General features: G+C 63.3%; 51 protein-coding genes and 3 pseudogenes (2 of these 54 running past the window's edge). 23 read left to right on the top strand and 31 right to left on the bottom strand.

The genetic code is table 11. The annotated features are described in order from the left end of the window. The 5 genes from CQ12_RS00920 to CQ12_RS00900 all read right to left on the bottom strand — a co-directional run. Nucleotides 1-1,169, bottom strand: partial view of a hydantoinase B/oxoprolinase family protein gene (locus CQ12_RS00920; protein WP_057833478.1) — the 5' portion only. Its footprint begins 496 nt before the window's first position; the window shows 1,169 of its 1,665 coding nt (coding positions 1-1,169); its start codon is at nt 1,167-1,169; its stop codon lies beyond the left edge, outside the window. Between the two features lie 151 nt (nt 1,170-1,320). Further along, nucleotides 1,321-2,637 (bottom strand): aspartate aminotransferase family protein, encoded by a 1,317-nt coding sequence (locus CQ12_RS00915; protein WP_057833477.1) that lies wholly within the window; start codon nt 2,635-2,637, stop codon nt 1,321-1,323. A 71-nt stretch (nt 2,638-2,708) separates the two neighbouring features. Then, nucleotides 2,709-3,143: a hypothetical protein gene (locus CQ12_RS47355; RefSeq protein WP_347337402.1), complete on the bottom strand. Its 435-nt coding sequence runs from the start codon at nt 3,141-3,143 to the stop codon at nt 2,709-2,711. A gap of 288 nt (nt 3,144-3,431) precedes the next feature. Next, on the bottom strand, nt 3,432-4,664 hold the full coding sequence (locus CQ12_RS00905) for an MFS transporter (RefSeq protein ID WP_057833476.1): 1,233 nt from the start codon (nt 4,662-4,664) through the stop codon (nt 3,432-3,434). Nucleotides 4,665-4,744: 80 nt separating this feature from the next. Next, entirely contained in the window at nt 4,745-5,590 is an 846-nt protein-coding gene (locus CQ12_RS00900) for a CmcJ/NvfI family oxidoreductase (RefSeq protein ID WP_057833475.1), read from the bottom strand. A gap of 270 nt (nt 5,591-5,860) precedes the next feature. Between CQ12_RS00900 and CQ12_RS00895 the strand changes: the two genes are divergently transcribed. Beyond that, nucleotides 5,861-6,628: an SDR family oxidoreductase gene (locus tag CQ12_RS00895; protein WP_245309663.1), complete on the top strand. Its 768-nt coding sequence runs from the start codon at nt 5,861-5,863 to the stop codon at nt 6,626-6,628. Between the two features lie 226 nt (nt 6,629-6,854). Here CQ12_RS00895 and CQ12_RS00890 read toward each other — a convergent pair whose 3' ends face one another. Together CQ12_RS00890 and CQ12_RS00885 are read right to left on the bottom strand one after the other, a co-directional pair. Beyond that, nucleotides 6,855-7,154 carry an HU family DNA-binding protein gene (locus CQ12_RS00890; protein WP_028347431.1) on the bottom strand — a complete coding sequence of 100 codons (300 nt, stop codon included), beginning with the start codon at nt 7,152-7,154 and terminating at the stop codon, nt 6,855-6,857. Nucleotides 7,155-7,241: 87 nt separating this feature from the next. Then, nucleotides 7,242-7,556 (bottom strand): hypothetical protein, encoded by a 315-nt coding sequence (locus tag CQ12_RS00885; RefSeq protein WP_057833473.1) that lies wholly within the window; start codon nt 7,554-7,556, stop codon nt 7,242-7,244. A 24-nt stretch (nt 7,557-7,580) separates the two neighbouring features. Here CQ12_RS00885 and CQ12_RS00880 point away from each other — a divergent pair, with 24 nt between their 5' ends. The 4 genes from CQ12_RS00880 to CQ12_RS00865 are packed head-to-tail and all read left to right on the top strand — an operon-like array spanning nt 7,581 to nt 12,653. Beyond that, complete coding sequence (locus CQ12_RS00880) at nt 7,581-9,197, top strand: ABC transporter substrate-binding protein (protein WP_057833472.1); 1,617 nt, start codon at nt 7,581-7,583, stop codon at nt 9,195-9,197. 24 nt (nt 9,198-9,221) lie between these two features. Then, nucleotides 9,222-10,199, top strand: coding sequence for an ABC transporter permease (locus tag CQ12_RS00875; RefSeq protein WP_057833471.1), 978 nt, complete (start codon nt 9,222-9,224; stop codon nt 10,197-10,199). A gap of 4 nt (nt 10,200-10,203) precedes the next feature. Continuing rightward, nucleotides 10,204-11,034, top strand: coding sequence for an ABC transporter permease (locus CQ12_RS00870; RefSeq protein WP_057833491.1), 831 nt, complete (start codon nt 10,204-10,206; stop codon nt 11,032-11,034). Continuing rightward, entirely contained in the window at nt 11,031-12,653 is a 1,623-nt protein-coding gene (locus CQ12_RS00865) for an ABC transporter ATP-binding protein (RefSeq protein WP_057833470.1), read from the top strand. The genes CQ12_RS00870 and CQ12_RS00865 overlap by 4 nt, the downstream gene beginning before the upstream one ends. A 70-nt stretch (nt 12,654-12,723) precedes the next feature. On the opposite strand, the gene CQ12_RS00860 is transcribed toward CQ12_RS00865, so the two are convergent. Together CQ12_RS00860 and CQ12_RS00855 are read right to left on the bottom strand one after the other, a co-directional pair. Next, nucleotides 12,724-14,397 carry an alpha/beta hydrolase gene (locus tag CQ12_RS00860; RefSeq protein ID WP_057833469.1) on the bottom strand — a complete coding sequence of 558 codons (1,674 nt, stop codon included), beginning with the start codon at nt 14,395-14,397 and terminating at the stop codon, nt 12,724-12,726. A 331-nt stretch (nt 14,398-14,728) separates the two neighbouring features. Next, nucleotides 14,729-16,033 (bottom strand): NAD(P)/FAD-dependent oxidoreductase, encoded by a 1,305-nt coding sequence (locus CQ12_RS00855; RefSeq protein WP_057833468.1) that lies wholly within the window; start codon nt 16,031-16,033, stop codon nt 14,729-14,731. Between the two features lie 74 nt (nt 16,034-16,107). Between CQ12_RS00855 and CQ12_RS00850 the strand changes: the two genes are divergently transcribed. Further along, the gene (locus tag CQ12_RS00850; RefSeq protein WP_057833490.1) at nt 16,108-16,962 is read left to right on the top strand and encodes a VOC family protein; all 855 of its coding nucleotides are present in this window, start codon (nt 16,108-16,110) and stop codon (nt 16,960-16,962) included. A gap of 202 nt (nt 16,963-17,164) precedes the next feature. Here the strand turns inward: CQ12_RS00850 and CQ12_RS00845 are convergent, their stop codons facing one another. The 3 genes from CQ12_RS00845 to CQ12_RS00835 form a co-directional block, all read right to left on the bottom strand. Further along, nucleotides 17,165-18,817, bottom strand: a complete 1,653-nt coding sequence (locus tag CQ12_RS00845) for a hypothetical protein (protein ID WP_057833467.1) — start codon at nt 18,815-18,817, stop codon at nt 17,165-17,167. Then, nucleotides 18,814-19,524, bottom strand: coding sequence for a cysteine hydrolase family protein (locus CQ12_RS00840; protein WP_057833466.1), 711 nt, complete (start codon nt 19,522-19,524; stop codon nt 18,814-18,816). The genes CQ12_RS00845 and CQ12_RS00840 overlap by 4 nt, the downstream gene beginning before the upstream one ends. A gap of 177 nt (nt 19,525-19,701) precedes the next feature. Continuing rightward, nucleotides 19,702-20,697, bottom strand: a complete 996-nt coding sequence (locus CQ12_RS00835; protein WP_057833465.1) for a LysR family transcriptional regulator — start codon at nt 20,695-20,697, stop codon at nt 19,702-19,704. A gap of 98 nt (nt 20,698-20,795) precedes the next feature. Here CQ12_RS00835 and CQ12_RS00830 point away from each other — a divergent pair, with 98 nt between their 5' ends. Beyond that, on the top strand, nt 20,796-21,344 hold the full coding sequence (locus CQ12_RS00830) for a YybH family protein (RefSeq protein WP_057833464.1): 549 nt from the start codon (nt 20,796-20,798) through the stop codon (nt 21,342-21,344). Here the strand turns inward: CQ12_RS00830 and CQ12_RS00825 are convergent, their stop codons facing one another. From CQ12_RS00825 to CQ12_RS00810, 4 genes are all read right to left on the bottom strand, one after another. Continuing rightward, entirely contained in the window at nt 21,345-22,712 is a 1,368-nt protein-coding gene (locus CQ12_RS00825) for a hypothetical protein (RefSeq protein WP_057833463.1), read from the bottom strand. Between the two features lie 236 nt (nt 22,713-22,948). Further along, nucleotides 22,949-24,175, bottom strand: coding sequence for an allantoate amidohydrolase (locus CQ12_RS00820; protein ID WP_057833462.1), 1,227 nt, complete (start codon nt 24,173-24,175; stop codon nt 22,949-22,951). A 4-nt stretch (nt 24,176-24,179) separates the two neighbouring features. Next, nucleotides 24,180-25,118: an allantoinase PuuE gene (gene puuE, locus CQ12_RS00815; protein WP_057833461.1), complete on the bottom strand. Its 939-nt coding sequence runs from the start codon at nt 25,116-25,118 to the stop codon at nt 24,180-24,182. Between the two features lie 2 nt (nt 25,119-25,120). After that, nucleotides 25,121-25,534 carry a DUF3830 family protein gene (locus CQ12_RS00810; RefSeq protein ID WP_057833489.1) on the bottom strand — a complete coding sequence of 138 codons (414 nt, stop codon included), beginning with the start codon at nt 25,532-25,534 and terminating at the stop codon, nt 25,121-25,123. A 180-nt stretch (nt 25,535-25,714) separates the two neighbouring features. Between CQ12_RS00810 and CQ12_RS00805 the strand changes: the two genes are divergently transcribed. Next, nucleotides 25,715-26,146, top strand: coding sequence for a DUF6841 family protein (locus CQ12_RS00805; RefSeq protein ID WP_057833460.1), 432 nt, complete (start codon nt 25,715-25,717; stop codon nt 26,144-26,146). A gap of 11 nt (nt 26,147-26,157) precedes the next feature. Here CQ12_RS00805 and CQ12_RS00800 read toward each other — a convergent pair whose 3' ends face one another. Then, complete coding sequence (locus CQ12_RS00800) at nt 26,158-27,300, bottom strand: mechanosensitive ion channel family protein (protein ID WP_083519057.1); 1,143 nt, start codon at nt 27,298-27,300, stop codon at nt 26,158-26,160. A gap of 179 nt (nt 27,301-27,479) precedes the next feature. Between CQ12_RS00800 and CQ12_RS00795 the strand changes: the two genes are divergently transcribed. The 3 genes from CQ12_RS00795 to CQ12_RS00785 all read left to right on the top strand — a co-directional run bounded on the left by CQ12_RS00795 (nt 27,480) and on the right by CQ12_RS00785 (nt 30,214). Further along, nucleotides 27,480-28,553, top strand: coding sequence for an LLM class flavin-dependent oxidoreductase (locus CQ12_RS00795; protein WP_063799651.1), 1,074 nt, complete (start codon nt 27,480-27,482; stop codon nt 28,551-28,553). A gap of 77 nt (nt 28,554-28,630) precedes the next feature. Next, on the top strand, nt 28,631-29,608 hold the full coding sequence (locus CQ12_RS00790) for an NADPH:quinone oxidoreductase family protein (RefSeq protein WP_057833458.1): 978 nt from the start codon (nt 28,631-28,633) through the stop codon (nt 29,606-29,608). Between the two features lie 24 nt (nt 29,609-29,632). Continuing rightward, nucleotides 29,633-30,214 carry a DUF2889 domain-containing protein gene (locus CQ12_RS00785; protein ID WP_057833457.1) on the top strand — a complete coding sequence of 194 codons (582 nt, stop codon included), beginning with the start codon at nt 29,633-29,635 and terminating at the stop codon, nt 30,212-30,214. A gap of 98 nt (nt 30,215-30,312) precedes the next feature. Here CQ12_RS00785 and CQ12_RS00780 read toward each other — a convergent pair whose 3' ends face one another. Next, on the bottom strand, nt 30,313-30,939 hold the full coding sequence (locus tag CQ12_RS00780; protein WP_063799650.1) for a pyridoxamine 5'-phosphate oxidase family protein: 627 nt from the start codon (nt 30,937-30,939) through the stop codon (nt 30,313-30,315). Nucleotides 30,940-31,028: 89 nt separating this feature from the next. Further along, a pseudogene (locus tag CQ12_RS00775) lies at nt 31,029-32,276 on the bottom strand (SulP family inorganic anion transporter); the annotation flags it as partial. A 491-nt stretch (nt 32,277-32,767) separates the two neighbouring features. On the opposite strand from CQ12_RS00775, the gene CQ12_RS00770 reads away from it, so the two are divergent. From CQ12_RS00770 to CQ12_RS00745, 6 genes are read left to right on the top strand one after another with little or no spacing between them, the layout of a single operon-like run. Beyond that, nucleotides 32,768-33,706 (top strand): ABC transporter permease, encoded by a 939-nt coding sequence (locus tag CQ12_RS00770; RefSeq protein WP_057833454.1) that lies wholly within the window; start codon nt 32,768-32,770, stop codon nt 33,704-33,706. Continuing rightward, nucleotides 33,703-34,590 (top strand): ABC transporter permease, encoded by an 888-nt coding sequence (locus CQ12_RS00765; protein WP_057833453.1) that lies wholly within the window; start codon nt 33,703-33,705, stop codon nt 34,588-34,590. Before CQ12_RS00770 ends, CQ12_RS00765 begins: the two co-directional genes overlap by 4 nt. Further along, on the top strand, nt 34,587-36,155 hold the full coding sequence (locus CQ12_RS00760) for an ABC transporter substrate-binding protein (RefSeq protein WP_057833452.1): 1,569 nt from the start codon (nt 34,587-34,589) through the stop codon (nt 36,153-36,155). Before CQ12_RS00765 ends, CQ12_RS00760 begins: the two co-directional genes overlap by 4 nt. A 19-nt stretch (nt 36,156-36,174) precedes the next feature. Further along, a complete protein-coding gene (locus CQ12_RS00755) occupies nt 36,175-37,746 on the top strand; it encodes an ABC transporter substrate-binding protein (RefSeq protein WP_057833451.1) in 1,572 nt (523 codons plus the stop codon). After that, complete coding sequence (locus CQ12_RS00750; RefSeq protein WP_198164031.1) at nt 37,746-38,726, top strand: ABC transporter ATP-binding protein; 981 nt, start codon at nt 37,746-37,748, stop codon at nt 38,724-38,726. The genes CQ12_RS00755 and CQ12_RS00750 overlap by 1 nt, the downstream gene beginning before the upstream one ends. Next, nucleotides 38,723-39,814, top strand: coding sequence for an ABC transporter ATP-binding protein (locus tag CQ12_RS00745; RefSeq protein WP_057833449.1), 1,092 nt, complete (start codon nt 38,723-38,725; stop codon nt 39,812-39,814). The genes CQ12_RS00750 and CQ12_RS00745 overlap by 4 nt, the downstream gene beginning before the upstream one ends. 343 nt (nt 39,815-40,157) lie before the next feature. Here CQ12_RS00745 and uxuA read toward each other — a convergent pair whose 3' ends face one another. The 6 genes from uxuA to CQ12_RS00715 all read right to left on the bottom strand — a co-directional run bounded on the left by uxuA (nt 40,158) and on the right by CQ12_RS00715 (nt 46,359). Then, a complete protein-coding gene (uxuA, locus tag CQ12_RS00740) occupies nt 40,158-41,348 on the bottom strand; it encodes a mannonate dehydratase (protein ID WP_057833488.1) in 1,191 nt (396 codons plus the stop codon). 32 nt (nt 41,349-41,380) lie between these two features. Then, the gene (locus CQ12_RS00735) at nt 41,381-42,427 is read right to left on the bottom strand and encodes an L-idonate 5-dehydrogenase (protein WP_057833448.1); all 1,047 of its coding nucleotides are present in this window, start codon (nt 42,425-42,427) and stop codon (nt 41,381-41,383) included. Next, a complete protein-coding gene (locus tag CQ12_RS00730; RefSeq protein ID WP_057833447.1) occupies nt 42,424-43,830 on the bottom strand; it encodes a TRAP transporter large permease in 1,407 nt (468 codons plus the stop codon). Before CQ12_RS00730 ends, CQ12_RS00735 begins: the two co-directional genes overlap by 4 nt. 4 nt (nt 43,831-43,834) lie before the next feature. After that, nucleotides 43,835-44,413, bottom strand: a complete 579-nt coding sequence (locus CQ12_RS00725) for a TRAP transporter small permease (protein WP_057833446.1) — start codon at nt 44,411-44,413, stop codon at nt 43,835-43,837. Nucleotides 44,414-44,562: 149 nt separating this feature from the next. Then, nucleotides 44,563-45,537 carry a sialic acid TRAP transporter substrate-binding protein SiaP gene (locus CQ12_RS00720; RefSeq protein WP_430642173.1) on the bottom strand — a complete coding sequence of 325 codons (975 nt, stop codon included), beginning with the start codon at nt 45,535-45,537 and terminating at the stop codon, nt 44,563-44,565. An 84-nt stretch (nt 45,538-45,621) separates the two neighbouring features. After that, entirely contained in the window at nt 45,622-46,359 is a 738-nt protein-coding gene (locus CQ12_RS00715) for a FadR/GntR family transcriptional regulator (protein ID WP_057833444.1), read from the bottom strand. Between the two features lie 121 nt (nt 46,360-46,480). Between CQ12_RS00715 and CQ12_RS00710 the strand changes: the two genes are divergently transcribed. Further along, complete coding sequence (locus CQ12_RS00710) at nt 46,481-48,001, top strand: mannitol dehydrogenase family protein (protein ID WP_057833443.1); 1,521 nt, start codon at nt 46,481-46,483, stop codon at nt 47,999-48,001. A gap of 62 nt (nt 48,002-48,063) precedes the next feature. Here the strand turns inward: CQ12_RS00710 and CQ12_RS00705 are convergent, their stop codons facing one another. Continuing rightward, nucleotides 48,064-48,894 carry an alpha/beta hydrolase gene (locus tag CQ12_RS00705; RefSeq protein ID WP_057833487.1) on the bottom strand — a complete coding sequence of 277 codons (831 nt, stop codon included), beginning with the start codon at nt 48,892-48,894 and terminating at the stop codon, nt 48,064-48,066. Nucleotides 48,895-49,045: 151 nt separating this feature from the next. On the opposite strand from CQ12_RS00705, the gene kynU reads away from it, so the two are divergent. After that, nucleotides 49,046-50,239: a kynureninase gene (gene kynU, locus CQ12_RS00700; RefSeq protein ID WP_057833442.1), complete on the top strand. Its 1,194-nt coding sequence runs from the start codon at nt 49,046-49,048 to the stop codon at nt 50,237-50,239. After that, nucleotides 50,236-51,075: a tryptophan 2,3-dioxygenase gene (gene kynA / locus CQ12_RS00695; RefSeq protein ID WP_057833441.1), complete on the top strand. Its 840-nt coding sequence runs from the start codon at nt 50,236-50,238 to the stop codon at nt 51,073-51,075. The genes kynU and kynA overlap by 4 nt, the downstream gene beginning before the upstream one ends. Nucleotides 51,076-51,089: 14 nt before the next feature. Here kynA and CQ12_RS00690 read toward each other — a convergent pair whose 3' ends face one another. From CQ12_RS00690 to CQ12_RS45830, 4 genes and pseudogenes are all read right to left on the bottom strand, one after another. Continuing rightward, on the bottom strand, nt 51,090-51,548 hold the full coding sequence (locus tag CQ12_RS00690) for a RidA family protein (RefSeq protein WP_057833440.1): 459 nt from the start codon (nt 51,546-51,548) through the stop codon (nt 51,090-51,092). A gap of 26 nt (nt 51,549-51,574) precedes the next feature. After that, nucleotides 51,575-53,272 (bottom strand): benzoate-CoA ligase family protein, encoded by a 1,698-nt coding sequence (locus CQ12_RS00685; RefSeq protein WP_057833486.1) that lies wholly within the window; start codon nt 53,270-53,272, stop codon nt 51,575-51,577. Nucleotides 53,273-53,444: 172 nt separating this feature from the next. After that, a pseudogene (locus CQ12_RS45835) lies at nt 53,445-53,765 on the bottom strand (monooxygenase); the annotation flags it as partial. Between the two features lie 22 nt (nt 53,766-53,787). Further along, a pseudogene (locus CQ12_RS45830) lies at nt 53,788-54,285 on the bottom strand (cupin domain-containing protein); the annotation flags it as partial. Between the two features lie 259 nt (nt 54,286-54,544). On the opposite strand from CQ12_RS45830, the gene CQ12_RS00675 reads away from it, so the two are divergent. Genes CQ12_RS00675 through CQ12_RS45825 form a run of 3 tightly spaced genes read left to right on the top strand, consistent with a single transcriptional unit; the run spans nt 54,545 to nt 56,706 of the window. Then, nucleotides 54,545-54,994 carry a cupin domain-containing protein gene (locus CQ12_RS00675; protein WP_057833438.1) on the top strand — a complete coding sequence of 150 codons (450 nt, stop codon included), beginning with the start codon at nt 54,545-54,547 and terminating at the stop codon, nt 54,992-54,994. Between the two features lie 42 nt (nt 54,995-55,036). Further along, nucleotides 55,037-56,473, top strand: a complete 1,437-nt coding sequence (locus CQ12_RS00670) for a flavin-containing monooxygenase (RefSeq protein WP_083519054.1) — start codon at nt 55,037-55,039, stop codon at nt 56,471-56,473. Beyond that, nucleotides 56,380-56,706 carry a helix-turn-helix domain-containing protein gene (locus CQ12_RS45825; RefSeq protein WP_245309665.1) on the top strand — a complete coding sequence of 109 codons (327 nt, stop codon included), beginning with the start codon at nt 56,380-56,382 and terminating at the stop codon, nt 56,704-56,706. The genes CQ12_RS00670 and CQ12_RS45825 overlap by 94 nt, the downstream gene beginning before the upstream one ends. Nucleotides 56,707-56,752: 46 nt before the next feature. Here CQ12_RS45825 and CQ12_RS00665 read toward each other — a convergent pair whose 3' ends face one another. Continuing rightward, nucleotides 56,753-57,117: the 3' portion of a MarR family winged helix-turn-helix transcriptional regulator gene (locus tag CQ12_RS00665; RefSeq protein ID WP_057833485.1), read on the bottom strand. Its footprint extends 130 nt past the window's final position; only the last 365 of its 495 coding nucleotides appear in the window; the start codon falls outside the window, past its right edge; it ends in the stop codon at nt 56,753-56,755.

The following is a 57,117-nucleotide window of genomic DNA, read 5'->3' as shown; positions in this document are numbered from 1 at the left end:
GGCCGCGCCTGGAACAGGTGCCAGATGAAATTCTTCTCCGTGCGCGGGTCCTCGCCCTGGATCGCGATGCGAAAGCGTCGGCTCCAGCCCGCCATCGCGCGCTCCGGACAGGATGCTGACAGCGCCTTCACAATCGCCTCGACGATTTCGTTGGAGGGATGGCTGGTGCACAGCGTCACCGGCCGGCCGGGATCAGCCCATACCACCGTGCCCTGCTTTGCGATCACCTTCAGCGGGCGCAGCGCGCCGGTGTTCTTCGGTATCTCGGCGTCGATCAGATAAGCGAACGCCATCGCAACGGCGGCCTGCATGTTGGCGTGGGAAGAGTTCACAAAGCTGGTCGACTGCGGATCGGAATCGGAGAGATCGACCTCGACATCGCTACCCTTCTTGGTCACCTTCGCGGCAATGCGGATGTCGGTACGGCCATGGCCGTCGTCATCGAGAAACGCCTCGCCGTAGAACACGCCGTCCTTCCAGGTCGAGACCACCGCCCTCGTCTGCTGCTCCGTCGCATCCAAAATCGCTTCCACCGCGGCTTCAACCACCGGCGCCCCGAATTCGGCGAACAACCGCGACAGCCGCCGCTCGCCGAGATGCGCAGCTCCCAGCATCGCGGCAAGGTCGCCGCGGAATTCTCTGGGGTTGCGGATGTTCAGCGCCAGGAGATCAAGCAGATCGTCGCGCAGCTTGCCGGCCTCATACAATTTGATCGGCGGAACGCGCAGCCCCTCCTGAAAGATCTCGGTGGCCCCTGGATTATAGGCGCCGTGGGTGGCGCCGCCGATATCGCTCTGGTGCGCGCGCACGATGGTCCAGAGCAGGCGCTTGCCGTCGGCGAACACGGGGACGAAGGCGGTGAGATCGGGCAGATGGCTGCCGCCATAATAGGGATCGTTGAGCAGGATGACGTCGCCCTGCGCTACGTCCTTGAAGCGTTCCTCGACCGCGAGCGTCGCCCAGGGCAGCGCGCCGACATGAACGGGTAAGTGATCGGCCTGCGCGATCAGCCGTGCGCGCGTGTCGCAGATCGCCAGCGAGAAGTCGCGGCTGGAATTGAGGATCTGCGAATAGGAGGTGCGAAGCATGGCCTCGCCCATCTCCTTCACGATCGAACTGAGGCGATGCTGGACGACGGAGCGTGTGATGGGGTCGATCTTGGCGGACATTCGGTGCCGTTGCTATTCGTTTCGTAGGATGGGTCGAGCCCTTGCGAAACCCATCACTATCACGCGCCGCAATCGATGGGTATCCGCCTTCGCTCTCCGAGCTACGGCGGACAAGTCGCTTCGCTCCACCCATCCTACGGAGCTGTGTTGGTCAGAGCGTCCGTGCAACTTCCTCGAGCGCGCCCGATGCCGCATCGATGATCGCATTTATATCGGCATCCGTCATCGGGGTTGACAACGCCATCAGCCCGTTGCCCGCGGCCAGCACACCGCGATTGAGCAGTGCGCGCGAAAACACCATCTGACGGCGCCCCTCTTCCTCGCTCAGATAGGCTGAGCGATAATCGCGGACCGGGCGATCGACGAAGTGAATCTTCAGGAGTGAGCCGAGGCCGACGGTGCCGCCGGGCACGCCGTGGCGATGAAACGCTTCGTTGATGCCGGAGCGAACCGCTTCGCCCATCGCATCGAGCCGCGCAAAGGCGGCCTCGTCGAGCAGCTCCATCGCGGCGATGCCGGCGCGCATCGTCACCGGATTGGCGGAGAACGTGCCGCCATGCGGCAGCGCCGGCTTGCCCGGGCGCGGGTCGAACACGGCCATGACATCCCTGCGGCCGCCGATCGCGCCGACCGGAAAACCGCCGCCGATGATTTTTCCCAGCGTGGTCAGATCAGGATCGATATTCCAGATACCCTGCGCGCCGCGATAGCCGAGGCGAAACGTGATGACTTCGTCGAAGATCAAGAGCGCGCCGACCTCACGCGTCACCTTGCGCAGCGCCTCCAGATAGGCCTGATTGGCGGGCGCGAGACCGGCGCGATTGGGCATGGGATCGACCAGCACGCAGGCGAGTTCGCGCCCATGCTCGCGGATCAGGCTGACGGCAGCTTCGGTATCGTTGAAGGGAATGGTGACGACGTCAGCCAGCACATTGTCGGGCGTGCCTTTCGCATAAGCCACCGAGACCGGCGCGTTGCGGCCCCAGGCTTCCGGCGTCGGATCGAGGCTCACCTCGGCATAATCATAGGAGCCGTGATAGGCGCCTTCGCATTTGGCGATCTTGGGCCGACCGGTATGCGCGCGCGCCGCCTTCAGCGCCATCATCACGGCCTCGGTGCCGGAATTGGCAAACCGCACCTGATCGACAGACGGCAGGCGCGATGCGAGCAGTTCGGCGAGGTCGACCTCTGAAGCCGTCGGCAGGCCGAACGCAGAGCCCAGCGCCAGTTGCGCGGTTGCCGCCTTGATCAACGCGGGATGGGCGTGACCGTGGATCTGCGAAGTGAAATTGTTGATGCAGTCGATATAGACGTTGCCGTCGAGATCCCAGACCCGGCAGCCCTCCCCGCGCGCGGCGTAGATCGGATAGGGCTTCATGAACACGGTGGTGCGGGTGTTGCCGCCGGGCAGGCTCGCCAGCGCCCGATCGTACATTTTTTGCGACGACGAATTCGGATCCGGGTACATGCGTACTTCCATCCAGCTTCTTGTTATTGGAGCCTGATCGCTCCGCCTTGGCTAGTCTTTTTCCAATGATATCACACGGCCAGCCATCCAAAGGCGCGACGCAGGAATGCCTGGGCATCCTCTTCCACAGGCGCTCCATGAGCCATCAGCACCTTTTCGGCAGGCCAGGCAAAAATGCGTTTCAGAGCATCGCGTGCGCCGCTGCGATTGGTAAAGGCGAGACGAAACTTGCGGGGCACCGACGGCTCCGGGCCGACCATGAGGTCCAGCCTTGCCACGACTGCCCGCCATCCGGAGAGAAGATTGGCTGGAATCTGCTGGATCAGATCGGTGAAGAGAACGGTCCCGCTCCTGATATGAAAGAACACCACCTCGGTGGTGATGACGTTGCCATGCACCAGGACCTGATCAATGTCGTTCGCCCAATCCGGACTTGCCGCGTTTCCGAGGTCCGCATCGAAGGCGACGTCCTTGCGCTTCTCTCGCAGTCCTGGCGGAGCATACACCTTGGCTCCGGGAAAGGCCTGCTACCACTCTGGAAGAAACAGATGATGCAGTGAATTGGGAGCAACGATGTGTCGTACCTGCCCGAGGGCATCCACCGCCGCTCGCAATCCATCCGTGAGTTGTATCGGCGACCAGATGAAGAGGTCCCCGGCGGGCAGCCTGATTGCAGCCATCCGTGTTGGATAATGAAACCCGATTACCGACACGTTGGATCCATCCGCGATCCAGATTTCGCGACCGAACTGCTTCAACATGGAGATACTGGCACTGATCGATGAGTCCTGAGTTCAGGTGTACATCAAAAACACAATCACCCCGACGATCAAGGTCGCAGCCATGAATAGCAGCACTGCAGGAAGGCCGAAGATCGTCGCCACCACGCCGGTCGTCGATTGCATCAGCGCGGCGCCGAGGAAGAGCGCAAGGTTGATTGCGGAGAGCGCCTTGCCGGCGTTCTGCGCGCCCGCGATTTGCCGGGTCATGCCGAACAGCAGCGGCTGCGTCGATATCGCAATGCCCATCAGGACAAACAGCACGCCATCGATCTGCGCCGGCACAACCTTTACGCCGAGCAGTTCGGACAGCGGATAGTTGGGCGCGCCGGCGGCCATCAAGGCGAGCAGCAATGCCGCAAAAGAATGCGTCGCAGCCAGTACCTCGCGGCGATGGCCAATGGCGCGGTCGACAATACCCACCATCGCCGGGCTGACGATCAGCGCCAGCGTGAACAGGCCGAGTACGTTGCCAGCCTCGATGCGGCTGAGCCCCTTGATCTCCATCAGCCACGGACCGCCCCACAATCCGCGCAACACCAGCGATGCGGCAAGCGAAACCAACCCCAGCGCGATCAGGCCACGCAGCGGCCGCGACAGCCCGATACGCAGCACCTCGGCCATCTGCGAGAGCGGCGAGGAATCATCGGCATGCTCGGCCGGTTGCCTCGGAACCAGCAGGAACACCGCGATCGCCACCGCTGCGCCGAAGCCGGCGGAGATCCAGAACCCCGACCGCCAGCCAAAATGCTCGACGACGAAAGCCAGCGGGCTCGCCGACAGCAGCATGCCAATATTGCCGATCGAGAGGATGATGCCGGACCACAGGCCGAACCGCGCCGCTGACATCTGCTTGGCCGCTAGTGTCATCGGGCACATCAGCATGCCTGAGGTGGCGACGCCGAGCAGGAACTGGCCGAACAGAAAGCCCTCCGGCCCCGTCGCCAGTCCCGAGGCCAGCGCGCCGATGATGGTTCCCGCGAGCAGGCTCAAGGACACCGGGCGGACGCCGAAACGGTCCATCGCGGCGCCGACCGGGATCTGCGAGGCGGCGAAGGCGAAATGATAGATCGAGGTGAGGCTCGCCAGCGTCTGCGGCGCGGTTTTGAAATCGGCCGCCATCACGTCGAGGCTGATGGCTGGAATGGTCCGCAGCAGCGTCGACAGCATGTGGCCGCAGGCCAGCGCCAGCAGCGCAAAAATCAGGGCGCGGAAGCCGCCATCCGCGCTGTCGGCCTTGCCGTCCATGAGCCGTCTCGCCCCCAAAAACTGTCTGGGGGCGAGGTATCACCAATAGGGTGGGAACGCGAATCCGGCAGATTCGGCGATCAGTTCCTGTGGAACACCAGCGTCCGCAGCTCGATGCTCTCGCGCGGCGGCGCATCGGCCGGCGTGGTCGGATCGATGAAGGCGGTGTGCGGCCCGAACCGCGTGCGGCCGTCGGTTGCGGAATCGTAACACTTCAGGAGCAGCGCCTCGTCGGCCCGCATTTCCGGGATGTAGTACCAGCGATGGTTCGGATTGTATTTCACCGAATAGGTTTCACCGCTGCGGTTCGGATAGATCAGATCGGAAGCGATAAGATCGCCCGGCTCGACGGTCTGGCCGTCGCACATCGCGAGCGGCGCATCGCGTAGCGGCCCGCGGATCGGCCGCCAGACATTGATGACCTGCACGCGTCCCTTCAGAAGCTCCTCGGCCTCGTCGGGCAGATGTTCGCGAACGCGGTTGGCGCCTGATTTATCGGTCTGATCGACATGGACCCGCGTGGCCGGCTGCCGTGGACCGGCGCCCCTGATGTCGGCCACGCCCTCGACGCGCTTGCGCACGGTGTGATCGAAAATGACGACGCGGTCCGCCTTCAGCGTTGCCTTCAGGAAGGCTTCGACGGCGGGATAGTAGACGTCGCGCACTTCTTTGTCGTTGTAGAAATCCTTGACGATGGTGGGATGGCGAACCAGCGAAAATCCTTCGCGGTCGAGCGAAAGATTGGCGGCGATCAGGCGCGCATCGAAGATCGGGACGTTGTGGGGTTCGGGCAGCGCGGTCGATTTGGGTTCGCCCGGCGGCGGGTCGAAAGCGTAGGTGCGCGGCTTTCCCGCGACAGGAGCGAGATAGTTCAGTTCGGCAGTGACGAAGGGAAGCGATTCGAGTTTGGCTTGCTGCAGGCCCATGGTGTTCTCCTGGACTCCATTGTTTGTTCTGTTTGATCTTGGGCCGGTCGCCGGGCTCGACAAGACGATCCCGAAAATAGCAACGTTGCCATTGCCGGCGGTGGCAAACGGGGAAAATCCTTGTCCGAAGCGGCCGCCCGACCGGACAGTATTTTCGTCCCTCACGCGTTCGTCATCTCAGCGCGTTGACGCTGCGCCAAGGTGCGGCAACAATCGTTTTGCTCAACCACTTCCGGCTCAATTAACAGGCAGAACGACATGCAAGTCACGATGAAGGACAGAGTCGCCGTCGTCACCGGCGGCAGCAAGGGAATTGGCCTCGCCGTTTCCGGGCAATTCGCCGCCTCCGGCGCCAGGGTTGCGATCCTCGCGCGCGGCGCCGCCGACCTGAAGGCGGCGCGGGAACTGCTCGCCAAGGAAGGCCTCGCGGTCCGCGACTATGTCTGCGACGTCGCGAAGGCATCAGACATTGCGAAGGCGCATGAGAAGATCGTCGCCGATCTCGGCCCGGTCGACATACTCGTCAACAATGCGGGCACGGCGCGGACGATGGCGTTCGAGAACATCTCGGACGAGGCGTGGCAGGAAGACCTCGACCTCAAACTGTTCGCCGCGATCCGCTTCAGCCGGCTGGTATGGCCCGGCATGAAGGCGCGCAAATGGGGCCGCATCATCAACGTGCTCAATACCTTTGCCAAGGCACCGGCGGCGTCCTCGGCCCCGACCTCGGTATCGCGGGCGGCCGGCATGGCGCTGACCAAGGTGATGGCGAGCGAAGGCGGCGAGCACAACATTCTGGTGAACGCCATGCTGGTCGGCCTGATCATGAGCGATCAATGGGTGAAGCGGCACGCAGCGCAAGCGCCGGACACGGATTTCGAGGTGTTTGCCAAGAACCTCGCCAAGGGCACGCCTTTGGGGCGCATCGGCACGGCGGAGGAATTTGCGAACCTCGCCTGCTTCCTTGCCTCCGAGCAGGGATCGTTCATCACCGGCACCGCCATCAATGTCGATGGCGGCCGGTCGCCGGTGGTGTGACTGAGATCAAGTGGCAGCGTCAACTTCTCTCTCGCACCGCACTTGCGGGGCCGAGACGAGCGAAGTTCGCACATAGAGCGTTGGGGGTGAGGGGCTATCTCCACAGAACTGGACTCGCGGATGCCCCCTCACCCGCCGCGAAGACGCGGCGGCCTCTCCCCGCAAGAGCGAAGCGAGGTGGGAGAAAACAAAAAGGCCCCCGTCGCCGAGGGCCTTTTCGCTTTTCTTAGACCGCGTCCTTGGCGGCCTTGACCGGGCGGGCCCGGACGATCTTGCGGGCCGGCTTGGCCTTGAACATCATTTCCTCGCCCGTGAAGGGGTTGGTGCCCTTACGAGCCTTGGTCGCGGGCTTCTTGACCACGACGAACTTCGCGAAGCCAGGAACGAGGAACAGCCCGTTCTTCTTGAGCTCCTTGTGACCGACGTCAACGAGCGTGTCCATCACGTTCTTGACCTCTTTCTTCGAAAGTTCGGTGGTGGTCGCGATCTTCTCGATCAGCTGCGACTTAGACATTTGGGTAGCCATGGTTGCTCCATTGATTCTGGCACAGGCGACGATATGGCGAAAAACGCCTAGAAAATAGGGCTTTCGACAATCTGCACAACTATCTCGCTAGTCGAGTTGCAGTGATTCGTCCAATTTTTCCGGGGTTTTTAACATCAGAAGCCCTCCGAAGCCTATTTTTAGGGGGATTCCGCGCACCCCAATGCCCCATTTCCGGACAATCCCGGGCTGCGCGCCAGTCGCCGCCTCTATCGGAGCGAGCCGTGATTTGCCGTCTGGAAGGGTAAAATGTGCAGATTGATCGACCGCCAAGTACATTGTTTTCAGGAAGGATTTTCCGCCCCGCGCGTTGATTTGAAAATGACTCGCGTTGGCGTTCCATCGTAAAATCGCCCCTAAGGCGAACGCGTGAAGGTTCGCCATCAATTATGTGTTCGGAGACTTCGCATGGATTTGACGCGCCTTGAGATCAATCGTCGCACCGCACTGCTGACGTCGGCGGCCATCGCGGCCAACGTCATCAATCCGATGCGGGCCTTCGCGCAGGAAACCCCGCGCAAGGGCGGCGTGTTCAACGTCCACTACGCCGCCGAGCAGCGCCAGCTCAACCCGAGCATCCAGGCTTCCACCGGCGTCTACATCATCGGTGGCAAGATCCAGGAAAACCTGGTCGATCTCGACGCCAATGGCCAGCCGGTCGGCGTGCTCGCCGAGAGCTGGGAGGGGACCCCGGACGGCAAGACTGTGACCTTCAAGCTGCGCCAGGGCGTCACCTGGCACGACGGCAAGCCGTTCACCTCGGCCGACGTCGAATTCACCGCCATGAACATGTGGAAGAAGATCCTCAATTACGGATCGACGCTGCAGCTCTTCCTCACCGCGGTCGAGACGCCGGATGCGCACACCGCGATCTTCAAATACGAGCGGCCGATGCCGCTGAACCTGTTGCTCCGGGCGCTACCCGACCTCGGCTACGTCTCGGCCAAGCATCTCTATGAGAGCGGCGATATCAGGCAGAACCCGACCAACCTCGCGCCGGTCGGCACCGGCCCGTTCAAATTCGTCAAATATGAGCGCGGGCAATACATCATCGCCGACCGCAACGAGAATTACTGGCGGCCCAACGCGCCCTACCTCGATCGCATCGTCTGGAAGGTGATCACCGATCGCGCCGCGGCGTCGGCGCAAATGGAAGCCGGCGAACTTCATTACGCGCCATTCTCGAGCCTGACGCTCTCGGATCTCGCCCGCCTCGGCAAGGACAAGCGCTTCATCGTCTCGACCAAGGGTAATGAAGGCAACGCTCGCACCAACACGCTGGAATTCAACTTCCGCCGCAAGGAACTGTCCGACATCCGGGTTCGCCGCGCCATCGCGCATGCGATCAATGTGCCGTTCTTCATCGAGAACTTCCTCGGCGATTTCGCCAAGCTCGGCACCGGCCCGATCCCCTCGACCTCGACCGACTTCTACCCGGGCGCCAACACGCCGCAATATGCCTACGACAAGGCCAAAGCTATCGCGCTGCTCAACGAGGCCGGCTTCAAGCCGGGCACCGGCGGCACGCGGTTTTCGCTCAGGCTGCTGCCCGCCCCCTGGGGCGAGGACATCTCGTTGTGGTCGACCTTCATCCAGCAATCGCTCGGCGAGATCGGCATCCCCGTCGATATCGTGCGCAACGACGGCGGCGGCTTCCTCAAGCAGGTCTATGACGAGCACGCCTTCGACATCGCCACCGGCTGGCACCAGTATCGCAACGATCCCGCGGTCTCGACCACGGTCTGGTACCGTTCCGGCCAGCCCAAGGGCGCGCCCTGGACCAACCAGTGGGGCTGGCAGGACACGAATGTCGATAAGACCATCGACGATGCCGCCACCGAAGTCGATCCGGCCAAGCGCAAGGCGCTCTATGCCCAGTTCGTCAAGGAGGTGAATACGGAGCTGCCGGTCTGGATGCCGATCGAGCAGATCTTCCTGACCACGATCACGGCAAAGGCGCGCAACCACTCCAATACCCCGCGCTGGGGTTCGGCGAGCTGGCACGATCTTTGGCTTTCGGCCTGACACTATATCCGCCAGAATAGGCGCATGCGTATCCTGAGCCTTGCGGGGCGGCGGCTTGCCGCCTCGATCCCGACCCTTGTGCTGATCCTGATCGGCGTGTTCCTGCTGCTGCAGTTCGCGCCGGGCGACACCGTCGACGCCATGATGGCGCAGATGGGCGGCGGCGATGCCGCGACTGCCAAGGAGCTGCGCAAATTCTATGGGCTAGACCTTTCGATCCCGGCGCAACTCGGCAATTACCTGTGGCGGCTGGTGCGGCTCGATCTCGGCTTTTCCTCGATCTATGGCAAGCCGGTGGCGTCCGTGATCATCGAGCGGCTGCCGCCGACGATTCTCCTGATGACCGCATCGCTGTCGTTCGCGTTTTTCTTCGGACTGCTGTTCGGCGTGATCGCCGCCCGCGGCGTCAACCGCTGGCCGGACACGCTGATCTCCACGCTCGGCCTGATCTTCTATGCGACGCCCTCGTTCTGGTTCGGGCTGATGGCGATCGTGGTGTTCTCGGTCTACCTGCAATGGCTGCCGCCCGGCGGTTTCGAGGATATCGGGACGGTGCGGACCGGTATCTGGCGCATGCTGGATATCGCAAGCCATCTGGTGCTGCCGACGCTGACGCTCGGGCTGATCTTCCTGGCGATCTATTTGCGCATCATGCGCGCCTCGATGCTGGAGGTGCTCAATCTCGACTACGTTCGCACCGCGCGGGCCAAGGGCCTCGACGAGACGCGGGTGGTGACGCGGCACGTGCTGCGCAATGCGCTGTTGCCGATGGTGACGCTGATCGGGCTGCAGGCCGGCACCATGCTGGGCGGCTCGGTGGTGGTGGAAAGCGTGTTCTCGCTGCCCGGCCTCGGCCGCCTCGCCTATGAATCGGTGGTGCAGCGCGACCTCAATACGCTGCTCGGCATCGTATTCGTCTCGGCGCTGCTCGTCATATCCGTGAACTTCGTCGTCGATCTCATCTATGCGCGGCTCGATCCGCGCATCACGGCCGAGGGCTGACGCGATGGATGCGGTCAAGCGCTACTTCCGAAGTCCCGCCGCCGTCGCCGGCCTGATCCTGCTCGTGATCGTGATCGCGATGGCGATCTCGGCCGGCTGGTTCTATCCCCGCGATCCGCTCGCGCTCGCGGGCCGTCCGCTGGTCTGGCCGTTCTCCAACCCGCGCTTCCTGCTCGGCACCGACAATTCCGGCCGCGATATTGCCGCGCAGATTTTCTACGGCGCGCGGATATCGCTTTTGATCGGCGGCGTCGCCACGGCGATTGCGATCCTGATCGGCATCCTGGTCGGCGCCTTCGCCGGATACTACGGCGGCTGGGTCGACAACGTGCTGATGCGGATCACCGAAGCGTTCCAGACGCTGCCCAACTTCGTGCTGCTGCTGGTGCTGGTCGCGGTCTTCGGCTCGACGCTGACGACGGTGACCATCGCGGTCGGCGTGGTGTCGTGGCCGGCGCCGGCGCGGCTGACCCGCGCCGAATTCCTGTCGTTGCGCAACCGTGAATTCGTCCAGGCCGGCCGGACGCTCGGCATGAAGAACATCCAGCTCATTTTCCGGGAGATCCTGCCCAATGCGCTGCCGCCGGTCATCGTCTATGCCAGCGTGGTGATGGCGGTCGCGATCCTGCTGGAGAGCGCGCTGGCCTTCCTGCGGCTGTCAGATCCCAACGTCGCGTCGTGGGGCAACCTCATCGGCCTCGGGCGCGATGTGCTGCGCGTGCAGTGGTATGTCTCGGCGATCCCCGGCATCGCCATTCTCGTTACCGTGCTCGCGGTATCGCTGGTCGGCCAGGGCCTCAACGACGCGCTCAATCCGAGGCTGAAGGGACGATGAGCGAGCACGAGACCATCCTCTCGCTCGATCGCCTGAGCGTTCGCCTGCCCGGCGGCGCCGACCGGACGCATGCGCTCCGGGATGTGTCGCTGGAGATCGCCTCTAACGAAATCGTCTGCGTGGTCGGCGAGTCCGGCTCCGGCAAGTCAATGATGGCGAATGCCGTCATGCGGCTGTTGCCCAACGAAGTGACGATCGACGACGGCCGCATCATGTTCGAGGGTCGCGATCTCTGCGCCGCATCGATGGCGGAGATGCGCGAGGTACGCGGCGACGGCATTGCCATGATCTTTCAGGAACCGATGACGGCGCTCAATCCGCTGCGCACCATCGGCGACCAGATCGCCGAGATGTTTTCGATCCATACCGATCTGTCGAAATCGGAAATCAACACGCGGGTGCTCGCACTGCTGGCGGACGTGCGCATTCCCGATTCCAAGGTCGCAGCAAAAGCCTATCCGCATGAGCTCTCCGGCGGCCAACGCCAGCGCGCCATGATCGCGATGGCACTGGCGCTCGATCCGAAACTGCTGATCGCGGATGAACCGACCACCGCGCTCGATGTCACCACACAGGCGCAGATACTAAAACTGATCCGCGACCTGCAGCAGCGCCGCAAGACCGCGGTCATGTTCATCACCCATGATTTCGGCGTAGTGGCCGAGATCGCCGATCGCGTCGTGGTGATGCAGCATGGCGTCATCGTCGAACAGGGCACGGCGACCGAGGTGCTGCACCATCCACAGCATGCCTATACCAGGCAGCTCATCGCCGCGGTGCCGCCGCTGAAGGCCCCACCGCCGCGCGCGCTCGCGGCCGACAATATCCTGACGATCTCGGACGTCTCGAAGACCTACCGGACCGGCGGCTTCCTGGGCCGTGGCGCGCGGGTGACGCCGGCCGTGAAGAACGTGTCACTCACCCTGCCCCGCGGCGCGACGCTTGGCATCGTCGGTGAGTCAGGCTCGGGCAAATCGACGCTGGCGCGCTGCATCGTGCGGCTGATTGATCCGGATACCGGATCGATCGTGCTCGATGGCAACGATTGGGCGAAGATGTCGCGCGAAGAAGTTCGCCGTGAAACCCAGCATATCCAGATGGTGTTTCAGGACCCGTTCGCCTCCCTCAACCCGCGCCGCAAGGCGGCGGAGTTGGTGGCGCAAGGCCCGATCGTGCACGGCGCGCCGCGGGCCAAGGCGATTGCGGATGCAAAGGCGTTGTTCGCGCTGGTCGGGCTCGACCCTTCCGCCGGCGACCGCTATCCGCACGAATTCTCCGGCGGCCAGCGCCAGCGCATTGGGCTGGCCCGCGCACTCGCGCTGAAGCCGGATGTGCTGGTGGCGGACGAGCCGGTGTCGGCGCTCGACGTCTCCGTACAGGCGCAGGTGCTGAAACTGCTCGCCGAACTACGGCAGCAACTCGGGCTTTCCATCGTGTTCATCACCCACGATCTGCGTGTCGCCGCGCAAATCTGCGACCTCGTCGCCGTGATGAAGGATGGGGCGGTCGTGGAACATGGGCTCGCAGGCGAGGTGTTCGGCAATCCACAGCACCCTTACACGCGCGCCCTGCTCGACTCTATCCCCGGCGGCGCGTTCGCGCGCGAGCATAAGGTGTGAGTACCGATATTGCGGCCATACCGCCTCAGAAGCGGATATCAACGGTGCACAGGTGAATGACTGCTGACATTTAACCCTCCCTCCGCTGCACCACGCGATGACGCGGCTTGGAGAGATGCTGCTTCAGCCGCGTGATCTCCTCCGCCGACCAGTCGCGAACGTCTGTCACCTCCTGCCACGCCTCGATATAGTGCGCCGGCGCGTAGACATGGCCGAATCCGATAGGTGCGTCGGTCGCCATGAACATGTCCAGCATCAGTTGAAAGAGAGTTATAACCGGATACCAGCGCACTTGCGGCGACACATCCGGCCCCCGTGGCGGCAGCATCCACTCCGGCTCGCGATAGAGGCTGCGATAGTCGAAGAAGGTCGCCGGGTCGCTTGCGTATTGGAGGTAGACGATCCGAACCGGCCCCCACGCCGCGTTCGGGCCTGAGGGCTCGGCAGCCTCTCCGTGCTGGTTCGTGAACCGCACAAACGATCCATCGCGAAAGCGGGGAAGCCACACGGGTGATCCAGGATTGCGGCGGTCGGTGAGCCAGCGCCAGAGCCTGCTCGAATAGGGCGGCCCGCTCCAGAGCGCGCCGTCAAATGGCTCGCCCAATACCTCGATCAGGTCCGTCGACTGTTCGGAATTTCTCGCGCCAAGACTGATACCGTGCAGATAAAGTCTCGGCCGGCGGTCCTTGGGAAGCGTGATCCAGTATCCGTAGATCTCCTCGAACAGGGCGCGCGCAACATCGGCGCCATAACCTGGATCCATCAGCAAGTACAGCCAACTGGCGAGATAGGAATATTGAAGGGCAACGCTCGCGACGTTACCACCGTGCAGATACTCGATACTGTCGATCGCCGCCGGGTCAACCCAGCCGGTGCCGGTCGGCGTCACCGCGATGAGCACGGATCGCTCGAACCCGCCGACGCGCTTCAATTCTTCCAGTGCGAGCTTGGCGCGCGCTCCGGGCGTATCCGCCGATCGCAACCCGACATAGACGCGAACAGGCGAAAGCGCTGCCCTGCTCGAAAGAACGCTGATGTCTTCGCGGGTCGGCCCCGAGGTGATGAACTCCCGTCCCGCCCGTCCCAGCTTGTCCCAGGCGAGCAGAGACGCGCGGCTGCCGGTCTTCAGAGGGTCCAACGGCGGCTCCGTCTCCACTTCGATCCCCGCGTCGTATTCCCGGAAGGATGCCTCTGCGACCCGCAGAAAGGCGCGGAAGAGAAGCCCATTGATGACCAACCAGAATAGAGCAACCGTCGCGATGACGCCGACAACGTTGGACACCCGCGCGGGCAGAAAGCGCTTGGCCAGTGTCGTTACAAAGCGGAGCGTCAATCGAAAGAACCGCGCAAGCGCGATCAACATGGCGAACACTGTCAGGGCAATGAGGCTGACCGCGAGTGGATGCGCGGTGTCGACCGGCTCGAGTTCCATCAACTCACGGATCGAATTCTGCCATCTTGCCGCCTGCGAGAGGGATACAACCGCAACGATCGCGCAACCGGTCGCGGTGGCGAAGTAGGCGGCGCGCAGGAAGCGGCCGTTGAGCCGCGCGAGTTCCATGTAATCCCAAAGCCAGACGCCGAATACGCCGATGCCATATCCAGCCGCCAGAGAACATCCCGAAAGCAAGCCCTGCGTCAAAAACGTCCGCGGCAAGAGCGTCGGCGAGAGCGAGGCAGCGAAGAAGAGCGTTCCGAGGACAAGGCCGCCGGCAGATAACGAATGCCATAGCTCTCTCTTCATGGCCGGGAATCGATTGGTAACCATCGTGTTCCGAGCGAAGTGTAGCCAGAAGGCGCCGTTGAACGGATTCCAACAGGCGCGGACGCATGAACGTCGGATTGGTGCCGATCCCGGAGGATAGCCGCACGGATCGTATCCAAGGGAGAATAGCCGGGAACATACAACCAGGTTCAACGGCCGCCAACGAAAAGCGGAGGTTTAGGCGTGCAACCGGTGCATCAGCTTTGGGATCACAAGGCGACATTCCGGCATCGCTGCCGCGTGTCCGCTCCACTCTCGAAGCTGGTAGTCCCGGATTTATGAGTACGCCCTAGAGAGAGGCCATCGTTCTTCACGCCATCTCGCGCGCATCTCTTCGGCGATAGACCAGCAGCATCAGCGGCGCGAGCTTGCGCAGGACGCCGTGGGCGACGATCGGCACCGGCTCGGTAAACGGCAATGCCAGCTCTTTCTCCGGCTCGCCGCGGACGGCCTTGGCCAGTTCATTGCCGAGCGGCATGGTCAGCGCCACGGCGCGGCCGTTGCAGCCGGTCCAGCCATAGGCGTTCGGTCCGAGCTTGTGAATGCGCGGCAGAAAATCCGTGGTCATGCCGACATAGCCATTCCAGACATAATCGAACGAGACCTCGCCGATCTGCGGCCACAGCCGCTGCAGCCGCTCCGTGACCCGCGCCTTGATCCGCTCGACCTTGTTGCCGGGGCCGATCACCGCGCCGCCGGTGACGAGGCGATTGCGCGCGTCATAGCGCGCAAAATAGAGTTCACCGTGGGTGTCCGACATCGCCTGCCGTCCCGGGATGATGGTCTTGCGGACATTATCGGACAAAGGCTGCGTCGCCATCTGCCAGGACAATACCGGCATCACTTCCTGCGCAATCTGAGGCACCAGCGACTTTGAAAACTCGCCGCTATAGGCATTGGTTGCCACGACCAGCGCGCGGCCGGAAATCTCTCCCCTCGCCGTCCTGACCACCCAGCGGTCGCCACGCCGCTCAAAGCTTTCCGCCGGCGAACGTGCATAGATGCGCGCGCCGAGCCCGAGCACGGTGCGCGCGAGACCCCGGGCCAGCGCCAGCGGATTGATGTGGCCGCCGGTCCTGTTCCAGAAGCCGCCGAACCACGCGTCGGAGCCCAGCATGTCGCGCGTCTGCTCGCGCGAGAGCAACTCAACCGGTGCGCCGAATTTCGACCACTGCCGCACCCGCCGCTCGGCGATCTTGATGCGGCCGGGCGAATGCACCGGCTGCACCCAGCCGGCCTGCTCTCCTTCGGCGTCGATATTGTAACGCCTTGTCAGGTCGAAGAGATAGGACGCGCTGTCGCGCAGCATGCCGACAAAACGCTCTCCGGCCTCGCCGTGCTTTGTAACGATATCCTCTGGATCGGGCCGCGACAGCGTCGGGATCACCTGGCCGTTGTTGCGTCCCGAAGCGCCCCAGCCCGGCTCCGCGGCCTCGACGATGGCGACATCGACGCCGGCTTCGCGCAGATGCAGCGCGGTGGAAAGGCCGGTGAAACCGCCGCCGATCACGATGACATCCGCCTGCTGCGTGCCGGTAAGTTCGGGCAATTCGGGCCCGGATGGCGTCACGGCCGCCCATAGTGAATCGGGCCAGCGGACGTTGCGCGTACTCATCGGTATCCTTTCTTGCGGCGGCCTTTTCGTTCTGCTTAGTTTAGCCCCCTAACCGCATGCAGGGAAACAAAAGAGTGGCACTCAAAAACGTCATCGGAATCGATCACGCCGTGGTCATGGTGAAGGATCTCGACAAAGCCGCCGAAAACTACAAGCGGCTCGGCTTCACCGTGTCGCCGCGCGGCACCCACAGCGCGCATATGGGATCGGGCAACTACACCATCATGTTCGACCCCGACTATATGGAATTGCTCGGCGTGCTCCAGCCGACGGAACATAATGCTCCGGCGCGGGCCTATCTCGAAAAGAACGGCGAAGGCATCGAGCGCATCGCGTTCACGGCGGTGGATTCTGCCGAAGGCGCGGAAGAGATTCGCGCACGCGGCTATCCGCCTGTTGGCCCCACCGATTTCGAGCGGCCGGTGACGATGCCTGACGGAACGGTGTCCGCAGCCAAATTCCGCACCTTCCAGTGGCCGACGGCGGAAGCGCCGGGCGGCGTGCGCATCTTCGCCTGCCAGCACAAGACCCGCGAGACGGTCTGGATTCCCGAACTGATGAAGCACGCCAATGGCGCGAAACGGCTGAAGCAGGTGCTGATGGTCGCGCCCGCACCGGCCACGGAAGCCGCGCATCTGGCCAAGATGATCGATCGCGAGACGCGCAACGAGGCGGATGGCGCGGTCGTGGTGCCCTCCGGCGGCGATCGGGCGGATTTCGTGTTCCTGACCAAGGATCAACTCGGCAAGCGCTATCCCGGCGTGTCGCTGGCCGGCCTGCCCGAGCGCGGCGGCGCGGGGCTGGTGATTGTGGCTGATGTCGTGGCGGCGGAGAAGGCGCTCGGTGCTGCCGGTGTGAAAAGCGCCGGCGGTGTTGTCGTGCCGCCGGCTGATGGGAACGGCACGATGCTCGCGTTTGTGAAGGGGTAGAAATAGTGCGCGTCCTGGACGCGATGCAGGTGAAACGCTGCACAGATTCGTAGGGTGGGCAAAGCGAAGCGTGCCCACCAATCAGGTCACTGGATCGGACAGATGGTGGGCACGCTTCGCTTTGCCCACCCTACGCAGGGCTTTGTCAGACCTCATCCTTCGAGACGCGCTTCACACTCCTCACCATGAAGGGTGAGATGACTCACTCCGCCGGCGCTGCGGCCGGCACTTCCGGATGCGCGCTGTAGTCGACGGCAGGACTATTCTTCGCCAGCGCGAACAAACCCGCCGCCACCACCGCATAGGCCAGCGCCACGCCCGGTGTCACACCAAGTCCGCCGCCGATACCGACGGCTTCGCCATGCATGAAACCGAAATAGGTCATGACCGCACCGGCGAGCGCGAAGGCTGAGGCCTTCATGAAGTCGCGCTCGATGACGAACACGCCGATTGCGCCGAGCACGAGGCCGGCGAGGATCGCGCCACCGCCCATCACTTCCAAGCCGTGATAGATCACGCCCTGCTGCGGCAGCGAGGCGATGGCCGCGGCCTTCACGGCGTCGACCTTGTCGGCGGCGAGACCGCCGACGGTCTGGGCGGCGGCCATGCTCGCGCCGAGCATGGTGTCGATCTGGAGCTTGGCCCACGCGGCAAGATGCGGCGTCAACGCCAGCACGATCGCCGGCGCATGCTTGACCGGCGTAGTCTGGAACGCCTGCGCGCCGATCAGCATGCCGATATAGAGCAGGATCGGCGAGATCGCGACCACCGGCACCAGCGCCAGCAGCACCGAGATGATGCCGAACCATGACAGCAGCACCACCATGACGCCGGTCGCGGCGGAATAGCCGATCCGCCCGCCCATCGTCTTCCAGCCGGGATGGCCGATATAGACCGCGTTGATGAAGGGGTTGCCCATCAGGCAGCCGATCAGGCTGACGACGCCGTCGGCGGTGAGCACGCGCGTGGTCGGGTACTCGTCGCCGGCCGCTTCCGCGCTTTCGACATTGTCCATGGCTTCGACGAGATCGTAGATGCCGAACGGTATAGCCGTCACCAGAATGATGCCGAGGAATTCGAAACCCGAAAAGACGTGGCCGAAGGCCGGCAGCGGCACCGAGAAGCCGAAATTGGCAAAGGCATCGCCGAGGCCTTTCAGGCTCAGGCCACCGAGCCCGAGGCCGAACAGGTTCGAACCCCAGGCGATCAGCATGCCCGCGGCAATGGCGACGAGGCCAGCCGGAATTCCCTTCGGGTATTTCACGCCGCCGAACCACGCCACCAGGATGATGGCAAAGCAGATCAGGCCGATCTGCGGCGTCATGTACATTTCCAGCGCCGGCCGCATCGAGATGAAGGTGATCGAAACACCGGCGAGCGTACCGAGCAGCGCCGCGCGCGGAGTGATCTTGCGGATGTACGGCGCGATGAAGCCGCCGATCATCAGGATAAAGCTCTGGAAGAACACCCAGACGAGACCGGCCGACCAGCCCTTGACGGGATCGCCGGTCTTGAGCGTGATCGGCAGCATGATCACGAAGGTGACGATGAACATGTGCGGCACGCTGACGCCTGACGGCAGCGCGCAGACGTCGTTGCGACCGGTCTTCTGTGCGAGCTTGTAGGCGAGATATGCGTAGTAGAAGGTCGAGAGGCACATCATCAGGCCGAGCGCCGGCAGGATGCGGCCGAACACGATCGAGTCAGGCATCTTCAGCACGAAGCGCAGCAGCTCGGTCAGCACCAGCATGTTGACGAGGATGTTGGTGCCAAAGCCGAACAGCGCGTTCCAGTCGCCCGGCGTCCACAATGCCGGCTTGAAGGTGGATGGTGCTGATGTCCCCGTCGTGCTCATCGTGATGCCCCCGCTACTGCCGTTGTTGGAATCTCCGGTGAAAGTGCTTCCAGCACCGCGGCCGAGTCCGAGACCCAGCCGAAGATGCCGCCCTGGGCCTTGATCATCTTCAGGCCCATCTCGTGAAACTCTGGAAAATAGGATGCGCAGCCATCCGCGAGCACCACGCAGCGATAGCCGCGGTCGTTGGCCTCACGCACGGTGGTGTTGACGCAGACCTCAGTGGTGACACCACACACCAGAATGTTCTCGATGCCGTAACGCTGCAGCACCTCACCAAGCTCCGTGGCGTAGAACGCACCCTTGCCCGGCTTGTCGATCACGATCTCGGTGTCGAGCGGATACAATTCGGGAATGATGTCATGGCCGGGCTCGCCGCGAATGAGAATGCGACCCATCGGGCCGGGATCGCCAATGCGCAAGGACGGCGCGCCGCGCTCGACCTTGGCCGACGGCGCATCGGAAAGATCGGGCAGATGACCTTCGCGGGTATGGATGACCAGCATGCCGGCCCCGCGCGCCGCATCCAGCACGGCTGCGATCGGCTTCACCGCCCGCGCAAGCTGGCTGACGTCATTGCCGAGCGTCTCGCCGAAGCCGCCGGGCTCCATGAAATCGCGCTGCATGTCGATGATGAGAAGCGCGGTGACCGACCAGTCGATCTCGATCGGCTCCGGCTCGGCTACGAGCTTTGCTGAGTTCGCCATGACGTACGCGCCCCGAACGAGACAACTCCCGGGTAAGGCAAGCAAGGCGCATGCCATTGTGTACAATGGCGTCAGGCGGCGGGTCTGAAGAAAATCGGTCGTATTGTCAGTCCGTTACTCGTCGATACCGATCGTGGCTCGCCCTCATCGAAAGCACCACAAGCGAGCAATTGCTTATTAGCTGTGCATGCTGCGACTGCGTTTGCCCGATCGAGCTGATGACCAACCGTTTGTTGTGCAAACCTGTCCCAGTAACTCGACCAGCCAGGCAAGCCCGGTATCCATCATCGCCACTTTCGGCAGGACCATATTGATCGAGAAGCGTGGCAGCGGCAGCGGCGCCTTGACGGCGATGACATTGAAGCGAGCGCCATGGATCTCCACGAACCGCCTCGGCAGCGCAGAAACCATCTCGGTTTCGGTCAGCACCGAAATTGCGAAATTGAAATTCGGCACGGTCAGGGCAACGCGCCGCGTCAAGCCTTTCTTGGCAAGTTCAACATCCACAAATCCGGAAACATCGCCAGTATGCGAAACGACGAGATGTTCCGCCTCGCAGTAGCGTTGAAGGGTCGGGTTGCGCACAAAGGATTGCCCCTTGCGCGCAGCAATGACGAACTCTTCCTCGTAGAGCGCCTGCTTATGGAAACGGACCGGAATATCGTCAAAGGGAATGATCGCGATATCCATCGTTCGGTCTTCGAGCTCCTTCAACGCATCCTTCCATGCAAGATGAGGCGCAGTGAAGCCTTGCACCGGTAGGAGCTGCCGAATGCCCAGATCGATGCCTGGCGCCGCCTGATGCAACCTCTCCAGCAGCGAAGGCATGATGACCGACGACGCGCCATCGGGCGCGCCAATGACGAAGCGGCGCGTCGAGTGTCGTGGATCAAACGGCGCAGCCGACGAAACGACTCCGCGGACACGCGTGAGAATTTCAGCCACTGACGGCGCGAGCTGAAGGGCGCGCTCCGTCGGAACGACGCCTTTCGGGGTCTTGAGAAACAAGGGGTCGCCAAGCAGCGTGCGCAAGCGGCCAAGTCCATGGCTGATGGCGGACGGCGAAAGATGCAGCCGCTCCGCCGACCGGCCGACGTGCCGCTCCTGAAAGACGATCTCGAACAACGCGAGCAGGTTGAGATCGGTCCGGGATAGATCAATTTGCTTCAGCATAGTGCTGAAATCATATCACTGGATTCAGCATGATTGAAGTGCGATCTGGGCATCACCGCCGGAAGTCGCCGGCTCAACCTGAATGGAAGGACACCGAGATGTTCAAATCGAACCGCTGGAGCCGCCTGGCTCTGAAGGCCGCACTCGCCATGCCACTGTCGGCCAGCGCCGCGCAGGAGCCGACCTCGACAGTTTCAGAGCAGGAACTTGTCGACCTGGTCAGAACGACCGAAGCGCGGGCTTCGGCTTTCATGCGCGGCGACATGGACAAATGGGCTGGCCTGACGCGCATCGCCGATGACTTTACCCTGATGCAGCCGTTTGGCGGTGAAGCCAGCCGGGGTTTTGACATGAGTCCCGAGCGGCTGGCGCGGCTTGCCAGCTATTTCAGAAACGGCGATGCCAAAATCGAATTGGTCCAATCCTACGCATCGGGCGATCTGGCCGTCCTTGCCGTGATCGAGCGTGAGCACGGCGAGGTCGGCGGCTTGCCGGATCAGGACTGGTCGCTGCGGGTTACGCTGGTCTATCGCAGGCAAGGCGCAGAGTGGTGGCTGGTTCACCGCCATGCCGACCCGCTGGTCCGAAACGTCGGACTTGAGACCGCAGCCGCACTGGCCCGCGGCGCAAAGCTCGAAGGTCGCTGACTAGTTCCTGTTGAGCAGCGGCGTCCCGAATGCCCGCCGCCAGACCGATAGGAAACGTGGAAACCAGGAGTGCGCAACCGCGCTCTGATAGGCCCACGTGCGATACTTGAGGCCCCGCTCCGACAGCAGCTCCTGATATCCGCCGTGCGTTTCGGTCGCGGTGCGGATGTCCCTCAAAATATCGCGGGCGCAGGACCTATACGTGTCGGTGCCGGAAAACTCATCGTACTCCAGCATGCGGTCGGCGAATTCGACGTTGAACGTCGGCCAGCAGGAACGCCCCTGGTATGCCGGAGCCGCAATCTTGTGGATCATCTTGGTCTGCGGATTATCGGCGGATACCAGGAAGAGAGACATATCGCGGATTCGAAATCGCGGCTCGCCAAGTATCAAATCGGTTGTGGCCGCGAACAGCGCGCGCTCGCTCTCGTTACCGAGATCCCAAAATCCTTCCTGCACATTGACGAAATCGAGCGCAACGGAAGACGCCCCCGGCTCGCTCCCGGAATCCAGGGAATGCCTGATATAGCCGTGCTTGCCAAACAGCCCGAGCAGCTCCGTTTTATACTGTGGGAGCGCGCGTCCGAGCACCCCTTCCAGCTCGATCCGGTCGATCACGCCCATCCGGATGCCGTGCACAAAAGTCGCGTAGACGCATGCGTTGGTGACGAAACGCCTTCGCTCGGCGCGGGTATCCGTCGCCGCGGAACGAGGTGCGTTTACGTCGCACAACAAAGCGGTGAGGCCGTTGTCGTCGAACGGCTGCAGCGCGCCGGCTAATTGAAGTATCGCCTTCTTCAGGTCCTCGCGATATTCGGCAAGCAACAGGCGGCCGGCATGCGCGCCTTGCGCCATCGCCAAGAATGAAGACGCCCTCTGGTCCGCCCGCATGATCTGTTCCAGACCGGCGAGGATGCCCAGCAGCGTATCCGACGGCAGCGAGAAGTAATTGACGCCGATGTATCGATCGCCGCCTGCGGGAACGATGGTCGTGGTAACGACATCGGCGCGGACGGCCTCCAGCATCAGCCGGACGCTCTTTTCGAGCAGGCGAACCCTGCGGACGGCGTCCTCGGAATCCATAATGGTCTCGGGATCGAGAACATCGGGATAAAACCAGGCAAAGTCCCGCGGATAATAGGCGGAAGCGTGCGGGGCGCCCGTGACCAGAAAGGCTTCCTGCGGAGAAAAGGCACTGTTGACCGAGTGCGTGTACAGATCCTCGATGCCAGCCGATGGGCGATACTTTCTCAGGAATCGATCACCGAGAAAATTGACGGCCTGAATACCGTTGGCGACACAGGAGGAAAACGGACCCTGATAAAATCGGTATTCGCGATGGGATGAAATTGAAATGTGACGGTGCATCTGCCTGAACGAACGAGGTTTCCGTGGTTTCGACTACCACGCATTGGTGCCCCAGACATCGTCGATTCGTATTTCTGCCAGATGACTCATGATGTCATCACATTGTCATAAAGCGGACGCGGCGGCCTGTCGGATGGGTAGAGCGAAGCGAAACCCATCATGCTCGTCAAATGTATCCCGTCAGCAAGGTGATGGGTTTCGCTGCGCTCTACCCATCCTACGATCAGGCCCCGCCGTCATGCCTTTGGCCTAAAGTTCTCGACGAACCGCAGCAGCACGCGTGCACCGGCATCGGCGTCGGCGGGTTCAACATGCTCGGCCGGGTTATGGCTGATGCCGCCGCGGCAGCGCACGAAGAGCATGGCGACATCTGATATATCGATCATCGCCATGCCGTCATGCCCGGCGCCGCTCGGCAGTTCGAACGCACTGAGGCCTTCGGTCGCAACGGCTTCCGCCATTTGCGCTTTCAGCCAGGGCGCGCAGGGCGCCGTGCGGTTTTCGTGGGTGACGTCGATCTGGAGCGACAGTTCACGGCGCTTTGCGATCGCCTCGATCTGCCGCACGATCTCGGCGACGGCCTGCTTGCGGTGTTGATCCGCCGGAGCGCGGATGTCGAGGGCGAAGGAGACGCGACCGGGGATCACGTTGGTGGCGCCCGGCATCGCGTTGATGACGCCGACGGTACCGACGAGACCTGCGCTATCCGCCTTGCAGAACTGCTCGACCGAGACGATGCATTCGGCCGCGCCGGCCAGCGCGTCGCGCCGCAGCGCCATCGGCACGGTGCCGGCATGACCGGCCATGCCGGTGAGGTGCGCCGCCAGCCGGGTGGCGCCGGAGATCGCCGTCACCACGCCTACCGGAAGGTTCTGTTGCTCGAGCACCGGTCCCTGCTCGATGTGCAGCTCGACATAGGCATGCAGTTCGCCCCGCTTCCGTGCCGCGTCGCCGATGCGGCCGGGGTCAAGGCCGAATTGCACCATCGCCTCGCGCATGGTGAGGCCGGTTGCATCGCGCGCGTCGAGAACGCTCGCCTCAAACGTTCCGGCGATAGCCCGGCTGCCGAGCAGCGTGGAGGCAAACCGCACGCCCTCCTCGTCGGCAAAACCGACGATCTCGACCGCGAACGGCAGCCGCACGCCGCGCCGGTTCAGGTCGGCGACGCAGGCAATCGCCGTGATGACCCCGAGCGGACCGTCCCATTTGCCGGCGTCGCGCACGGTGTCGTAATGCGAGCCCAGCATCAGGCACGGCAGCCCGGGGCGGTCACCTTCGTAGCGGCCGCAGACATTGCTTATGGCGTCGAGACGGGCGGCCATGCCCGCATCCTTCATCCACGACAGGATGAGATCGGCCGCGGTACGATGCTCGGGCGACAGGAAGATCCGCGTCAGATTATCGCCGGTCTCCGAAATCGCCCCGAGCTGGTTGATGCGGCTTACGATTTCATCGCCGAGCATGGCTTCATCCAATATCGAAAGCGTCGTCGGCGAGATGAGCCAGATTGGCGCGCCAGTGCTCGGCGATCTGCAGCCGCGTCGGCACCCAGACGCGCTCGTGCTTTCCGATATAGTCGAGAAACCGCATCAGTGCCGCGGCGCGGCCGGGGCGACCGACGACCCGGCAGTGCAGGCCGACCGACATCATCTTCGGCGCGATCTCGCCTTCCGCATAAAGAACGTCAAAGCTGTCCTTGAGGTAGGTGAAGAATTCATCGCCGCCGCCAAAGCCCTGCGCGTTGATGAACCGCATGTCGTTGGCATCAAGCGTGTAGGGGATCACCAGGTGCGGTTTCGAGCCGCGCGACTTGATCCAGTATGGCAGGTCGTCGGCATAGGAGTCGCAGAGATAAAGCAGGCCGCCGGCCTCCATCAGAAGCCGCAATGTGTTGATCGAGGAGCGGCCGGTGTACCAGCCGAGCGGGCGTGCGCCGGTCGCCTCGGTGTGAACGCGGATTGCGGCCGCGATCTCGGTCCGCTCCTCGTTCTCCGACATGTCCTTGTGCTCGATCCATCGCAGGCTATGGCTGGCGATGTCCCAGCCCGCCTCCTTCATGGCGGCGACGATGTCCGGATTTCGCTTCAGCGCCTTGGCGACGCCGAACACGGTGGCCGGCAGATTGCGTTCGGTGAACATCCGCCACAGTCGCCAGAAGCCGGCGCGCGAGCCATATTCGAACATCGACTCGATATTGGCGTGGCGCTGCCCCGGCCAGGGTTGCGCACCCAGCACGTCGGACAAAAAGGCCTCCGAGGCGCGATCGCCGTCGAGAACATTGTTCTCGCCGCCCTCCTCGAAATTCACGACGAACTGGACGGCCACGCGCGCGTTGCCGGGCCACTTCGGATCCGGCGGGTTGCGGCCGTAGCCGCGGAAGTCGCGCGGGTAGACCGGCGCGGCCATGATCAGACTTCCTCGAAGCGGATTTTCTGCGCGCCCTTCCACAGCACGGTCTTGCCGAACGCCGTCAGGTTCTCCAGTCCCGAGGTCAGGGTAATGAAGTGATTGCCGGCAAGCTGGCCCATCTTGCTGGCGAAATGTACGCCGCCATAGGCCAGCAGGATTTCGGTCTCGCTGATGCCGCCGGGATAGAGGATGATCTGGCCGGGCGCGGGATAGCTGGTGTGGTTCTCGTAGGAGACGCCGAAATCGAGATCGCCGAGCGGCATCCAGACCCCCTCGCCGCTCCAGCGGACATGAATCGCCTGGCTCTCGAACGGCATCGCCTTGCGGAAGGCAGCGACCGTCTTGGGCGCCAGTTGCTCCTCGAAACGGGCCTCGAAGGTGAATTCACCGGCGCGGACAATCAGTTGGCTCATCGATCTCTTCTTCTGGATACAGGTAAAGGACGAAAGTTCAGCCGTATCCATTACAGCCGGAACCAGCGGAAGCAAGGCCAATTCCGGCCCCCGTCGGGGCCTGAGCCGGAGCAGCATGGATCGAATTGCCCGAGAACGGCGTTGCTGGAGACGCCAGATTTCAACCCGGGAAAACGATTTATGGAGAACGCCGTAAGGAAGCTGTTCGAGCGATATGAGAGCTTCTTCAAACACTCCCTCGAGGGGAACTCGGATATGGATGAGGTCGCTTCGCTCTATGCCTCGGATTTTATCGCGGCCTCGCCTGCCGGGGTCATGACCGGGAAGAACGACGAGCAGCTAAAGCAGGTCATGGCACAAGGGTACGCGCACTATCGCGCGATCGGGACCAAAGGGATGCGTATCAGTCATATTCGTCTCTCACCGATCGATGAGCATCACTGCGTGGCTCATGTCTCCTGGAGCGCGACTTATGCCCGCACGGATCAAAACGATACAATTATCGATTTCGATGTTCACTACCTGGTCCAGAAGCTGGATGGCGACGCAAAGGTGTTTGGCTGGGTGTCCGGCGATGAGCAGGCGCTTCTGAAGCAGCACGGCATCATCTAGAGCCGTGGTGCTCAACTGTGAGCCCGCACTGGCATCGGCCGCGACCGCGCATCGCCATGCTCGAACGCACCGCCGAGATCGGCGATCGGAGGCGATACCATGGCGCGCTCGCGCGGGAATGCTTCGGGCATCTCCTCGCGAATGAAGGCCAGCAGTTTTTCCCTGATCTCGCAGCGGAGGTCCCAGGATTGCGGCGCGGACCTCGCGCTGACCAGCGCCCGAAGCTCGATCGCCCGCGGGCTGGCCTCGATCACCTGGAGATTGACCACCGCACCGTCCCACAATTTGGATTCACGCACGGCCTGCTCGAGCCGCTGCCTGATCCGCGAGACATCGGTGCAGTAGTCGACATGAAAGGCGATGGCGCCGATCAGCGATTGGGTGTCGCGGGTCCAGTTCTGGAACGGACGCTCGATGAAGTAGGACAGCGGCACCACCATCCTCCGCCAGTCCCAGAGACGGACCACGACATAGGTCGAGGCGATGTCCTCGACCCATCCCCATTCGTTCTCGATGATGACGGCATCCTCGATCCGGATCGGCTGCGTGATCGCGATCTGGACCCCCGCGATCAGGTTTGAGAGCAGCGGCCTTGCGGCAAGGCCGACGATCAGGCCGGCGGCGCCGGCGGACGCGAACAGGCTGACGCCGTATTGCTTGACGGATTCGAAGGTCATCAGGGCGGTCGAGATCGCGATCAGGATGATCAGCGTATCGATCACGCGCTTGAAGACGCGCACCTGGGTGACGTGCTTGCGGGCGAGAAAGTTCTCATCGGTATCGAGCCGGAACCGCTGCAGATAACGGGCGGCGCCCATGTCGACGGCGCGAACCGTGATCCATCCGATCAGGGCGATGACGGCCACGACGAAAAAGTGCCGGAGCTGTTCGCGCAGCACGTCGTTCAGCGGCGCCAGCGGCAGCACCAGCGCCACGGCCACGAGGCACAGCGCCAGCCGGGCTGGACCCGCAATCCGCTGCAGAAGCAACGTCACCGCCGGCCAGCGCGCTGAAACCACGCGCCTGATGATTCTCGCGGCTATACCGTAGATGAACAGCGCAATGACGATGGCACCGACGACGAGGCCGAATCCGATCGCCCATTCCGGCACCCAGCCAAACATCTGTTCGAATTTTGACAGAAGATCTTCCATGCAGGATTCCCCGCTGCAGCGACGTTCGGCCGCTAACGCATTGACCCGTGCATTGGTCCCGCATCTGACGCAGCGCAGCAATTCACTGAGCGCATTTCGCTATTCGTTGGGTTTGCTTGCTTTCCCTTCGCCTTACGCGTTTCATTCGGAACAAGCACGAGGGAACCAGGGACGCGCCAATGCCAGCAAGAATCATCGGAATGATCGGCACCCAGCAGGAGGGCGTCGCGGTTCACCTCATCAAGGGACAGATATCGCGCCAATGGGTGATCGACTTCACCCGTCTGCACGAGCAGTGGAACTATGATTCCGTGCTGGTCGGATATTATGCTTCCGCCGCTGAAGGTTTTGCGATTGCGCTTTATGCGGCCGATCACACCGAACGGATCAAGTTCCTGATCGCGCACCGGCCGGGCTCGGTGGCGCCGGCGCTGGCGGCACGGCAGGTCGCGACCTTCGACCAGCTTACGCAGGGGCGGATGGCGCTGCACATCATCGCCGGCACCAGCGATGCGGATCAGGCCAGCGAGGGCGACTTCCTGGGGAAGAACGACCGCTATCGCCGCGCCGGCGAATATCTCGAGGTGATGCAAAAGCTCTGGACCAGCGATAGCCCGATCGACCACAAGGGCGAGTTCTACCGCGTCGAGGGCGGGTTCTCCGACATCAAGCCCCATCAGCAGCCCTATCCGCCGCTGTTCTTCGGCGGCTCTTCGGAGGGCGCGCTGGAGATGGGCGCCAAACATTGCGACGTGTTCGCGATCTTCGGTGAGCCGCTGAAGGAAACGCGCGAGCGGGTGCAGGCTTTCCGCCGGCGCGCCGCCGTCTTCGGGCGGCAGGTCGGCTTCAACATGTCGCTGCGGCCGATCATGGCGGATACCGAAGGCGCGGCATGGGACAAGGCGAACGCGCTCCTGGCGGATGTCGAGCGCAAGACCGGCGCGGCGCCGCAGCCGACCAACCATTCCGCCGAACGCCTGCTTGGCTACGCCGCACGCGGCGACGTGCATGACGAGCGGCTGTGGATGGGGATCGCGCGCGCCACCGGCGCGCCGGGCAACACGTCCTGCCTGGTCGGAACGCCCGAGCAGATCGCGGCGGCGGTGCTGGAGTATTACCGGCTCGGTATTCACTCCTTCCTGCTGCGGGGTTTCGAGAATCCCCACGACACGATGGCGATCGGCCGTGACTTGATTCCGCTCATCAAGCAAGGTGCGCTGGCGATCGACCGGCAGGCGGAAGCGGCCGAATAGAATTCACGTCAGCACGTACCTCAAGATGCCCTCGCAAGGCCTTGAGGTCGACCAGGAAAACGCATGAGAGATTTTGCATGAAGGCCGTCGTCGTCGACAACTACAACTCCATCGACGGTATCTCGATCAGGGAGATCGATACGCCCGGCCTCGGCGCCGGCGAAGTTCGTGTCAGGATCGGCGCCGCGGCGGTCGGCTTCGTCGATGGCTTGAAGGTACAGGGTCTCTACCAGACCAAGGATCCGCTGCCGTTCGTGCCAGGAACGGAGTTTGCCGGCACGGTCGAGGCTGTCGCGGACGATGTCAGCGCCTTCAAGCCGGGCATGCCCGTGATCGGCATGACCCGTTCCGGCGCGCTCGCCGAATATATCTCGGTGCCGTCAGCCGCGCTCAAGCCCCTGCCGCCGCAAGTGCCGTTCGAAGCCGGCGCATCGTTTCAGGCCAATTATCTGACCGGGCTCTACGCACTGGAGGCCCGTGCGGCGCTTCAGGCCGACGAGATATTGCTGGTGCTGGGCGCGGCCGGCGGCGTCGGCATTGCCGCCGTCCAGATCGGCAAGCTGATGGGCGCGCGGGTGATCGCCGCCGCCTCGACGGCGGAGAAGCGCGACTTCGCCGTTCGCTTCGGCGCCGATCAGACCATCGACTACACCAAGCCAGACTGGCGCGACACGCTGAAGGAATTGACCGGCGGCCATGGGCCCGATGTCATCTACGATCCCGTCGGCGGCGAGGTATCGCTGCAGGCGTTTCGATCGATCGCCTGGCGCGGACGGCATCTCGTGGTCGGGTTTGCGTCCGGCACCATTCCGGCGCTGGCCTTCAACCTGCCGCTGCTCAAGGGCGGCGCCCTGCTCGGCGTCGACCTCGCCCAGATCCAGAAGCGCGAACCGGAGACTCACACCCGGCTGATGGGGCAATTGTTCGACTGGCTGGCATCGGGCCAATTGCAGCCCGTGGTCGGCAAGATCGTGCCGTTCGAGAATTTCCGCGAGGCGTTCAAGACCATGCAGTCGCGATCGGCGCTTGGGAAGATGATCATCAAACTAGGCTGAGCGACGCGTCGAGGATATGGGCCGATGTCTCTGGAAAATGCCAACAAACCGCGCCGCCTGATGCACACGCGATCGGTCGAGTGTGACGGCTTTCTGCGCGACGACGGGCTCTGGGAAGTCGAGGCGTGGCTGCGGGACACCAAACCCTTCACCCAGCGCGCCGATCGTTTTCGCGAGGAGTTGAAGCCGGGCGATCCCGTGCATGACATCGGCCTGCGGCTCGCCATCGATGAAGGCATGATTATCCACGAGGCTGAGACGATGATGCGCGCGACGCCCTACCCGACCTGCATCGAGGTCGAGCCGATCTTGCAGCGGCTGGTCGGCGAGCGCATCGGCCCGGGCTGGCGCGAAACAGTCCGGCGCAAGATCGGCCGTCTCGAGACCTGCACGCATCTGATGGAATTGCTCGGCCCCGCCGTGACCACGCTGTACCAGACCATGTCCTACGGCAGGAAGCCGGAAGGCCGCGACACGCTGGAGAACCAGCAGACCTCCGGCGAGCGGCCGTTCTTCATCGGCGGTTGCCATTCATGGCGCACCGACGGACCCGTCGTCGCCGCGATGTTCCCGCAGTTCGCGACCAAGCCGGCAGCGAAGGACTAGAGCGTTTTCGAGCGAAGTGGACGCCGGTTCGCGTCAAGAAAACGCGTCAGAATAAGAATCCAGAGCCCGGTTCTGATTCAATCAGAACCGAAAAGGCTCTAGGCCGGCCCCTCATCCGACTTGACAGCCGCCGCATGCGGATCGCCCGCGGGCAGAATGTCCCTGATGTAATCGCGCTGCTTCCATTCCGGCGACGGCGGCGTGCCCTGCCCTTCGCGGGGAACGTAAGGCGACGATGTGGCTCCGGCCAGATCGGGCACATAGCGCGGACAGTTCGGATAGATTTCGCACTCGATCTGCACCACCGCTTTCGCACCGAAATGCCGACCCATCGCCTCCGCATCTTCCAGGATCGCCGCGCGGCCGTTGATCCGCATTCTTCGGCTCTTGCCGTCGAAACGCACGAACAGCAGGCCGACATTCGGATTTCGCGAGAGATTTCCAAGCGTCCGGTACATCGAATTGCCGTCATACTCGGGGTATTCGATGACGTTCGGACCCACGACCTTCACGAAGCCGGGGTCGCCGGACTTGACGCTGCAATCGACATAGTCGTTCCACGACGTGCCGATGAAGAAGAAGGGAGAGGTTTCGATCAACGCCTTCTCATCATCCCAGAATTCGTAATGCTTGCGGTGACGCTCGATCGCTTCCGCGACGCGCCGTCCATCGAACCGGTCCTGCAGTTCGCTCATGCCCTCGTGATAAAATGGCCGCTGCCACATCGAGCCAGCTCCCTTTGTTGCGAAGGGATTGTAACGCTGAAGCCCTGAAGCTGCTAGCTATCGGCGCGCTGTCCCATGGCCCGATCGTAGATCGCAAATGCCGCGGCCAGTGCGCATCCGGCGATGATGCCGACGGTCAGGTCCTCGACCAGCGTCAGGCCGAAGGTCGCGATCAGCACCGCGGCGCTGCGCCAGTCGCGAAGCAGGCGAAGGAATTCCTCCTTCTCCGCCATGTTCCAGCAGACCACGACGAGGACGCCCGCCAGCGCCGACAGCGGAACGAAGCTTGCGAGCCGGGCTCCAAGGACCATGAACACCAGCACGAACAGCGCATGCGCCATGCCGGAAACCGGACTGCACGCGCCCGCGCGGATATTGGTTGCGGTGCGGGCGATCGTCCCGGTGACGCTGATGCCGCCGAAAATAGCGGAGGCGACGTTGGCGATGCCTTGCGCCACCACCTCCATGTTGTAGCGATGCTTGCGCCCGGTCATGCCGTCGGCAACCTTTGCGGACAACAGGCTCTCGACCGCCCCCAGCAGCGTGAAGGAGAGCGCGGCGGGCAACACTTCGAGCACGGTGGCATACGAGATCGTCGGTAGGTGCGGCCCCGGCAATCCGTCCGGAAGCTGGCCGAAACGGCTGCCAATCGTTTCGACCGGCAGGTGGAACAGCCACGCGACGACCGCGGCCAGCACGACCGCGATCAGCATTCCCGGCAGGTTCGGTGAAAGCCGCCGCAGCAGGAAGATCAGGGCCGCCGAGCCGATGCCGATCGCGAGTGCGGCCGGTGAGATCGTCGGCAACGACTGGCCGAGCATTGCAAGTTTCGGCAGCAGCGGCCCGGGTTCGGCGGCAGGCAGCTTCAGGCCGCCGAGATCCCGCAGCTGGCTGGCAAAGATCGTAACCGCGATGCCGCAGGTGAAGCCGACGGTCACCGCGTGCGGAATGTAGCGGATCAGCGCGCCGATCCTCAAAAGGCCGATCAGCGTCAGCATGAAGCCGGAGATGAAAACCGTCAGCAACAGCCCTTCGAGGCCGAACCGCGTCACGGTGGCCGCTACCAGAACGATGAACGCGCCGGCGGGACCGCCGATCTGATAGCGGCTGCCGCCAAGCGCCGAAACCAAAAAGCCGCCGATGACGGCGGCGTATAGCCCCCGCTCAGGGGATACGCCCGAGGCGACGGCGATCGCCATCGAGAGCGGGAGCGCGACAATCGCAACCGTCAGCGCCGCCAGCATGTCCTTTCGGAAGCTGCCGAGGCCGTATCCGTCCGACAGAACGGTGACGAGCTTGGGACGATAATGATGCGCGGTGGCGGAGCCGTCAGGCATTGCGGATTAACCAATGAAGGATTCGCGGATTATAGCGAAGGGAGAGGTGCGGAACCAGAAGCCTGCCTGCACAGTGATCGTGCAGAGACGCACCCGTAAAAGCACGGCATCGGGCGACGCCGGCATGCCGGAGGTTGCGATGAACGATCGCGCCACCCGGCAACGCTTGCGGCGTCGACAGGCCGGACGAGGCTTGTCAGTTGTGCGCATCTTCTGCACACGCCATCGACAACGCCGCGTGGCATGCATGCGTTGTTCCCGCGAGGCGAAATTCTCGCATTGCGGAATTTCATCGCAGATGTGAGGCGCAAAAGGACGCAGCCGAAAACGAATTGTCAGATTGCGCGTGACGCCACCGCAGACAGGTGTCACTATCGAGCGATAAAGAAGTGTCGCGCACGTCGGACGAAGCGCGGCTGCCAAGGGGGAAACAAAAGCGTCGACGTGGACGCATGCGCTCCTTTTTGGCCTAACCGGTCCGTTGGCGTCGCATGGGACAACAGATTGTCCATCGTCTGCTGATTTCGTTCCCCGCGTTGCTCGGGGTTCTCTTCCTCTGCTTTTGCCTGTTGCAGGTGGTGCCCGCCGATCCCGCGATGATCATCGCCGGGCCTGACGCGAAGGCCGAGACCATCGCGGCGATCCGCCAGGAGCTTGGCCTCGACCGATCGATCCCGGTTCAGTTCTTCGAATACATATTGCGTGTGCTGCGCGGCGATCTCGGCCGCTCCATCATCTCCAACCGGATGGTGAGCGAGGAACTGGCGATGACGATCGGCCCGACGATCGAGCTGATGCTCGGCGGCATGCTGCTCGCCGTGCCGATCGGGCTCGCGCTCGGAACGCTGGCCGCGGTCAATCGCGGACGCCTCACCGATCGCATCATCATGGCGTGCTCGGTGGCCGGCGTGTCGATGCCGGTGTTCTTCATCGGCCTGATCCTGATCCAGTTCGTCGGGTTCAAATGGGCACTGTTGCCGTTCACCGGCCGCACCGGGCCGGTGTGGGACGGCGGATTGCCGAGCCTGATTCTCCCAGCGCTGACACTCGGCGCGGTGCTGATCGGCCCGATCGCACGGCTGACGCGCACCGCCGTGCTGGAAGTGCTCGGCGCCGATTTCGTCCGCACGGCGCGCGCCAAGGGATTGCGCGAGCGGGTGGTTATCATCCATCACGCGCTGCGCAACGCCATGATCCCCGTCGTCACGTTGATCGGCCTGCAGGCGGCGTTCCTGCTCGGCGGTGCGGTGGTGACCGAGACCATGTTCTCATGGCCCGGCGTCGGCCGGCTCGCCGTCGGCGCCATCGTCTCCAGCGATTTTCCGACCGCGCAAGGCGCGATCATGATCCTCGCCATCGCCTTCCTGTCGATCAATCTTCTGGTCGACGTGCTCTACGTCTATCTCGATCCGAGGGTACAGCGAAGATGAGCGCCGAGGCCCTCGATACCGGCTTTGCCCGGGAGAGCGAAAGTGGCGTATTCGCCCGCGCCGGAGTGCTGCGCCGGCTGGCGCGCGACCGCGTCGCTGCGCTCGCCGGGCTGGTGCTTTCGGCCATCGTGTTCGCCGCACTGTTTGCGCCGTGGATCGCGCCCTACGATCCCTATTTCACCGACCTCACCAAGGTGATGCAGTCGCCCGACGCCAGGCACTGGTTCGGTACCGACAATACCGGCCGCGACATTTTCAGCCGCGTTCTCTATGGCACGCGCAACACGCTGATGCTCGGGCTGGTCGGCGTGATCGTCGGCGGCTTTATCGGCGGCCTTCTCGGCATCCTCGCCGCCTATTACCGACGGCTGGACGGCTGGATCATGCGGCTGGTCGACGTGATGCTCGCCTTTCCCGCGATCCTGATCGGGCTCGCCGTAGCGGCGATCTTTGGCGCAGGATTGACGGCGGTGGTGATCGCGCTCGTCGTCGCCACCGTGCCCGATGTCGCGCGGGTGGCGCGCGGTGCGGCGATCGGCGTGATGGGCCAGGAATTCATGGAAGCCGGCAGGGCCGTCGGCGTATCCGACACGGAGCTGATCTGGCGTTACCTGACGCTCAACTGCATTTCGACGATCTTCGTGTTCCTCACCCTGCGCTTCGGTCAGATCATCCTGATCGGCGCCGCGCTTGGCTTCCTCGGCATGGGCGCGCAACCGCCGACCGCCGAACTCGGCATGATGGCCGCGCAGGGCCGCGACTTCCTGTTCATGGCGCCGCATATCGCGACGATCCCGAGCTGTGCCATTTTCGTGATCGTGCTGGCCGCCAACCTTCTGGGCGACGCATTCCGCGACGTCCTCGATCCGAGGCTGCAGACATGATCAGGTTCGCACTGGGAATGTCCTTGGCACTGTGCATCACGAGCCCGGCGTCGGCCCAGACGCTCAACCTGATGAAGGGAATAGACGCGCCGCATTACGATGCGCAGCGCACGACCTGGGGCCCGACCTCCGACATCGTCAACATGTTCCAGGACACGCTGGTGGCGCTCGACTGGGATGGCCGCACGCCAGTTCCCTATCTCGCCAAATCATGGACGATCAGCGAAGACGGCAGGACCTATACGTTCAAGCTGCGCGACGACGTCTCATTCTGCAGCGGCAAGAAGTTCACCGCCGACGACGTCATCTACAGTTTCAAGCGGCTGAAGGATCCCGCGATCAAGGCGCCCTATGCCTGGCGCGCCGGCGACATCAAGGAATTGCGCGCGCCCGACCCCTACACCGTCGAATACGAATTGAAGGAGCCCTACTCCGAACTGCTGCTGCAGCTCACCATGTTCACGACCGTAATCCACAACAAGGAGAGCGTGGAGGCTCTGGGCAAGGATTACGGCATCAAGGGCGCAGACGGCACCGGCCCCTGGTGTTTCGATAGCTGGCAGCCGCGCACCGAGATCGTGCTGAAGCGCCACGACGCATACCGGTGGGGCCCCTCGCTGTACAAGAACAAGGGTCCGGTGAAGTTCGAAAAGCTGAGCATGAAGATCATGCCCGAGGAGTCCAGCCGCGTCGCAGCGATGATGGCCGGCCAGTTCGACATGACCCACCAGTTCCCTCCGGCATTCATCGCCCAGGCCCGGGCCGCTCCGATGCTGACCGTGACCGCGGCGAAGCCGAACTTCCAGTTACTCTATTTCGGCTTCAAGACGACGCGGCCGATGGTGGAGGACAGGCGGGTGCGCGAGGCGATGAGCATCGCCATCAACCGCGGCGAAATCGCCAAAGGTATCCTGCTCGGTAACGCCGATCCTGCCTTCACCATCGTCGATCCGGACGCCCTCGATCACGACACCGGCACCAAGAGCATCGTGAAGGAGGACATTGAGCGCGCAAAAGCCCTGCTCGAAGAAGCCGGCTGGAAGATGGGCAGCGACGGCGTTCGCGAAAAGGACGGTGTCAAGCTGCAGCCCAAGGTCTACTTCACCCAGTCGGGCAATACGCCACGGGTCGCCGAAGCGATCCAGGGCTACCTGCGTCGGATCGGCGTGCAGTGGCAGCTTCAGCCCTGGGACTCGACGATTGCGCCCGCCAAGATGGCCGAGCAGGACTACGAAATCTGGTCGGTGACGGTGCCTTATCTGTCGGCCGGCGATCTCATGAACATCTACTTCGATTCCAAGAACATCCCGACGCCGAACCGGATGAACTGGAAGGACGCCGAGACCGACGACTGGCTGAAACAGGGACGCTCGGCGCTGACCGAAACCGACCGCGCCAAATATTACGCGCTGGTGCAGCAGAAGGTGATGCGCGAGCATCTCTGGATGCCGGTGCTCAACATCAACATGGACCAGGTGGCCAACAAGAAGATCACCGATGCCAGACCGCACATGATCTACCAGAACACCTTTTATAAAGGGCTGGACGTGTCGCGCCAAAAATAACAATGAGGGAGAGAACACGATGCGCAGCATTTTGACGGGCGTTGCGGCGCTGCTCGGCGCGGCCGGGATTGCTTCGGCCGCCGAGGCGCAGACCTTGCGGGTGATGAAGTCGCTGGACGCGCCGCATTATGACGGCCAGCGCACCACGTGGTCGCCGACGTCTGACATCGTCAACATGTTCCAGGATACGCTGGTGGCGCTCGACTGGGACGGCAAGACGGCGATCCCCTATCTCGCCAAATCGTGGGAGATCAGCGAGGACGGCAGAACCTATACCTTCAAGCTGCGCGACGACGTGACATTCTGCAGCGGCAAGAAGTTCACCGCCGCCGATGTCATCTACAGCTTCAAGCGGCTGAAGGATCCCGAGACCAAGGCGCCCTACCATTGGCGCGCCGGCGACATCAAGGAGCTGCGCGCGCCCGATCCTTATACCGTCGTGTACGAGCTCAACGAGCCCTACTCCGAGCTGCTTCTGCAGCTCACCATGTACACCAACGCCATCCACAACCAGGAAAGCGTGGAGACGCTGGGCAAGGACTACGGCATCAAGGGAATCGACGGCACCGGGCCGTGGTGTTTCGAAAGCTGGCAACCGCGCACGGAAATCCTGCTGAAGCGCCATGACGCCTACAAGTGGGGACCCTCGATGTATCAGAACAAGGGCCCCGTGAAGTTCGAGAAGCTCAGCATCAAGATCGTTCCCGAGGATGCCAGCCGCGTCGCCGCCATCATGGGCGGGCAGTTCGATCTCTCCCACCAGGTTCCGCTGCAATTCATCGCGCAGGTCAAGGCCGCGCCCAACCTGACCGTCCAGGAAGCCCAGCCGAACTTCCAGCTCATGTATTACGGCTACAAGATCACGCGCCCGATGGTATCAGACAAGCGCGTGCGCGAGGCGATGAACATCGCGATCAACCGCGCCGACATCGTCAAGGGCGTGATGCTGGGCAATGCCGATCCGGCATACACCTTCGTCGACCCCAAGGCGCTCGACTTTGCCGAAAAGACCAAGGGCGTCATCAAGGAGGATGTCGAGCGGGCGAAGCAGCTCCTGGACGAGGCCGGCTGGAAGGTCGGCAGTGACGGCATCCGCGAGAAGGACGGCATGAAGCTCGCGCCCCGTGTGCTGTTCACGCAGGTCAGCTATTTCCCGCGCGTCTCCGAAGCGATCCAGGGTTATATGCGCAAGATCGGCGTCGACTGGAAGATCGTCGGCTACGACTCCACGATTGCGCCGGCCGAGATGGGCAAGCAGGACTACGAACTGTGGACCGTGACGGTGCCCTATTTGTCGGCAGGCGAGCTGATGAACATCTATTTCAACTCGAAGAACATCCCCACCCCCAATCGCATGAACTGGAAGGACGCCGAGACCGACGAGTGGCTGAGCGCCGGCCGCGGCGCACTGACCGACAAAGAGCGCGCGCTCAACTACGCGCGCGTGCAGGAGAAGGTGACGAATGAGCATCTGCTGATGCCGGTGATGAATGTCGCGATGTACACGACAAGCTCCAAGAAGATGAAGGGCGTCAGGCCGCACATGCTCTATCAGAACACCTTCTACAAGGGCCTGGATTACTCGTTCTGATGGACACGCTTCTCGAGGTACGTGGACTGAAGACCCACTTCGCGACGGATCGCGGCCTGTTCCGCGCCGTCGACGGCATCAGCTTCAGCGTGCCCAGGGGGCGCACGATCGGCCTGGTCGGCGAGTCCGGCTGCGGCAAGAGCGTGACGTCGCTCTCGGTGATGGGGCTGGTGCCGAGCCCGCCGGGCAAGGTCGAGGCCGAGGCGGTGCTGTTCGGCAATCGCGACGTGCTGAGGCTCACGGCCGACGAGCGCCGCAAGCTGCGCGGCGGCAAGATGTCGATGATCTTCCAGGAGCCGATGACCTCGCTCAATCCGGTCCATACCGTCGGCCAGCAGATCATCGAGGCGATCCTGGCCCACACCGCGATGACGCCGCGGGCGGCGCGGGCGCGGGCGATCGAAATGCTTGAACTGGTACGGATTCCTTCCGCCGCGCAGCGCATCGACGACTTCCCGCACAACATGTCGGGCGGCATGCGCCAGCGCGTCATGATCGCGATGGCGCTGTCCTGCGAACCGGCGCTCTTGATCGCGGACGAGCCGACCACCGCGCTCGATGTCACCATCCAGGCCCAGATCCTCGACCTGCTGAGCGACCTGCAGCGGCGGCTCGGCATGGCGATCCTGATCATCACCCACGATCTCGGCGTCATTGCCGAGGTCGCCGACCAGGTGCTGGTGATGTATGCGGGGCGGATCGTCGAGAGCGCCGACGTCAACGACCTGTTTGCCGATCCGCAGCATCCCTACACGATCGGCCTGCTCGGCTCGATCCCGCGCATCGATGTCGACCGCAAGCGCCTCGCCACCATCGAGGGCACGGTACCGAGCCCGAACAACCAGCCGGCCGGCTGCCGCTTCGCGCCGCGCTGTCCGTTCGCGGACCAGCGCTGCCGGCTCGATCCGCCGCCGCTGCGCGATATCTCGCCCGGCCATCAGGTGGCGTGCTGGAAAGCGCCGGTCGAGGTGGCATCATGAGCGATGCCGCGAACAGCGCGCCGGTTCTGCAGGTCGACGGCCTGGTCAAGCATTTTGCGGTGACGCGCGGCCTGATCCGCCGCAAGACGATCGGTCTCGTCCGCGCGGTCGAGGATGTGAGCTTCGAGATCGCCCGCGGCGAGACGCTGGCGCTGGTCGGCGAATCCGGTTGCGGCAAGTCAACCACCGGACGGCTGATCCTGCGCCTGATGGACCCGACCGCAGGCTCGGTACGCTTCAAGGGCAAGGAAATCGCCGATCTCGACAAGGATGCGCTGCGCCGGATGCGCCGGCACATGCAGATCATTTTCCAGGACCCCTATGCCTCGCTCAATCCGCGCATGACCGTCGGCGAGATCCTCGCCGAGCCACTGCGGGTTCACGAGATCGGCGACGACGCCTCGCGCGCCGCGCGCGGACGAGAGCTTTTGGAAATCGTCGGCCTGCTGCCCGAACACGCCAGGCGCTATCCGCACCAGTTCTCGGGCGGACAACGCCAGCGCATCGGCATCGCGCGGGCGCTCGCCGCCAATCCCGATCTGATCGTCTGCGACGAGCCGGTGTCGGCGCTGGATGTCTCGATCCAGGCGCAGATCGTCAACCTCCTGCAAAACCTGCAGCAGCGTTTTGGTCTTTCCTATCTGTTCATCGCCCACGATCTGGCCGTGGTGAAGCACATCAGCGACCGCGTCGCGGTGATGTATCTGGGCAAGCTGGTCGAGATCGCTGACAAGAAGACGCTCTACGACCGGCCGCTGCACCCCTATACCCAGGCGCTGCTCGCGGCGATCCCAAAACCCGATCCGGCGCTTCGCACCAAGCGCGTGATGCTGCAGGGCGACGTGCCGAGCCCCTTCAGGCCGCCGACCGGCTGCCGCTTCCACACCCGCTGCCCGCATGCGCAGGCGCGCTGCTCGGCCGAGGAGCCGTTGCTGCGCGAGGCGGCGCCCGGCCACCGCGTCGCCTGTCATTTCTTTGAAACGATACCCGCACCAACCATTCTGGCACGGGCCGGTCTGGCCAACGGAAAGTTTGCCGCACGGCTGGCGGCCTTCGAGGCCGCCAAGACGGCCCGGGCGCCGGGCTGAGCCAGAGCGGGCTGGGAAGGCCCGGGCACAAAATTGCGAAAACAACCCCATGCAAAGTAGAATTTGGACCCACCTTCGGCCCTGAAGCCGCTTGCGTCCGAGCCACGGGGCGGGCCGTCGTCACGGCCCAGCCTGATCCCACTCGCCGCCTCCGCACCTAAGGATGTCATCACCTGCCTTGTGCGCAATCGCGCACTGGGGCGGGTGATCCAGTATTCCAGAGACGGCCATGGCAGATCGAGGAGCCGCGGCGTACTGGATCCCCCGCATGCGCGGGGGACGACAGCGGAGAGTGAGGTGCCGGCGTCGCCCTTAACCTCACGGCCCCCCGTTCTCTTCCCCTCTAGCCGGCGTGTTCGATGGCGCGGATGGCGCCGCGCAGTTCGGCGAGCCCGCGCAGCCGGCCGATCGCGGTATAGCCGGGATTGGTGCGCTTGGTTGCGGCGAGATCGTCGAGCATGCGATGGCCGTGGTCGGGCCGGAACACGATCTGGTCGCTGGACGACCGTGTGCGGTTCTCGGCGAGCAGCGCCTTCAGCACCGCGATCATGTCGACGTCGCCATCGAGATGATCTGATTCGAAGAACGACAGGCCGTCGGCCTCCCGCTTGGTCGCGCGCAGATGGGCAAAGCCGATCCGCGGCGCAAAGCGCTTCGCCATCGCCGGCAGGTCGTTCTCCGCACGGACGCCGAGCGAGCCGGTGCAGAAGCAGATGCCGTTGGCCTTCGAGGGCACGGCGTCGAACAGCGCCTGATAATCCTCCGCGGATGAAGCGATGCGCGGCAGGCCGAACAGCGGGCGCGGCGGATCGTCCGGATGCAACGTCAGTTTCACGCCGAACCCTTCGGCGACCGGTGCCACGCGCGCGAGAAACTCGCTGAGGTGCTGGCGCAGCGCGTTGGAATCGATGCCGCGATATTGCAGCAGGCGCTCGCGGAATTGCGGAATGGTCAGCGGATCGGTGGTCGATCCCGGCAATGCACTGGCAATGTTGGTGACGATGTAATCGATGTCGGCCTGCGTCATCGCCTCAAAGACCTGCCTGGCGCGGCGCTGCGCGGCCTCGGAATATTCGGCCGGCGCCTCGGGGCGCTGCAGGATATGCAGATCGAACGCGGCGAACCGGTCCTGGTCGAAGCGCATTGCCTTGGCGCCGTTCGGCAGTTCCCATTCGAGATCGGTGCGGCACCAATCGACGACAGGCATGAAATTGTAGCAGATGATCTTGATGCCGGACGCGGCCACGGCCTCCAGGCTGGCGATCCACGCTTCGATCGAACGGGTCGCCTTGCCTCCGAGCCGCTTCACGTCGTCGGGAATCGGAATCGATTCCACCACCGACCAGGTCAGCGGCGAGCGGCCGGGCTGCGACTTCTCGATCAGGTTCTTGCGCTCTTCGACCGCCGCGCGCGTCCAGGCTTCCCCGATCGGCACCTGATGCAGCGCCGTGACCACGTCGGTCGCGCCGGCCTGCCTGACGTCGTCGAGCGATACGGGGTCATTGGGCCCGTACCACCGCCATCCCTGCAGCATCATGGGCGATCTCCTGGATTCGAGGATTGCACTCAGGCCGTCAGCACGACCTTGACGCTCTGCGAACGGTCGAGCGCCAGCCGCACCGCGTCCGGCGCAACCGAGAGCGGGCGTTGCGCTGTCACCAGCGACAGCACATCCACGCTGCCGTCGGCGATCAGCTCGACCGCGGTGAAGAATTCGTTTCCGAAGCGGAACGAGCCGCGGAGATCGATTTCCTTGGCCATCACCGCGTTCGCCGGCACCGGGATCTGTCCGCCCGGCAGATTACCGACCTGAACCACGACGCCGCCGCGCCTGACGGTGCCGATCGCGCTGGCAAGACCCGCCGCGGTGCCTGAAACTTCGAAGGCGACATCGAACGGCTTTGCAGCCGCCTCTGCCTTCAGCGCCTCCTCGCCGCCGGAGATATCGACGACATTGTTGGCGCCCAGTCGCTTGGCGAAGGCCAGCGGCGCTGCCGCGATATCCACTACCGTGGTTTCCGCGATCCCTGCACGCTGTGCGGCCAGCATGGTGAGGAGACCGATCGGGCCGGCGCCGAACAGCACGGCGCGCTTGCCGGTGACGTCACCGGCGCGGGCCACCGCGTGCAGACACACGGCAAGGGGCTCGGCGAGCGCTGCGGCCTGATACGTGACGTGATCCGGAATTTTTACGCATTGCGCCGGAATGGCGTCGAAGTAGGACGCAAAGCCGCCCTGCATATGCGGGGTCTTCGAGGCCGAGCCCATGAAGAAGATGTTTTCGCAGAGATTGGGCCGGCCTTCACGGCACGGCTTGCAATGGCCGCACCAGCGCGACGGGTTGAGGGCGACGCGATCGCCAACCTTCACGCCTTGCGCGGCGCCTGCGATCTCGACCACTTCGCCCGCGATCTCATGGCCGAGCACCAGCGGCGAGGTCACGACGAAATCGCCGGTGCGGGCATGGCGATAGTAATGCATGTCGGAACCGCAGATGCCGCCGGCGCCGAAGCGGATACGCACCATGCCTGATGCGAGCGGATCGAGCGGCCGCTCGACCATGCGCAGATCTTCCGGGCCGTACAGCGTTGCGGCCAAAGCCATCGATGTCATTTTGAGAGTCCCATGTATTTAGGCAGCCAGAGTGTCAGCTCCGGGATGTAGGTGATGGCGACGAGCGCCAGGAGCAGCGGCACCAGCCATGGCAGGATCGCCATGGTGGTGCGCTCGACGGATAGTTTCGCCACCCGCGCCAGCACGAACAGCACCATACCGAGCGGTGGATGCAGCAGGCCGATCATCAGGTTCAGCGTCATGATCAGGCCGAAGTGGATGGGATCGATGCCGAGCTTGAGCACGATCGGCAAGAGGATCGGCACCAGAATCGTGATCGCCGCGATGGTGTCGATGAAGCAGCCGACGAACAGGATCAGGATGTTCGCCAGCAGCAGGAACACCCATTTGTTCTGGGTGATGCCGAGCATCGCGTCCGTCAGCGTCTGCGCCGCCTGCGATACCGTCAGCAGCCAGGCGAAGATCGAGGCCGCGGTCACGATGAACAGCACGGACGCCGTGGTCTCGATGGTATCGAAGGTCGCCTTCGCCACCGTCTGCAGCGTCATCGAGCGGTAGCGCACCAGCCCGAGGAACAGCGACCAGATCACCGCGGCTACGGCTGCTTCCGTCGGCGTAAACCAGCCGAGCGTCATGCCGCCGATCAGGATGACCGGCGCCATCAGCGCCATGACCGCAGAGAAATCGTAGTACCAGTCGAGCGCCAGCAGCGCCACGAGGCCGATGCCGACCGCCAAGTTCACCGAGAGGCCGGCGACGACCAAGAGCCAAACCACCAGCGGGAACGCGAGCACGATGAGGATCTCGAGACCGGCCGAGCCGATTTGCGACCAGGAGAACGGCGTATCGCTGCCCCACCGATTCTTGTGGGCGAAATAGGCGACCGTCGCCATCATGGCCAGGGTCATGACCACGCCGGGAATGACGCCGCCGAGGAACAGCGCGCCGATCGAGACATTCGCCATCATGCCGTAGATCACGAACGGCAGCGACGGCGGGATGATTGGGCCAAGCGTGGCGGACGCCGCGGTGACGCCGACGGCGAACTCGGTCGAGTAGCCGTGGTCCTTCATCGCCTTGATCTCGATGGTGCCGAGGCCTGCGGCATCGGCAATCGCGGTGCCGGACATGCCGGAGAAGATCACGGAGCCGACGATATTGACGTGGCCGAGACCGCCGCGCATCCAGCCCACCAGCGCGACCGCGAACTTGTAAATGCGTCCCGTGACTCCAGCGATGTTCATAAGATTGCCGGCGAGAATGAAGAACGGCACCGCTAGCAGCGGGAAGCTCTCGACGCCCGCGATCATGCGCTGCGCCAGCGTCACGTCGGGCGTGATGCCGGTGACGAGAATGTAGACCAGCGACGACACCGCCATGGCCAGCGCGACCGGCAGGCCGATGAGCATCAGCAGCAGAAATCCCCCAAGCAGCAGCAGCATCGCCCTACCCTTCCGTTCCGTCGAATGCGCCGGGGCGCTCCAGGATCGAATAGCCCCGCCGCCAGTTCTCGACCGCGATCTGGATCGAGCGCACGAACATCAGCACGAAGCCGAGCACCACGGCGTAATAGACAAAGCTCTTTTGGAATTTGATCGTGGTCATCCGCTCGTCGCCGATGATTTCCGTGAATTGCCAGACCAGCTTGATCGCGTAGCCGAAGAAGGCGATCCGGATCACATCGATAACCGTCGAGAGTGCGCGCCCTGCCGCATGCGGCAAATAGCGAAACAGCAAGTCGACCTGGATGTGCCGCGACAGCCGCACGCACATGGAAGAACCGATGAAGACCACGCCGATCAGGCAGTAGGTCGCGATCTCCTCGGTCCAGGCGTAGCTGTCGTTGAGGACATAGCGGGTGAAGAATTGCAGGAACACCGACAGCGCCATGATCCAGAAGATCACGAGCGCCAGCCAGTCCTCGATCCCGTAGCCGCTGAGATCGGCACCCTTGGGGACCTCGTCCTCAAAGGTGTGCGCGATCTCGTCCGCCGTGATTTGCTTGTGCACTTCAACCGTCGACATGCGCTTATTCCCCAAGCTGGCACGTGATTAACTCACGTCATTCCGGGGCGATGCGTGAGCATCGAACCCGGAATCTCGAGATCCTCAGGTGCGCAATTGCGCACAATAGCTCGACGCTTACGCGTCGTCCCGGGAAAACGACTTCGTCGTCACTTCACCGCCTGGATGCGTTCCCAGTCAGCCTTGCGATAGTCGAAGCTCTCAAAGCTCACGGTCTTGAGCACGGTGTCGCGAAACTCGTCCTTGTTGACCTCGGTCACCGTCAGGCCCTTCTGCTTGAAGAAATCGACCAGCTTGGCTTCGTTGGTCTTGATCTCGGCGGTCGCCTTCGCCGCTGCTTCCTGCGCGACGTCGGTGAAGATCTTGCGGTCTTCCTCGGACAACTTTTTCCAGAGCGCGCCGGACATCACGGTGTTGAGATGATCGACGATGTGGCCGGTCAGCACGATGTGCTTCTGCACCTCGTAGAACTTCTTGGCCTCGATCGTGGTGAGCGGGTTTTCCTGGGCCTCCACCGTGCCGTTCTGCAGGGCGAGGTAGACCTCGGCAAACGCGATCGGCGCGGTGTTGGCGCCGCAGGCGCGCGGCATCGCGAGGTAGGCCGGCACATCAGGCACGCGAATCTTGAGGCCCTTCATGTCGGCGCAGGTCTTGATCGGCTTGTTCGACGAGGTGTGGCGCACGCCGTAGTAGGTCACCGCGAGGATGCGATGGCCCGTCTTGTCCTCGTAGCCCTTTGTAAGCTCCTTGAAGACGTCGCTCTTGGTGTAGGCGAGGAGATGGTCGGCGTCGCGGAAGGTGTAGGGATAATAGGTCACACCGATCGGCGGAAAGCTCTTGGCTGCAAAGCTCGAACCCGAGATGATCATGTCGACCGAGCCCAGCGAAAGCCCCTGATTGATGTCGGTTTCCTTGCCGAGTTGCGAGGCCGGATAGACGTCGATCGCATAGCGCCCGTTGGTGCGCTTGCCGATTTCACCTGCCGCCCAGACGGAAGCGGTGTGGAACGGCTCGGAAGTTTCATAGACGTGAGCCCATTTGAGCTTGGTCTGCGCCATGCCTGACGTGGTCGCGGCCAACAGCGCGGCGGCGGATGCAGCGAATGCAATCGTCAATTTCTTCAACACCTGAATTTCCTCCGTTGTTACAATTTGCTTTTGTTACTCAACCGGCCCGACACTTCGCCGCACCGTTCGAATTCTCTTCTTTCAGCCGCCCCTCGCGCGGACGCGGGATGCCGATGATGCTTCCGTTCCGAAATTTTGCGCGAAACGGTCCTGCGAGCGCGCCAGGTGCTCGCGCATCGCCACGCGCGCCGCATCCGGATCACGAGCGGCGATGGCATCGCGGATCGCGCGGTGCTCGGCCAGCGCGGCATTCCAGGATGCCGGATTCTCGAAATAGTGCGCGAGCTTGGCGAAGTAGGGATTGAGCCGCTGATCGAACAGCTCGCCGACCACACGGACCAGCACGGCATTGTCGAGGCAGCCGGCAACCGCGACATGAAACGCGCGGTCATGAATCATCGAGGCTTCGCCGGGATGCTGTACGGTGGCCATTGCTTCGACCGATGCGTCGATGCGCGCGATGTCATTTGCGGTCGCGACCCGCGCCGCCTGCTCGGCTATGGCCCCTTCGAGAAATTCGCGGGCGCGCAGCAGCTCGAACGGGCCTTCGATTTCGGCCAAGGCCGGCAAGACCGACGCCAGCGCCGCGGGCTCGCTGACATAAATTCCGGAGCCGACGCGAATCCGAACCCGGCCCTCGACTTCGAGCGCAATCAGCGCTTCGCGCACCGTCGGCCGCGACACCTTCAACTGTTCGGCAAGATCACGTTCGGTGGGGAGACGGCTGCCCACGCCGTATTCGCCGCTGTCGATCAAGGCGCGAAGCTGATCGGCAACCTGACGATAAAGGCGTCGCGCTTCCACGGCTTCGAGCGGCACGCTCGGCTCCCTTGACGATCCCCTGAGTGAATCGATTCTTCTTGCTTTGATCGGGCTAAGGCCAATACATCTGGATAATTGGCCTTACCAATTGACCAGAGATTGATGGATTGAGCCTTTCATGTCAAGCGAAACGCCAAAAATCCCGCCAAATGGTTCGAAAAACGGCGATTTTCGTCTCTCGGATGCCAACCTTCGCCGGCTCCCCGGTCAGGTCCGACAGCCGGCCTATGACCGCTCGCTGATCTCGCCCGGCATCGTCCACCTCGGAATTGGTGCGTTCCACCGGGCGCACCAGGCAGTGGTGATCGACGACCTGCTTGCGGGTGGCGCGATGGATTGGGGGATCGTCGGCGCGAGCCTGCGCAGCCCGGCGACGCGCGATGCCCTCGCGCCGCAGGACTGTCTCTACACCCTCGCCGTTCGCTCCGGCGCAGGCACCGAACACAGGATCATCGGCTCGGTTCTCGCCAACGAAGTCGCGCCTGAGAAACCTGGGCAGTTGATCGCGCGCATGGCCGATCCAGCGACGCGCATCGTTTCGCTGACGGTCACGGAGAAAGGCTATTGCCATACGCCGCAGACCGGCGATCTCGACGAGCATCATCCCGACATCGCTCATGACCTGCAGAATCCGGGCACACCGCGCTCGGCCGTAGGCTTCCTGGTGGCCGCGCTGGCGCGCCGTCGGATCGCAGGCGCAGCCCCCTTCACCGTCCTGTCCTGCGACAATCTCTCCGCCAACGGCCATACGGTCGGGCGCATCGTGACGCAGTTTGCCGCCTTGCGATCGCGCAACCTCGCCAAATGGATCGAAACCGAGGTCGCCTTCCCTTCGACCATGGTGGACCGGATCGTGCCGGAGACCACGGAGGCCGACCGATCCGCGGTTTCATCCGCGCTCGGGATGACCGACGCATGGCCTGTCGTCACCGAGCCGTTCACGCAGTGGATCGTCGAAGACCGCTTTCCGGGCGGACGGCCGGATTTCGCGGCCGCAGGCGTGCAACTGGTTTCCGACGTGACGCCGTTCGAGCACATGAAGCTGCGGCTGCTCAACGCCAGCCACTCGGCGCTCGCCTATCTCGGCTATCTCGCCGGACACGAGACCATCGCGGCCACCATGACCGACGAGCGCTTTGCGGCGTTCGCCTTGCAGGTGATGCAGAACGCGGCGCCGACGCTGGCGATGCCTGAAGGCACCGATCTTGCGGCCTACAGCGCCTCGCTGCTGAAGCGTTTTTCCAATCCGGCCCTGCACCATCGCACCTGGCAGATCGCGATGGATGGATCGCAGAAACTGCCGCAACGGCTGCTCGCCACCATGCAGGACCGGCTGCGGATGGGACGATCGATCGATACCCACGCGCTCGCGGTGGCGGGATGGATGCGTTACGTCACCGGGACCGACGAACAGGGCCGCGCGATCGACGTGCGCGATCCGCTGGCCGCAAAGCTAAAGGCCATCGCCGAGAGCACGGGTCCGGTCGCGGATCGGCTTGCTTCCGCGCTGCTGGAAGTCGAACAGATCTTCGGCACGCTGGGCGCTGATCCCCGCATGCGCGGCGCCGTCACCGCCGCGCTGGAAAAACTGTTCAAGGTTGGCGCGCGCGAGGCCGTAAGGACATTTCGCGCAGCATGATTGGCGGCCACTCGGCCGCAATGCCACGCCGCAGTCGCCGTTCATTTCGGAAGTTCAGCAGGCTACGGCGACAACAAGGTCCGGGTGAGCTGGTGATCGGGATCGGCGAGCCCGTCGATGACATCGAAATGATGCCGGCCGGGCTCTTCGATCACGCGAGTGTTCGCGCCGAGCCCGGTCCAGATGTTGGCGAGAAGCGCGTTCTGGCGGACGAATTCCGGACGCTCGGCGCTGCCTACCCAGCACGTCACGCGCGCATTCGTCATCGGCGCCAGCAATGCGGGGCTTTCTGTCAACGCCTCGGCCTCGTCGATCCGCAACTCCGTATTCATGGCGGCCTTCATCAGCGGACGAAGGTCGTGAAGGCCTGATATGGAGACGGTGTGGCTGATGCGCGCCTTGACGTCGTCCGCAAGCGGCGACGTCGCCGAAATCATGCGCGTCACCAGATGCCCGCCGGCGGAATGGCCTGTCAGAAAGATCGGGCCTTCGACCATCGCGGCAGCACGCGCGACGGAAGCCGCAATTTCGCGCGTGATCTCGGTGATGCGCACGGCCGGGCATAGCGTGTAGGAGGGCATCGCCACGGCATAGCCGCTTTCAACCGATCCGCGCGCCAGATGCGACCAAAAGCTCTTGTCGAGCGCCTTCCAGAATCCGCCATGGACGAAGACGACCAGGCCCTTCGGCCGGCCTTCCGGCCGGAAGAGATCGAAGCGGTTTCGTTCGCGCTCGCCATAGCCGATGTCGAGCGTCGCGCGACCGCTGGCTTGAAGCGCGTCGCGATAGGCCTGCGCGGGCTGCACCCACGCCGCCGGCCAGCGGTCGCCGCCCGGAATGTTCGGAGCATTCGCATAGGCGTCGCTCCAGTCGGAAATCTGATGAAAAATCACGCGGGTTCGGTTTCCATTGTGGGCCGGACGGGGATCGATGTCCGCGCGCAACCAGTCTATACCGGGAAGCGCACCTTCCGCCATAAATTTTAAGCTTGAAATAATCGGCATCAGGGCAAATAATTCCAGCGGGCGCGGAACAGGGAAAGACATGACCGATTTCACGCGAACAAAATCCCGGTTCGCCATCCCGGACGGCGTGATCTATCTGGACGGCAATTCGCTTGGTCCCCTGCCCGTTGCTGCCACCGATCGCGTCAGCCGCATGTTACAGGAGGAATGGGGCAAGCACCTCATCAAGGGCTGGAACGTCGCCGGGTGGATGACGCAGCCGCGGCGTATCGGCGACCGCATCGGCCGGTTGATCGGCGCCGCCGACGGGACGGTGGTCGTCGGCGATACGCTATCGATCAAGGTTTACCAGGCGCTGGCCTCGGCGCTTGAGCTCAATCCGTCGCGGCGCGTGATCCTGTCGGACAACGGCAACTTTCCTTCCGACCTCTACATCGCCAGCGGCCTGCTTGAATCGCTCGACCGTGGCTACGAGTTGAAGATCGTGGAACCCGAAGACGTCGAAGCCGCCATCGACGAGACGATCGCGGTGCTGATGCTGACCGAGGTCGACTATCGCACCGGCCGGCTGCACGACATGCGCGCGCTGACGCGCAAGGCGCATGCCGCCGGCGCGTTGACGGTCTGGGATCTGGCGCATTCCGCGGGCGCAATTCCGGTCGAGCTGGAAGCTGCTGGAGCCGATTTCGCCGTCGGCTGCACCTACAAATATCTCAATGCCGGTCCCGGTGCGCCGGCCTTCATCTACGTCGCGCCGAAGCACGCCGATACGGCGCGGCCGGCGCTTTCCGGCTGGATGGGTCATCACGCGCCCTTTGCCTTTGACCTCGACTATCGGGCCGGGCCGGGCATCGAGCGAATGCGGGTCGGTACGCCGCCTATTATTGCGATGGCCGCGCTCGACGCCGCCCTCGACGTCTGGGACGGCGTCAGCATGACCGACGTGCGCCATGCATCGATCGCGCTCGCCGACCTGTTCATCCGCGAAGTCGAACGACGTTGTCCCGAGCTGACGCTGGCCTCGCCGCGGGACGGAACGTGGCGCGGCAGCCAGGTTTCGTTTCGTCACCCGGAGGGCTACGCGATCATGCAAGCGCTGATCGCGCGCGACGTAATCGGCGACTTCCGCGCGCCCGATATGATGCGCTTCGGCTTTACGCCGCTCTATATCGGAGAGACTGAGGTTCGCGCGGCAGTCGACATCATCGCCGACGTCCTGACCAATCGGCGCTGGGATACCGCGGAATACCGCAAAAAGGCGCTCGTAACATGACCGGCAAGCCCGACGACTCCCCGCGTGAGGGAGCCCAGATGTCGTTCGAAGGACGCATGTCCTACAGCGATTATCTGCATCTGGAACGACTTCTGGACGCGCAAGAGCCCATCTCGAAGGCGCATGACGAACTGCTGTTCATCATCCAGCACCAGACGTCCGAACTCTGGATGAAGCTCGCCATCCACGAGATACGTTCCGCCATCAAGGCAATCCGCCACGACCAGTTGCAGCCCGCCTTCAAGATGCTGTCGCGCGTCGCCCGGATCTTCGAGCAGCTCAATACCGCCTGGGACGTGTTGCGGACGATGACACCCAGCGAATATTCCGAGTTTCGCGATCAGCTCGGGCAGTCCTCGGGTTTCCAGTCGTACCAGTACCGCGCCATCGAGTTCCTCGCCGGCAATCGCAATCTGGCGCTGCTCGGCCCGCACGCCCACCGCGCCGACATCACGGCCAAGCTCGAGGAAATTCTCGCCGAGCCGGGCCTCTATGACGAGGCGTTGCTATTGCTGGCGCGCAATGGTTTTGACATCGGCGAAGACGCGCGCCGGACCGACTGGCGCGTCAAGCGCACGCCAAACGACGAGGTGTTGGCGGCCTGGAAGACCGTCTACGCCTCGCCGGCGAAACACTGGATGCTCTACGAGCTGGCGGAAAAGCTGGTCGATTTCGAAGACTATTTCCGCCGCTGGCGCTTCAACCACGTCACGACGGTCGAGCGCATCATCGGCCTGAAACGCGGGACCGGCGGCACGTCCGGTGTCTCCTACCTGCGCAAGATGCTCGAAGTCGAACTTTTTCCGGAACTCTGGAAGCTGAGAACAGAGCTTTAAGACGACAACCGAAATCAGCGCGGCACCACCGCCGTCGCCTCGATCTCGACGCGCGCGTCCTTCTCGACCAGGCGCACCACCTGCACCAGCGCCATCGCCGGATAATGCGTGCCGAAAATCTCGCGATAGGCGCGGCCGAGCTCTTTCAGGCTGGCGAGATATTCCTCGATGTCGACGACATACCAGGTCAACCGCACCAGATGCTCCGGCTTGGCGCCGCCCTCGGCGAGAATCTCGGCAATGTTGGCAAGCGTCTGGCGCACCTGCGCGACGAAGTCCGGCGCCAGACGCCCTTGCGTGTCCCAGCCGATCACGCCGCCCGTCACCACAAGCCGACCATCGGCCGCCATGCCGTTGGCGTAGCCTTTCGGCATCGGCCACCCGCTCGGCTGCAGCACCTGCGGGGTGGACGTCGGGGTATCTGAGTTGGGATGAGGCACCACGCTCAGCGTGGGACCCTTGGGGGCAGTCACCGGCTTTTCTCCATCAGGTTTACAGTTTATTCCGCGGCAACGCCGGGCGACGCCGTACCGGACGCGGCCATCTGCCTCAGCGCAAAGCGCCGGAGCTTGCCGGTCTCGGTCTTCGGCAGTTGCGCGACATATTCGATCGCGCGCGGATATTTATAGGGTGCAATCGTCTGTTTGACGTGATCCTGCAACGCCTGCGTCAGCGCGGCATCGGCCGCAGCGCCGCCCGCCAGAACAACGTAAGCCTTGACGATCATGCCGCGCGCCTCGTCGGGCGCGCCGACCACGCCGCATTCGGCGACGGCCGGATGCGAGAGCAGCGCCGCCTCGACCTCGGGGCCGGCGATGTTGTAGCCGGAGGAGACGATCATGTCGTCCGAGCGGGCGACAAAGGACAGCCGCCCATCCGCACCGCGAACAAAGGAATCGCCCGTCAGATTCCAGCCGTCGCGGACATAGTTCGATTGCCTCGCATCCGCGAGGTAGCGGCAACCGGTCGGGCCGCGCACCGCAAGCTTGCCGACGGTGCCGTCAGGCAATTCGTTCATGTCGTCGTCGACGATCTTCGCCTCGTAGCCTGCGACCGGCCGCCCTGTCGTCCCGGCGACCGCATCACCGACGTGATTGGTGATGAAGATATGCAGCAGTTCGGTCGAGCCGATGCCGTCGAGAATGGTCTTGCCGGTCTTGCGGGTCCAGCTTTCGAACACCGGCGCCGGCAAGGTTTCGCCGGCCGAAATCGCCAGCCGCAGCGACGACAGGTCGGCGCCCTTGTCCATCGCCGCCATCATCGCGCGATACGCGGTCGGCGAGGTGAAGCAGATCGTGGCCTTGTAGGTTTCGATGATCTTGATCATCTCGGGCGGCGCGGCGTTTTCCAGCAGCGTCGCCGTCGCGCCGAACCGTAGCGGGAAGATCGCCAGTCCCCCGAGCCCGAAGGTAAAGGCCAGCGGCGGCGAGCCGACGAAGACGTCTTCCTCGGTAACGTTGAGGACTTCGCTCGCATAACCATCGGCCACGATCATGAGGTCGCGATGGAAATGCATCGTCGCCTTGGGCTCGCCGGTGGTACCGGAAGTGAATCCCAATAGCGCGACGTCGTCGCGACCCGTCTTCACGGCGTCGAACTTCACCGGCTTGTTCAGCGCCACCCGGTCGAGTTCGGCATCATGGTTGGAGGTGCCGTCGAAATTCACCACCTGCTTGAGGAAGCGGCTGGTCTTCGCGCAGGCGACCAGTTCGTCGGCAATGCGGCTGTCGGTCAGTGCCAGCGCAATCTCCGCCTTGTCGACGATCTTGCTCAATTCACCGGCGCGCAGCATCGGCATGGTGTTGACGACGACGGCACCGGCCTTGGTGGCCGCGAGCCATGCCGCGACCAGCGCGGGATTGTTGCCGGAACGGATCAGGACGCGGTTGCCGGGCTTGACGCCGTAATTCTCCACCAGCGCATGCGCCAGGCGGTTGGACCAGTCGGCCAGTTCCTTGTAGGTGCGCTGGCGGCCGTTGCCGATCAGCGCGATCCGGTCGCCCCAGCCTTTTTCGACGATCCGGTCGGTCAGCTCGACCGCGGCATTGAGATATTCCGGATATTGAAACTCGGGCCTATCGAGCAGCAGGTCCGGCCATTGCTCTGACGGCGGCAGGTTTCGCCGCGCAAAGTCGTCGACATGGCCGGACGGGCCAAGAGACCGACCAGCGGTCCGGCTGGGAGTTATACCTGACATCTTCATCTCCCCTCGCTTCCATCAATGAAAGGCTCGAGATCAATATCGAGGACGCCCGGCAACGCCGTCTCGCAAATCATTTTAGGCTTAAAACAATTTAGCGCAAGGGCGGAATCAAGGGTGAAATCGTGCCTTCCCGCCGCAGGGGTTACCCCCTGCGGGGAACCGGCCCTCAGGCGGCCCGATAGGCCGGCGCCGCGGCGAGGAAGCGGCCATAGGCCGCGGCATCGGGCGGGGTGAATTTCTCCACCAGCGGATTGGCCCGCCGTCCGGACACGCCGATATCGGCGAGCAATTCGTCGAAATGCTTGAAGTGATAGGGCGCGACGCACAGCCCGCCATAGACGCCGGCCGCCGGCCGCTCGACGCGCCTGAAATGCAGCATCATCTCGATGTTGTCCTGCATCTCCTTCGGCGTAGGCTGACGCGCCAACTGGCCATCGGCGTAACGCACCAGCCAGTTCGCCGCGAGGTCCGCGCATAACACCGTGCAGTGCCAGGCCGGCTGCGGAGGAGAGATCGATCGCCGGCTCGAACTCGACCGCGTCCGCCGGCCGGCCCGATAGCGCCGCGGCCCGCTGCTCCAGGAGACGGCGGTCGACCAGCGCGATGATCTGGGCGCAATTACCCTCCCAGGTCATTCGCGTGGGGATCGTCGGCGATAACAGCGAAGCGCAGACGCCGGGACTGGTTGCGATGTCGCGCGAGGCCGTTCGGATCCGCGCTGCGCCATGCACGGGAATCTGCAACAGGAAGAAGCGCTCGAGACAGCCGGGGTCGATCGACACCAACCCGCCATAGGCGACGTAGTTGACGGACAGGCCGCCAAATGTCGCGCTGTTATGCAGCGCAAAGAATTCGGATGAGGCATTGTGCTCTGGCGTCAGCCGATGCGGGCAGAATATCCGTCCGACCGCGTCGGCGGCGGCGTCGACGCTGTCGGTCGAAACGCGGTTGAACGCCGCCAGCCGAACTGCCGGATCATGCCTGACAATGCTGGTGCCCGTCGCCACGGCCCGGCTCTCCGCATTATTTGAAGCCTATAATATCTGCCGGCGGCCAGGTTGGAAAGGCGATTTGGTGGCCGGTGGTGCCCGATCGGAAGGCAGCCGGTGCGATCACACGGTCATCCCGCGTCGCAGCAATCCAAAATTTCGTGGCCGCGCGTCCCGCAGATTCGTTTTGCGGCTAGACGGTCGCCGTGGCCCGATCCAGCCTGCGGGGACCATTCGGAACGTCGCAACCACATCAACGCGATAGAGGAGATGGACAATGGCAGCGCTCGAAAAAGGCATCACCGCCAACGGCACCGGCTATGGCGGCAAGACCTGGAACATCCTGGGTCAGGTCTACTTCCCCAAGGCGATCACCGATTCCACCTTTGCCTTTGAGACCAACAGCGAGCCCGGCCAGTTCGTGCCGGTGCACGTTCACCCGACGCAGGACGAATTCATCCTGGTGCAGGAGGGCACCCTCGATCTCAAGCTCGACGGCGTCTGGGTGCAGGCCAAGGCCGGCGATCTCGTCCGGATGCCGCGCGGCATCCCGCATGGCTATTTCAACAAGTCGGACAAGCCGGCGCGTGCGCTGTTCTGGGTGTCGCCGATGCAGAAGCTCGAGGAACTGTTCAACCAGCTTCACAATCTCACCGACCCCGCAGAGGTGGTGCGGATCTCGGCGCAGCATGAAGTGAATTTTCTGCCGCCCGAGGCGAACGAGTAGCGCATTAATCTATTCCAGGCCAATCCTTGCGGGAGACTTGTCATGATCAGGCGGAAACAGGTTTGTATCATCGGCGCCGGCGTATCGGGGTTGGCGGCTGCAAAGGCCTTCGCCGCGCGCGGTCATCAGATCACGATCATCGAGCGCAGCGGCGATCTCGGCGGCGTCTGGGAGCCGGCGCGATCCTATCCCGAGGTGCAAACGCAGAGCCCAAAGGATCTCTATCGTTACACCGACAAGGCGATGCCGGATTCCTATCCGGAATGGCCGAAGGGTCCGCAGGTCCACGCTTACCTCACGGAATACGCAAAGGACAATAATCTCCTCGGCGCGATCCGCTTCAACACCGCGGTGCTGCAGATGGACCGCCGGCCGGACGCCAAGCCCGGCTGGCGGCTCGATCTGCGCGGGCCGGACGGCAGCACCAGCCACGCGGATTTCGATTTTGTCGCTGTTTGCACCGGGCAGTTCAACGAGCCGCAGACGCTCAGCCTGTCCGGCGAAGACGCCTTTACGGCGCAGGGCGGGCGCATCATGCACTCCTCTAGATACAACGACCCTGAGATCGCCAAGGGCCGCAGGATCGTCGTGCTCGGTGGATCGAAGTCGGCGACGGACATTGCCGTCAATGCAGTCAATGCCGGCGCGACTGAGGTGACGCTGGTGTACCGCGAGCCGGTGTGGCGGATTCCCTATTTCATCGGCGGCCTCGTCAATTTCAAACGCATTCTCTACATCCGCGCGCAGGAGGAGATGTTCAAAAGCTGGGGCATCGGCGCGATGTCACGCTTCGCGCATGCGGTGGCAAAGCCGTTGGTCTGGGCCAACTGGCGCGGGCTGGAGAGCCTGCTCAAGGTGCAGCTCAAGCTCGGCAAATGCGACATGGTGCCGAAGGAGCGGATCGAGGACGGCGTCAACTGCTCGGTGCCGATTGCGACGCCAGGATTCTTCCCGATGGTCGCCGACGGCCGCATCAAGGCGATCAGAGGCAGCTTCGCGCGCTATGACGGCAATTCGATTCTGATGACCGGCGGGCAGCGCGTCCAGGCGGACGTTGCCGTGCTCGCGATCGGCTACAAATTGGGCGTGCCGTTCCTGCCGCAGGCATACCGTGAAAAACTCGTCGATCCCGACGGGCAGTACCGGCTCTATCGTCTCATCGCCAATCCAGACCTGCCGGAAATGGGATTCGTCGGCTTCAACTCAAGCTTCTTCAGTCGCGAATTTTGGAGTTCGTCGATCTCGCCGAACGTCTCGGGCCGCAACGGCAGCTCTCACCGATCGTGGCTGCCAATATGCGCGAGACGCTATTGGGCGGTTTGCTACACGGCCAGCATCACAGCGCCAGCGATGCGATCGACCGGTTTGGCGGCCGCGCCGACGCGCTGCCGCAATCGCTGCGGCGGGCGCGCGAATTCCTGCATGCAAACGCCGAGGAGCCGCTCGAACTCACGCAGCTTGCCGCGGCCGCAGGCGTAGGCGTCCGCGCGCTACAGCTCGGCTTCCAGCGGCATTTCGGAACATCGATTTCGGAGATGCTGCGCGACATCCGCCTTGCGCACCTCAATATCCGATTGACCGCCGCCTGCCCTGACGACAACATCACCGACATCGCTTTCGAGCTTGGGTTTACCCACCTCAGCCGAATGGCCAGCGCCTACCGCGCCAAATTCGGCGAGACGCCGTCCGCGACCTTGCGCAGAATGCACTAGCGCGTCATCTCAAGAACATGCGCACTTGCGCGCTTTAGCCTCAACCTCAACCCGCCCGTGCCTTTGCGGATTTCTGCGCTGACGCCTTGGTCTTGGCCAGCAGACGCATCAATTCGCGAACATCCTTCGGCGTCAGGTCGCCGAACACGTCGGCGATCCATAATTCGTGCTCTGCCGCCATCTTGCGGAATTCGGCGCGGCCCGCCTTGGTCAGGCGGATCACCTGGACGCGGCGATCGGCATCCGAGGTGCGGCGGTCGAGATGACCGGACTCGACGAGGCGCTCGACCAGGCCGGTGACGTTGCCGTTCGAGACCATCATCCGCTTGGAGACATCCGATAGCGTCATGCCCTCGGGCACCTTGTCGAGCTGGGCCATCAGGTCGAACCGCGGCAGCGTGACATCGAAGC

Origin of the sequence: Bradyrhizobium jicamae (genome assembly GCF_001440395.1) — a bacterium.
Lineage (GTDB): Bacteria > Pseudomonadota > Alphaproteobacteria > Rhizobiales > Xanthobacteraceae > Bradyrhizobium > Bradyrhizobium jicamae.
This window is presented reverse-complemented; position numbering and strand designations above follow the sequence as displayed.

Bases quoted from the DNA above. Each gene is read 5' to 3' on its own strand.
- CQ12_RS00745 (WP_057833449.1), top strand. From the start codon at position 38,723: ATGAGCGATGCCGCGAACAGCGCGCCGGTTCTGCAGGTCGACGGCCTG.
- CQ12_RS00805 (WP_057833460.1), top strand. From the start codon at position 25,715: ATGGAGAACGCCGTAAGGAAGCTGTTCGAGCGATATGAGAGCTTCTTC.
- CQ12_RS00885 (WP_057833473.1), bottom strand. From the start codon at position 7,556: ATGGCGAACCTTCACGCGTTCGCCTTAGGGGCGATTTTACGATGGAAC.
- kynU (WP_057833442.1), top strand. From the start codon at position 49,046: ATGACCGATTTCACGCGAACAAAATCCCGGTTCGCCATCCCGGACGGC.
- CQ12_RS00790 (WP_057833458.1), top strand. From the start codon at position 28,631: ATGAAGGCCGTCGTCGTCGACAACTACAACTCCATCGACGGTATCTCG.
- CQ12_RS00825 (WP_057833463.1), bottom strand. From the start codon at position 22,712: ATGCACCGTCACATTTCAATTTCATCCCATCGCGAATACCGATTTTAT.
- CQ12_RS00860 (WP_057833469.1), bottom strand. From the start codon at position 14,397: ATGAAGAGAGAGCTATGGCATTCGTTATCTGCCGGCGGCCTTGTCCTC.
- CQ12_RS00735 (WP_057833448.1), bottom strand. From the start codon at position 42,427: ATGACATCGATGGCTTTGGCCGCAACGCTGTACGGCCCGGAAGATCTG.
- CQ12_RS00840 (WP_057833466.1), bottom strand. From the start codon at position 19,524: ATGGCGAACTCAGCAAAGCTCGTAGCCGAGCCGGAGCCGATCGAGATC.
- CQ12_RS00890 (WP_028347431.1), bottom strand. From the start codon at position 7,154: ATGGCTACCCAAATGTCTAAGTCGCAGCTGATCGAGAAGATCGCGACC.
- CQ12_RS00870 (WP_057833491.1), top strand. From the start codon at position 10,204: ATGGATGCGGTCAAGCGCTACTTCCGAAGTCCCGCCGCCGTCGCCGGC.
- CQ12_RS00830 (WP_057833464.1), top strand. From the start codon at position 20,796: ATGTTCAAATCGAACCGCTGGAGCCGCCTGGCTCTGAAGGCCGCACTC.
- CQ12_RS00750 (WP_198164031.1), top strand. From the start codon at position 37,746: ATGGACACGCTTCTCGAGGTACGTGGACTGAAGACCCACTTCGCGACG.
- CQ12_RS00755 (WP_057833451.1), top strand. From the start codon at position 36,175: ATGCGCAGCATTTTGACGGGCGTTGCGGCGCTGCTCGGCGCGGCCGGG.
- CQ12_RS00710 (WP_057833443.1), top strand. From the start codon at position 46,481: ATGTCAAGCGAAACGCCAAAAATCCCGCCAAATGGTTCGAAAAACGGC.
- CQ12_RS00810 (WP_057833489.1), bottom strand. From the start codon at position 25,534: ATGAGCCAACTGATTGTCCGCGCCGGTGAATTCACCTTCGAGGCCCGT.
- CQ12_RS00670 (WP_083519054.1), top strand. From the start codon at position 55,037: ATGATCAGGCGGAAACAGGTTTGTATCATCGGCGCCGGCGTATCGGGG.
- CQ12_RS00675 (WP_057833438.1), top strand. From the start codon at position 54,545: ATGGCAGCGCTCGAAAAAGGCATCACCGCCAACGGCACCGGCTATGGC.
- CQ12_RS00795 (WP_063799651.1), top strand. From the start codon at position 27,480: ATGCCAGCAAGAATCATCGGAATGATCGGCACCCAGCAGGAGGGCGTC.
- CQ12_RS00730 (WP_057833447.1), bottom strand. From the start codon at position 43,830: ATGCTGCTGCTGCTTGGGGGATTTCTGCTGCTGATGCTCATCGGCCTG.
- CQ12_RS00685 (WP_057833486.1), bottom strand. From the start codon at position 53,272: ATGTCAGGTATAACTCCCAGCCGGACCGCTGGTCGGTCTCTTGGCCCG.
- CQ12_RS00880 (WP_057833472.1), top strand. From the start codon at position 7,581: ATGGATTTGACGCGCCTTGAGATCAATCGTCGCACCGCACTGCTGACG.
- CQ12_RS00725 (WP_057833446.1), bottom strand. From the start codon at position 44,413: ATGTCGACGGTTGAAGTGCACAAGCAAATCACGGCGGACGAGATCGCG.
- CQ12_RS00895 (WP_245309663.1), top strand. From the start codon at position 5,861: ATGAAGGACAGAGTCGCCGTCGTCACCGGCGGCAGCAAGGGAATTGGC.
- CQ12_RS00835 (WP_057833465.1), bottom strand. From the start codon at position 20,697: ATGCTGAAGCAAATTGATCTATCCCGGACCGATCTCAACCTGCTCGCG.
- CQ12_RS00780 (WP_063799650.1), bottom strand. From the start codon at position 30,939: ATGTGGCAGCGGCCATTTTATCACGAGGGCATGAGCGAACTGCAGGAC.
- CQ12_RS00845 (WP_057833467.1), bottom strand. From the start codon at position 18,817: ATGAGCACGACGGGGACATCAGCACCATCCACCTTCAAGCCGGCATTG.
- CQ12_RS00855 (WP_057833468.1), bottom strand. From the start codon at position 16,033: ATGAGTACGCGCAACGTCCGCTGGCCCGATTCACTATGGGCGGCCGTG.
- CQ12_RS00820 (WP_057833462.1), bottom strand. From the start codon at position 24,175: ATGCTCGGCGATGAAATCGTAAGCCGCATCAACCAGCTCGGGGCGATT.
- CQ12_RS00785 (WP_057833457.1), top strand. From the start codon at position 29,633: ATGTCTCTGGAAAATGCCAACAAACCGCGCCGCCTGATGCACACGCGA.
- CQ12_RS00905 (WP_057833476.1), bottom strand. From the start codon at position 4,664: ATGGACGGCAAGGCCGACAGCGCGGATGGCGGCTTCCGCGCCCTGATT.
- uxuA (WP_057833488.1), bottom strand. From the start codon at position 41,348: ATGCTGCAGGGATGGCGGTGGTACGGGCCCAATGACCCCGTATCGCTC.
- CQ12_RS00900 (WP_057833475.1), bottom strand. From the start codon at position 5,590: ATGGGCCTGCAGCAAGCCAAACTCGAATCGCTTCCCTTCGTCACTGCC.
- CQ12_RS00865 (WP_057833470.1), top strand. From the start codon at position 11,031: ATGAGCGAGCACGAGACCATCCTCTCGCTCGATCGCCTGAGCGTTCGC.
- puuE (WP_057833461.1), bottom strand. From the start codon at position 25,118: ATGGCCGCGCCGGTCTACCCGCGCGACTTCCGCGGCTACGGCCGCAAC.
- kynA (WP_057833441.1), top strand. From the start codon at position 50,236: ATGACCGGCAAGCCCGACGACTCCCCGCGTGAGGGAGCCCAGATGTCG.
- CQ12_RS00765 (WP_057833453.1), top strand. From the start codon at position 33,703: ATGAGCGCCGAGGCCCTCGATACCGGCTTTGCCCGGGAGAGCGAAAGT.
- CQ12_RS00760 (WP_057833452.1), top strand. From the start codon at position 34,587: ATGATCAGGTTCGCACTGGGAATGTCCTTGGCACTGTGCATCACGAGC.
- CQ12_RS00915 (WP_057833477.1), bottom strand. From the start codon at position 2,637: ATGTACCCGGATCCGAATTCGTCGTCGCAAAAAATGTACGATCGGGCG.
- CQ12_RS00800 (WP_083519057.1), bottom strand. From the start codon at position 27,300: ATGGAAGATCTTCTGTCAAAATTCGAACAGATGTTTGGCTGGGTGCCG.
- CQ12_RS00770 (WP_057833454.1), top strand. From the start codon at position 32,768: ATGGGACAACAGATTGTCCATCGTCTGCTGATTTCGTTCCCCGCGTTG.
- CQ12_RS00875 (WP_057833471.1), top strand. From the start codon at position 9,222: ATGCGTATCCTGAGCCTTGCGGGGCGGCGGCTTGCCGCCTCGATCCCG.